This window comes from Corallococcus silvisoli (assembly GCF_009909145.1).
Classification (GTDB): Bacteria; Myxococcota; Myxococcia; order Myxococcales; family Myxococcaceae; genus Corallococcus; species Corallococcus silvisoli.
The window spans coordinates 519,042-569,568 of sequence record NZ_JAAAPJ010000003.1 but is presented as its reverse complement, the minus strand read 5'-3'; the positions used below and the strand labels follow the sequence as shown (position 1 = coordinate 569,568).

Here is a 50,527-nt window from a genome sequence, read left to right as displayed (position 1 = left end):
CGCCTCGCTGAAGAGGCGCGTCTCGCTGAATCGGCGCGACTTCAGGCGCTCGAAGAGGCACGTCTCGCTGAAGAGGCTCGCCTCGCTGAAGAGACCCGCCTCGCCGAAGAGGCGCGTCTCGCTGAATCGGCGCGACTTCAGGCGCTCGAAGAGGCTCGCCTCGCGGAAGAAGCCCGTCTCCGTGCAGAAGAAGAGGCCCGCCTTGCCGCGGAAGCCGCCGCTCGCATCGAAGCCGCCCGCCTCGCCGAGGAGGCTCGACAGGCCGAGGCCGCGCGCGCTCACGCCGAGGCAGCTGAAGCCCAACGCCAGGCCGAAGCCACCCGGCAGGCCGAACTCCACCGCCTCGCCGAAGAAGCCCGTCGCGCGGAGCAGGCCCGCGCCGCCGAAGCCGCCCGCCTCGCCGAAGAGGCCCGCGCCGCCGAAGCCGCCCGCCTCGCCGAAGAGGCCCGTGCCGCGGAGGCCCAGCGCCGGTCCGAACTGGGCAAGCCCGCCCATCCTCCCTCCCTGCCCCGGCGCACCCGTCCGGTCGTCCCCCCCACGCCGCCCCCCGTCCTCATCCCCGTCGCCGCCGCCACGGAAGAGCCCGAACCCCTGTCGCTCGGGCCCGAGGACATCATCCTCACCGCGGAGCCCGAACCTGCCGCCGTGGCGAACTCGTGGGCGGACTCCATCCCCACGTCCCCCCGTGACGCCCTGGAGCTGCCCACCGGCGACGACACCGCCGCCCTCGGCGACGCCCGCAAGCGCGCCCAGGCCGCCCTGCTCCAGGACATGGCCGAGGCCCTGCGCCGCTCGGCCTCCGTCCCCCTGGACCCTTGGCTCACGGAGGAGTCCTCGCGCTTCCCCGTCGCCCCGCCCCCGGAACCCGACCTGCCCCTCCTGGAGGTCGAGCCGGAGAGCTGGGGCGACATCGTCCCGGCCGCCGCGCCCCTCCCCGACACCCGCGCACCCGCCCCGGTCGCCCCGGTCGTCCCCGTCCAGGCCCCCCCCCAGCCCGACCTCTGGGCCGTCCAGCCCCCGAAGTTCCCCGCCGCCGCCTCCCCGCCCGTGCGCCCCGCCCGCGCCAGCGAGGACGACCTCTGGCGCATCGTCTCCTTCGACGAGTCCAACGACCCCGCCCAGAACCTCACCGCCTCCTTCGAGGCCGCCCTCCAACAGGTGGACGCCCACCTGGAAGCCCTCATCCGCTCGGACGTCCGGTCGGCGGGGGATGCCAACGAATTCCTCGTCGAAGCCATCGTCGAGGCGACATTCGAGCCGCTGCCTTCTCTGGGCTCCTCCGCCTTCCCCGGTGACAACGGGGGGGCTTCTGGCCAGACTGAGGACGGGTTGTCCGGCGATCTGGACGACTGGGATTTTGACGAGGACGACGTGGCGGCCGAAGACCCTTCCAACCCCGACGAAGCCTCCAAGCTCCGGCGCCAGCGCCTCCTGCGCCGCGCCATGGAGAACATGGGCACGCTCGGCGCCCGTCCGGTCCCGCCCACCCCCGCGGCCCCGCCGGCCTCGCCCGAGGGCGCCGCGCCCCCGCCCGCCGCCGTCGCCGCCCCGCCCGAACCCCCCAAGCCCGACGAGGGCCGGCTCGCGCAGCAGATCGAGCAGCGCTACGCGGACATCCAGGCGAAGAAGGACCACTTCGTCACCCTGGGCGTGCCGCACGACGCGTCGCGCGATCAGGTGAAGGCCGCCTTCCTGAGCCTCGCCAAGCTCTACCACCCGGACCGGCTGCCCCCGTCGCTGCCCCACCTGGCGCAGAAGATGACCTCCGTCTTCGAGTCCATCCGCGAGGCCTACGAGGTCCTCCACGACGACACGCGCCGCAAGAACTACGTCCTGGCGCAGCAGGGCGCGCAGGCCGCCCCCAAGCCCCCGCCCGCGCAGGCCCGCCCCGGGAGCCCGGGCACCGCCCGCCCCAACACCAACGCGGACGACCTCTTCCGCATGGGCGAGGTCTTCTTCCGCAAGCGCGACTTCGTCGCCGCCAGCGAGCACTACGAGCGCGCCAACGCCCTGGACCCCAGGCCCGTGTACCTGGCCGCGCACGCCTGGTCCGTCTACATGGATCCCGCGCGCAAGGCCGACATGCCCCGCGCCAAGCAGTGGATGGCGGACGCGGTGCGCACGGATCCCAACTGCGATCGCGCCCACTACCAGCTGGGGGTCATCGCCCGAGTGGAAGGGGACATGGATCGCGCCGAGCGCCACTTCCGGGAAGCGGTGCGCGCGAACCCCAAGCACCTGGAGGCGAACCAGGAGCTGCGGCTCATCGACATGCGCAAGAAGAACCCGCCCAAGAAGGGTCTCTTCCGCTGACCTGCCTGTCCTCCGGGGAGGGAACCGGTCGGTTTTCCGGACAGTCCCGCCCATTGACACACCTGGAAACCGGACCCGATGCTTGCCCCCACGGGGCGCGTCCGATGGATCCGCCGCCCCGCCCGTCTTGAAAGGCATGCCACGTGGCCAAGCAGCACCTGCTCCTCGTCGATGGTGACGCGAAGAGTCTGCGCGTGATGGAGGTCAGCCTGAAGAAGGCGGGCTTCTCCGTCACGACGGCGATTCATGGCAAGGATGCGCTGGAAAAGGTCCAGATCAGCCCGCCGGACCTCGTGCTCGCCGACACCAAGATGCCGGAGATGGACGGCTTCGAGCTCTGCAAGACGCTCAAGTCCGACGAGCGCTTCAAGTTCATCCCCTTCGTCTTCCTGACGAACCAGAAGTCGGTCGAGTTCAAGGTGCGCGGCCTGGAACTCGGGGGCGACGACTACCTGACGAAGCCCATCTACATCAAAGAGATCGTCACCCGCGTGAAGATGATCCTTCAGAAGGCCGAGAAGGAACGCATCGAGAAGCGGGAGACGACCAAGGGCGGCTTCGCGGGAAGCCTGGCCGACATGGGCGTCGTGGACCTGGTCCAGACCTTCGAGATCGGCCGCAAGACGGGCGTCATCTCCATCCAGGGCGAGCGCACCGGCACCGTCTACTTCAAGGAAGGCCGCGTCATCGACGCGGAGCTGGGGCGCCTCAAGGGCGAGAACGCCTTCTACCGCCTGTTGAACACGTTCGAAGGTCAGTTCGACGTGCAGTTCACCACGCTCGACCGGACCGAGCGCATCGAGGTCTCCACCCAGGGCCTGCTCATGGAGGGCATGCGCCGGCTGGACGAGTGGGGCCGGATGCTCGAGCAGCTTCCGCCGCTGGAGACGGTCTTCGAGATCGACTACCACCAGCTGGCGGACCGCCTGTCGGAGATCCCCGATGAGGTGAACGGCCTGCTGCGCCTGTTCGATGGCAAGCGGGCGCTGTCGCGCGTGGTGGAGGACTCGGACTTCGAGGACCTGGCCGCGCTGGGCATCATCAGCAAGCTGTACTTCGAAGGGCTCATCCGCGAGCTGGGCAACGCCCCGCTGGAGCCCGTGCAGAGCAGCAAGCCGGGCATCGAGCAGTGGCTGAACACCGCCCCGCCCATCCCGGTGGAGGTCGCGCCCGCGCCCGTGGTGGAGGCCCCGGCGCCCGTGGCGGAGGCCGCGCTCACCGAAGAGCCCGCGCACGCCGAAGAGCCCGCGCCGGTCGAGCCCGTGGAAGAGGTCACGCCCGTGGCGGAGGTGGCGCCCGCGCCGCTCTCCGCGCAGCCCGCGCAGGTGATCGTCTTCCCGCCGCGCCCCCGTCCTGGCGACGGGGGGCCTCCCGCGTTCGGGGAGGACTCCTCGGAGCCCGTCGTCCCGCCGCTGTCGCAGGAGGGCTCGGCGTTCCTGGTGGAGCCGCCCCCGGCGCACCGCGCGGTGGACCATGCGCGGCGCAGCCTGCTGCTCGACTGGAGCCGGGTGGACACGGAGGGCCTGAGCTCGTCCAGCACCTGGGGGCCCGGTTCCCCGTGGTCGTCCGGGTCCCGCGCCCCCGCGCCGAGCCCGTTCACCGCCGCGCCCGCGCCCGCGCCCGTGGAGCCGCTGCCGTCGCGCCCGCCCATCTTCGGGGGAGCCGCCATCGCGCCCAGTCCGCTGGCGCCGGTGCCGCCGCCGACGCCGGCCCCGCCCTCGTCCGAGGTGACGCTGGTCAGTGGCACGGAGCCCCACCAGGACGTGGAGCCGCAAGCCCTGGAGCCGATGGAGGAGTCCGCGCCGCAGCAGCTGGCGCTGCCGCCCTACCCGGGCCACGGCATCGTGCCGCCCCAGGTGGCCCCCGCGACCCTCAACGTCGAGTTCTCCGAGGCAGCGCGCTCGGCCTGGGCCTCGTCCTCTCCCGAACAGGAGCCTGCCGCCGCGCAGGAGCTGCCCGCGTCGGAGGCATACTTCACGGAGCCCGTGGTCGAGCCGCCCTCGTCCAGCGCGAACGCCTCGGTGGCGGGCGCGAACGGCCCGGCCCAAGGCTCGAATGCCTCGGTGTCCAGCGCGAACGGCCCGGCCCACGGCACCCCGGTTTCCGGCGCGAATGGTCCAGCCCACGGCACGAATGCCCCTGCTCATGGCGCGAGCACCGCGACCGCTGCCTCGGCGACCTCGAAGCCCACGCATGACGAGGACGACGCGGCGCTGATCGCCGCGATGAAGCCCAAGCGCACGGGCCTCTACGTCGCGGCCGGGCTGCTCCTCGTGGCGGCCGTGGCCGCGGTGGTCATCTCCCGGGGTTCGGGCACCACGGAAACGCCCCCGCCTCCGGAGCCGAAGGTGACGCAGCCCGCGCCGCCCGCGGAGGCGCGCAACCCTCCGGAGGTCCAGCCCCCGCCGGACGTCGCGCCGCCGCCGGTGAAGACCGTGGTGGAAGCCCCCCCGGCCGACGCGGGGGCTCCCCCGGTGAAGACGGCCACCCCCAGCGCCGTGGAGGACGCCGGCGCCGCGCCCGTGAAGACGGCCACGGCCGAGCCCGCGGCCATTCCCGACGCGGGAGTCGCGGTCGTCGCGCCCCCGACGGCCCCCGAGACCGCTCCGCCCGCCCAGCCGAAGGCGACCACCTACGCGGACTTCATCAAGGATGCCCGCGCGGCGCTGGCCCGCCGGAGCTTCAAGACGGCGGTGGGGGCCTACCGCAAGGCGCTCGCGCTCGACGGTGACTCCATCGAGGCCAAGTCCGGCCTGGGCATCTCGCTCGCCAACAACAGCGGGACCAGCGAGTCCGGCTACCGCGAAGCGGCCAAGCTGCTCCAGGACGTGGTCCGCGCGGAGCCCAAGAACGCGAAGGCCTGGTTCTGGCTTGGCAGCTCGCTCCAGTTCTCCGGTGAGCAAACCCGAGCAGCCGAGGCCTACAAGCGGTATCTGTTCCTGGAACCGACGGGAAGCTCGGCGGACGAGGTACGCGCACTGCTCAAGGGGATGGGCACCTAGGCGGCCGGTCCTTCCGCCTTCCCGTCCTTCTTGGAGTCGCCGTGCTCGTCCTGGGACTTGAAACCTCGTGCGATGAAACCGCCGCCGCCGTCGTGGAGGACGGGCGGCGCGTCCTGTCGGACGTCGTCTCCACGCAGGTGGACATCCATCGCCGCTGGGGCGGCGTCGTGCCGGAGCTGGCCAGCCGCAATCACATCGTCCAGGTGATGCCGGTGGTCCACGAAGCCCTCACCCGCGCGGGCAAGACGCTGGACGACATCGACCTGCTGGCCGTCACGTCCGGCCCCGGCCTCATCGGCGCGCTGCTCGTGGGGCTCCAGGTGGCCAAGGGCCTGAGCCTCGCCACCGGAAAGCCCTTCGTCGGCGCCAACCACCTGGAAGGGCACCTGCTCGCCATCCGGCTGCTGGAGGACGCGCCCGCGCCGCCGTTCCTGGGGCTCGTCGTCTCCGGCGGCCACACCAGCCTCTACGAGGTGCGCGACTACGGGAACTACCGCCTCATCGGCCGCACGCGCGACGACGCCGCCGGGGAGGCCTACGACAAGACCGCGCGCATCCTCGGCCTGCCGTACCCGGGCGGACAGCCCATCGACGAGCTGGCCCAGAAGGGCGACCCGGAGGCCATCCGCTTCCCTCGCGCGCTGCCGGGCGACAACTTCGACGTGTCCTTCTCCGGCCTGAAGACGGCGGTGCTCCACCACGTCCAGAAGCACGGCGTGCCGGAGGGGCAGGCACTTCACGACCTGTGCGCGTCCTTCCAGGAGGCGGTGGCGGACGTGCTGTCGAAGAAGCTGGTCGCGGCGGCGCGGAGGCTGGGCCACACGCAGCTCGTGCTGTGCGGCGGCGTGGCGGCGAACTCGCGGCTGAGGGCCCTGTGCAAGGCCCGCGCGGAGGAGCGCGGCCTGCGCATGTTCCTGCCCCCGGTGCGCCTGTGCACGGACAATGGCGCGATGATCGCCGTCGCGGGGTATGAAGCATGGCGCCGCGGCTTGCGCGGTGACTTCCGCCTCGCGGCCGACCCCGCCTGGCGCATGGAGTAGGGGCTTCAAGTGGAATCGCCGCGCGACATCCTCAAGCGCCACGGACTGCGCGCCAAGCACAGCTGGGGCCAGAACTTCCTCGGAGATCCGGACGCGCTCCAGTCCATCGCGGACGCGCTCGCGCTGCGCGAGGGCGAGCCCGTGGTGGAGCTGGGCCCGGGCCTGGGCCACCTCACGCGCTTCCTGGCCGCCACCGGCGCGCGCGTCACCGCCGTGGAGCGCGACCGCGACATGGTGGCCGTGCTGGAGAAGGAGGCCATCCCCGGCGTGCGCGTGGTGCCCGGCAACGCCGCCACGGTCGACTTCGCGCAGGTGGCCGGCGCGCCCGACATCGCCCTGGTGGGCAACCTGCCGTACCACCTCACCAGCCCCATCCTCTTCCAGGTGCTCGCGCAGCGCGCCCACATCTCGCGCGCCGTCTTCACCCTCCAGAAGGAGGTGGTGGTGCGGCTGGCCGCCGAGCCTGGCAACCGCGACTACGGGTTGCTCACGGTGCTGCTCGGCCTGCACTTCGACGTGGAGCAGGTGCTCACGCTGGAGGCGTGGCGCTTCCACCCGCCCCCGAAGGTGGACTCCGCAGTGCTGCGCCTGACGCGGCTCTCGAAGCCCCGCGCGCCGCTGGTGGACGAGGCCCGCTTCACCCGGCTGGTGAAGGCCGGCTTCGCCCAGCGCCGCAAGACGCTCATCAACTCGCTCAAGTCCGACAAGGGGCTCGCGCCGCCCGAGGTGTTGCTCGCCGCGCTCCAGACGGCGGGCGTCGATCCGGGCCGCCGCGCGGAGACGCTGGCCCCCGAGGAGTTCGCCGCCATCGAGCGCGCCCTGGGGCCCGTCGCCGCCACGACGCCTCCGCCTCCCGACGCGCCGGAAGACGCCGAAGGGGACGGCGCGGAGTAGGGGACTTCAGCGCTTCTGGCCCAGCACGGCCAGGAGCCCCCCCTGCTGGGAGAGGAAGGCGCGGAACTCGTCCTCGTCGATGCGCAGGCGCGCGAGCACCGCGCTCAGCACCTCTTCGACGGAGCCCTCCGGCCGGCGCTTCAGCTCGAAGGCCGTCTTGAGCAGGGCCACTCCATAGAGTGGGTCCACGTCCACCGGAGGCGCGGGCGGGGCCGTGGCTGGACGGGCGGCGGGCGCCGCTTCCGTGGGCTCCACCAGGTCCACCACCGTCTTCACCCGCTGCCTGCCGCGCATCTGGCCGCTGACTCCCGCTGTCCCGCGTTTTACGTGAAGCGTGTTCGCGGGCACCGTAGGGGATGGCTCCGGACGGTGCAAGAGCGGGATGGTCCGGCGAAAATTGCCGGATGCACGGGGGCATGGTTGTGTTATCCGCCCCCCGCGCGCGCATGTGGCGCATGTGTTGATTCCGGGGGCGGAGGCCTCGGGCCGATGGACCACCGCTACATCGTCGTCGAAGGCCCCATCGGCGTGGGCAAGACGAGCCTCACCAACCTCCTCACGGAGCGCCTGGGCAGCCGCCGCATCCTGGAGGTCGTGGAGGAGAACCCCTTCCTCTCCAGCTTCTACGCGGACCGGCAGAAGTTCGCGTTCCAGACGCAGGTGTTCTTCCTGCTGTCGCGCTTCCGCCAGCAGCAGGAGCTCTTCCAGCAGGACCTCTTCCGCGCCGTCACGGTGAGCGACTACCTGTTCGCCAAGGACCGCATCTTCGCCAACCTCACGCTGGCGTCGGACGAGCTGGCCCTCTACGACCGCGTCTTCGAGGCCCTGGGGCCCCGCGTCCCCCAGCCCGACCTGGTCATCTATCTCCAGGCCCAGCTGGACGTGCTGCTGCATCGCATCAAGAAGCGCGGCCGCGAATTCGAGCGCAAGTTCGACGCGGGCTACCTGGAGTCGCTCACGCACGCCTACAACGACTTCTTCGCGCACTACGCGGACACGCCGCTCCTGGTGGTGAACACGTCGGACATCGACTTCGTGCACAACGAAGCGGACCGCGAGGACCTGATGGAGGCCATCCAGTCCGCGAAGTCCGGTGTGCAGCACTACGTCCCCCGGTCCTCCCGGCGGGGCTGACGGGCGACGCCCGCCTGGCCGGTCGGCGTGCGGTGATCCCCCCACGCGGCCCCGACGGCGTTAGAGTGCATCCGCGTGGAACCCCTGGCCTCCGGCGATCCCCTTGGGGACGGTGAGGGGCCCGAGGTGCCACGCGGCTGTCCCACCCGTCTCACACACAGGAGGTGAACCGTGAAGGACAAGGTCACCATCCACACGCTGAAGCGCCTGAAGCAGTCCGGTCAGAAGATCTGCATGGTCACCGCGTACGACGCGACGTTCGCGCGCATCCTCGATGAAGGGGGAGCGGACGTGCTGCTGGTCGGTGACTCGCTCGGCATGGTCATCCAGGGCCAGGAGTCCACGCTGCCCGTCACCATGGACCAGATGGTCTACCACTCGGCGGCGGTGAGCCGCGGCGCGAAGCGGGCGCACGTGGTGGGCGACCTGCCGTTCATGAGCTACCAGGTCTCGACGCAGGAGGCGGTGCGCAACGCCGGGCGGCTCGTCGCCGAAGGCAACGTCGGCAGCGTGAAGCTGGAGGGCGGCGCGGAGTTCGCCGACACGGTGCGCGCCATCGTGCGCGCCAGCATCCCCGTCATGGGCCACCTGGGGCTGACGCCTCAGTCGGTGCACAAGATGGGGGGCTACGTGGTTCAGGGCCGCGACGAGGACGCCGCGCGCCGCATGCTGGACGACGCGCTCGCGCTGGAGGCCGCCGGCGCCTACGCGCTGGTGCTGGAGGGCGTGCCGCTGGAGTTGGCGCGCACCATCACGCAGAGCCTGAAGATCCCCACCATCGGCATCGGCGCGGGCAAGCACTGCGATGGACAGGTGCTGGTCTGCTACGACCTGTTGGGCATGAACCCGGACTTCAAGCCGAAGTTCGTCAAGCGCTTCGCCAACCTGCACGGGAACATCACGGAGGCCGCGGGTACGTTCTTCTCCGAAGTGCGCGGGGGCTCGTTCCCGGACGAGGAGCACAGCTTCAAGGCGACCAAGGGCATCCGGCTGGTGACGCCCACGCCGGTGACGCCGGACGCGGAAGCGCCGGGTGAGCCGGTGGAGAAGGTCGGCGGCATCTACGGGGCGCCGGTCTAGCCATGGCCCCTCACGTCCTGCGCACGGTGCCGGAAGTGAAGGCCTGGGTGTCCACCCTCCAGCAGGAGGGCCGGAGCCTGGCGCTCGTGCCCACCATGGGCTTCCTTCATGAGGGCCATGTCTCGCTCATGAGGGAGGGCGGCCGTCGCGCGGACGTGGTGGCCGCCTCCATCTTCGTGAACCCCACGCAGTTCGGTCCCCGCGAGGACCTGGCGCGCTACCCGCGCGACTTCGAGGGGGACCTGGGCAAGTGCGCGAGCGCGGGCGTCACCGCCGTGTTCGCGCCCGAGCCCGCGGCGATGTACCCCCCTGGCTACCAGACCTACGTGGACGTCACGGAGGTCAGCCAGGGGCTGTGCGGCGAGCGGCGTCCCGGACACTTCCGGGGCGTCGCCACCATCGTCACGCAGCTCCTGTCGCTCTTCCGCCCGAAGGTGGCGCTCTTCGGGGAGAAGGACTACCAGCAGCTCCAGGTCATCCGCGCGCTCAACCGCGACCTGCACCTGGGGGCGGACATCGTGGGCATGCCCACGGTGCGCGAAGCGGACGGGCTCGCGATGAGCAGCCGCAACGCCTACCTGTCCGCCGAGGAGCGGCAGCGGGCCCTGGCCCTGTCGAAGGGCATCCGGGCGGCGCAGGCCCTGCTCGCCGCTGGCACCCGGGACACGGGGGCCCTGGTGGAGGCCGCCCGCCGCGAATTGAAGGCGGCGGACCTGCGCGAGGACTACGTCGAGGTACGGGACGCGGGGACGCTCTCGCCCCTGGGGACGGTGGCGCCCGGGCAGACGGCGCGCATGTTGGTGGCGGCCTTCTCGGGGGCCACGCGGCTCATCGACAACATGCCCCTGGCCGGTTAGGAGACTCGGGACACGTTATGGCCGCTGGAAAGTCGAAGGGTGTGGGTGCCGAGCCGGGGGTGAAGCTCATTGCCGAGAACCGGCGTGCGCGCTTCGACTACACGGTGGATGAGAAGATCGAAGCGGGGCTGGAGCTCACCGGCAGCGAGGTGAAATCGCTGCGGGAAGGAACGGCCAACCTGTCGGACGCCTATGCGCTGCAGAAGGGCACGGAGCTGTTCCTGCTCAATGCCCACATCGGCTCCTACAAGGCGGCGAGTGTGTTCGACCACCTCCCCACCCGGGGCCGGAAGCTGCTGATGCACCGGGCGGAGATCGACCGGTGGACGGCGAAGGTGCGCGAGCGCGGTTACTCCATCATCCCGCTCGTGCTGTACTTCAGGAAGGGGCGGGCCAAGGTGGAGCTGGGCCTGTGCCGCGGCAAGACGCACGAAGATCGCCGCCACGACATCAAGGAACGGGAGACGAAGCGGGAGATGGACCGGGAAGTGCGCCGTCGTTGAGGGCGCGCCCGCAATTCCCCGCCGGACAGGCTGGAATGGACAAGAAGGTTTCCGACAAGAAGGAGCGGCTGTTGGCCGCGCTGGATCAGGGGATGGTGATGATCCACCTGGACGCGCGCCGCCCCGGCGTGCTCGTCCCCGCCAGCCTCCGTGGCGAAGCACACCTGCGCCTCAACCTCTCCTACCGTTTCGAGCCCCCCGACCTCACGGTGAGCGAGTGGGGCGTGCGCTCCACGCTGAGCTTCTCCGGTTCGCGCTTCACCGTGGCGGTGCCCTGGTCGGCGCTGTTCGCCATCGCCAGCCACGTGACGAAGGAGTTCTGGATGTACCCGGAGGAGATGCCGCCGGAGCTGCTCCAGCAGCCCCCGGTGGGCTCGGCCTCCGTCGCGCGCCCTCCGCCGCCCACGCCCGTGCCCGTCGCCGCCGAGCGCCCCCGCGCCTTCCTGCGCGAGGTGCAGAGCGAGCACCGGGACGAGCCGGAGACGCGCCCGGAGGTGGCACCGCCGCCCACGCCCGAAGGGGGCCCGCCGGAGGAGCCGCAGCCTCCGCGCCGCGGTCACCTGCGGCTGGTGAAGTAGGGCGGTCCTCGCGACACCGGCGGCGCGTGGACGCTCAGCGCTTGAGCTCCGCGTCCACGTCCGCCTTCTTGCCGCCCATGAATGAGCCCGTCCAGGGACGGTAGCCCCGGAGCTTCAGCTGCACCGGGACCGCACGCACCGGGTAGATGTTGTCCATCACGAGCGGCGTCACGCCCACCTGCACGCCATCCACGAAGACGGTGGCCCCGGAGGGCTCGCTGCGAATGGACACGAGGGCCGTGGGGACGCCGAGCGCCTGCAGCACCTGTCTCTCGTAGCGAGGCCACGCGAACAGCGCGCCCGCCGCGAGCACCGCAGCGACGCCGAACAGCGCCACCGCCACGCCCCAGCGCCTGCGAGGGCGGGGGGACACCGGCGGCTCCAGCTCCCACGACGTGCCCTCTGGACGGGGCGCGCGTGCCTCCAGCTCCAGGTCGCCCGCGCCCGCCTCGCGGATGCTGGGCCGGTTCATCCGCTCCGACTCGTCGACGTCGGAGAGCGCCTGCGTGGCCATCGCCGGAGCATCCTCTGGGAGCGCCGCCCGTGCCGCCGCGGGCCCCCCGCCGCCAGAGACACGTCCCGTCTGGGCTCCTGCAGGGGGCGCACCGGGGGCCCGCCCGCTGCCGCCGTCCCGTCCGGTGGTGGCCATGCGAGCACCGCCCTCGCCCGGGCGGGCCGGGGCCCTGTCTCCTGGGGGGGCCGCCCGCCCCGAGCCGGCGGCGGAAGGCCGCTGGGTGCAGGACTCGCAGGGGGACTCGGGCGACTCCAGGGCCGCCCCACACAAGGTGCAGGCGTGGAGCACTTCCCCTGAGGCCGACAGCGAAGCCCCACCGGGGCTGGGGCTCCATGGTGCCTCTTCCTCCCCGCTGACGGGGACGGCCGCCGGGGAGGGCTTCCACGGCGCGGAGTGCTTCGCGGTCGGGGCACTCTCCGGGGTCCCGTAGGCCCTCGTGGAGGCGCGGGTGGCAGGCTCCAGCGCTTGAGGGCCCGGGCCTTCTCCCGATGGGACGGACATCACGAACGACGCGGACGTCGACGCCGGCGCCTCCGCCTGGGCGGCCCGGGCGCGCTCTCCCACGGACGCGGGCAGCTTCACGCCGCGCAGGAACATGGCCAGCGCGTGCGACGACGCGGGCTCGCCCGCCTGCGCGAGCCACCGCGCGAGCGCCTCGGACACATCCTCCGGCTCCGGAAAGCGGCCCCCCGGGTCGCGTGACAGCATGCGCAGCACCAGCGTGGCCAGTGACGCCGGCACGTCCGGCAGCGACGCGGGCGCGCGGTTGAGGATGGAGTGCGCCACCGCCATCGGCTCCGCCGACGAGCCGAACGGGTGCTGCCCCGCGAGCAGCTCCGCCAGGATGATGCCCAGGGAGAACTGGTCGCTCAGCGCGGTGGCCGGCTCGCCCCGGAGGAGCTCCGGCGCGGCGTAGGGCAGCTTGCCCTTGAACGCCCCGGGTTCGGTGCGCGACAGGCCCGCCAGCCGCGCGATGCCGAAGTCGGTGACCTTCACCTCGCCCTCGCGCGACACCAGCACGTTGGACGGGGACACGTCCCGGTGCGCGGTCACCAGCGGCTGCCCCGCGCTCTGCTTGCGGTACGCGTGCTGCAAACCCGCCTGGGCCTGGCTCGCGATGAACACGGCCAGGTGCGGCGGGACGCGCAGCCCCTGGCGCGTCACCGCCCGCAGCAGCGCGCCCAGGTCCCATCCATCCACCAGCTCCATCACCAGGAAGAGCCCTTCGGTGCTCTCCCCCACGTCATGCACGGTGACGATGTTCTGGTGCTGGAGGAGCATGGACAGCCGCGCCTCCGACACGAACATGCTCGCGATGTCCGGCTCGCGCGCCAGGTGCGGCAGCACGCGCTTGATGGCCACGGTGCGCTCGAAGCCCTCCGCCCCCTTCGCCACCCCCAGGAACAGCTCCGCCATGCCTCCCGTGGCCAGCGGTTGCAGCAGCCGATAGCGCGACGTCACGAGGTCATCCTCCGGAAGGGCGCGGATGGTACCTCACCCTTGCGACTGGGTGATTTCGCGCAGGTGCTTCCACGGGTAGATGCCCGTGTTGTGTTGGTCGCTGAAGACGAACGCGAGCGCGTAGTTGCCCACCGGTTGCATCTGCAACACGCGCAGGTTCGCGGGCACCTGCGAGGGGTCCAGCGTGCGCTTCGCGGTCCATTCGTCCACGCACGCGGCGCACGGGCACTGCTGCCGCAGCACCTGCGCGGTGGCGGTCGTCGTCGCGCCGTCATCCCACGTCAGCGTCAGCGACTCACCGTCCGCGGACAGCTTCGCGTCCGTCGCGCTGACGGGCTTGGGCGCGGGCTTGATGCGATCCCAGAAATTGCTCACCGGTCCACCATCCAGAGGCTAGGGGCAGGAGGCCCCTCCCTACCATCCTTCCGGTGGAGTGGGGGACCCGCCGCGAGCGCGGGGCCAGGGGCGCCGCGCTTCAGGAGGCCAGCTTGACGGGCTGCCGGTGGCCTTCCAGCCGCACGCCCCGCTGGGCGAGCACCGCGCGCAGGGCCTGCACCACGCGAGGGTCCAACTGCGCGCCGCTCAGGTTGTCCAATATCTCCATCGCCTTCTCCAGCGGCATGGCCTTCTGGTAGGGGCGCGTGGAGGTGCACGCATCGAACGTGTCCGCGCACGCCACGATGCGGGCGAGCAGCGGGATGGCGTCCCCCTTGAGCTTGTCCGGGTAGCCGGTGCCGTCCCAGCGCTCGTGGTGGTGGCGCACGCACGCGCGCACCGGTCCCAGGAACGTCACCGGCCCGATGATGGCGTCGCCAATGGCCGGGTGCTCGCGCATCGTGGCCATCTCCTGGTCGGTCAACCGGGACTGCTTGCAGAGGATGCTCTCCACGATGCCAATCTTCCCGATGTCGTGGAGGATGCCGCCGTATTGCAGCTGCCGCAGCTCGCGCTCGGTGAGCTTCAGCTCCTTGCCAATCTCCACCGCCACGTCGCCCACCCGCTGGCTATGGCCGCGCGTGTACGCGTCCTTGGAGTCGATGGAGTTCGCCAGCGCGACGATGGTCTCCAGGTAGCCCTTCTCCAGGCTCTCGTAGAGGCCGCGCGTCTCCATGTCGTACGCGAGCAGCTGCTTGCTCATGTAGTTGAACGTCTGGGCCAGCTCCCCCAGCTCGTTCTTCTGCTTCAGGTTCACCTCCACGCCGAACTTGCCGCGCGCCAGCTCCAGCGACGTCGCGATGAAGGTCTTCAGCGGCTGCGTGAGGTTGCGGGAGAAGATGGACGCCAGCACCAGCGCCACCAGGATGGCGCCGCCCAGGCCCAGCAGGATGCGCCGCTCCATCGTCTCTACTTGCCGGTAGGCGTGCTCCACCGGCTGCTCGGACACGATGGCCCAGCCTGCTTCCGGCAGCACCGAGTACGCGGACACCACCGCGTCGCGGCCCTCGCCGAAGTTGCCCACGTGGAACAGCTCCGTGTCCGGCGAGCCCTCGCGCTGCTTGAGCAGGTGCGCCAGCGGAAGCCGCTTCGACACGTCCTCGCCCACCGCGCCCAGGTCCCCGCCGCCGGTGATGAGCCGGCCGTGCCGGTCCGCCAGGTACGCGAACCCCGTGCTGCCCACGCGCTCCTGCGCCAGCATCTGCCGCAGGCCCGCGAGCGTCAGGTCCGCCGCGATGTAGCCCTGCACCGGGTCGCCCACCGGAAACGCGAGCGTCACCACCGGCACGCCGCCCTGGGACGCCACCACGTCCGAGTAGCGCACCCCCGTGAGCCCCTCGCGCAGCAGGGCCCGCGCGCGCTCCTCGTGTTCGGCCACCGCGCTGGGCGCCATGTCGTGCACCGCGAAGGCCTGCAGGCCCGGCAGCCGCTGCTGCGCCTCGTCGAACACGGTGAGCGCCAACACCTCCGGGCGCTGGTTGAGCACCGCGGAGATGTGCAGCCGCTGCGTGTCGCGCGGCAGGCTGAAGAAGCCGCCCGGCACGCTGGACAGCCCCACCACCATCTCCGTGGGGTCCTCCAGGAAGCTCTCCGCCTTGAGCCGCAGCTGCTTCACGCGCTCCTGGGCCAGCTCCTGCGCGTCGCGGATGAGCAGCTCGCGCGTATGGGACACCGACAACCAGCCCACCATCAGCGTGGGGATGATGCTCACCACCAGCATCAACATCAGGATGGCTTTGAAAAGTCGCACGGGCGGTGGCTCCTCGCGGGCGGTGGCTACTTCTGCCAGCCGTCCTTCACCTTGACGTTGAGTTCGAGCGATTCCGCGGCCAGCTCGAAGCGCCGTGTCGGGGAGGGCAGGGACCGTCCCTGCTCCGGGCTCAGGGCCGTCACCGTCCAGCGATAACGGCCCGGCGGCAACGCGGGCAGGACCCACTGCCGCGCGGCCAGCACCGAGCGCACCGGCGCCCGGGCCGGGACTCCGTCCCCCGCCTCATCGAAGATGACCTCCACTTCGTAGCTCGTGGCGCCCGCCACCGCCGCCCACGCCAGCGTCACCGGGCCCAGCAGCCCGCTCGCCGTCGGCTTCAGGGTGAAGCGGGACTTGTCCGCGGGCTGCGCCGGCTGCGGCGCGGCGGGCGGCTCCGGCAGCACGGTGCCCTGCTGCACCCGCACGGACTCCCCCTTGGCCAGGACGCGGGTCGCGTGCTGGGCCTCCACGGTGACGGGGGGGCCCTGGCGGTGGGTGACGGTGGTGGTGCCGCCGTCGTGGTCCACCTCCACCGTGAAGTTGGACGGCTGGGGCGGGTTGAGCAGCGCCCAGGCTTCATCCGCCTTGTGCAGCGCGTCCGCGTACTGCGCCTGCTGGAAGTGCGTCTCCGCCTCCTTCAGCCGGGCCTCGGCCTCACGACGGCGCGCATCCTCCGGCGCGGCCTTCACCGCCGCGCGCGACATCTCCAGCGCCTTGAGCGCCGTCTGCGGCTCCGTCCCGGAGCCCTTGCGGGGCGGGGCCACCGTTCCCCCGGAGGACGGGCGGGCCTCCGCGGCCTCGCGTCCCACCGCCGTCGGGGCGGTCGGCACCGCGGACAGTCCCATCCACGCGCTGAGCCACAGGGCGGCCTTCATTGGAATTCAATCTTCCTGCCCGCCCGAACCGTGGCGGATGGGGTGGTGACGGACAGCGACTGGGTGGCGGGCTTCTCCAGCGTGGCGTCCACCCTTCCCCGGAGGACGGTGACATCCGTTCGCAGCTTGCTTTCCGCGATGCCCACCAGGGAATCACCCCCCAGGTGCACCGTGCTGCCGTTCGCGAACACCACCTGGGCGCTGGCCCCGGACTCGGTGCGGACCTTGTCGTTCTCGTACAGGGGCAGGTCGTCGCGGGCCGCGCTCCATTCGTCGGCCACCGCGCGTTTGATCTGCACGTCCCCCGTCAGCTCCCGCAGGTGCGCGCGGGGGACAGGGGGAGGCAGGGGGGCCTCCGCGGGCCCATGGGGCTTCTCGTCCGGGGTGCAGCCGGGGTGAAGGGCCATGAGCGCGACCGCGAAGAGCAGGGGAGTCCAGCGTCGTCCATTCACCAGAGGGGTCTTCCTGCGGCCGAGTCTAACCGCAAAGCAACGCCAGAAGGGCCACGCCCCTCATCCCGTGCCCGGGCGCTCGCCTAGTCCAGCCGCCGGTGCGTCAGGCACGGCAAATTCCGCCGGATGCGCGCCAGGAGCTCGGGGTCCACCGGCGCCACGGCCAGCCCCTCGCCCTCGGAGGCGCGCGCCGTCACCAGCCCCCAGGGGTCCACCACCATCGCGTGCCCGTACGTCAGCCGCTGCGCCGAGTGCCGCCCGCCCTGGGCCGGCGCCAGCACATACGCCTGGTTCTCGATGGCCCGGGCGCGCAGCAGCACCTCCCAGTGGTCCTTGCCGGTCATCATCGTGAACGCGGCCGGCACCGCCAGCAGCGTCGCCCCGTCCTTCGACAGCCGCCGGTACAGCTCCGGGAAGCGCAGGTCGTAGCAGACGCTCAGCCCCAGCCGCCCCACCTCCGTGTCCGCCGCCACCACCTCCGTCCCCGGCGCCACCGCCGCGGACTCCTGATAGGTGGCACCATCTCCCACATCCACGTCGAACAGGTGCATCTTCCGGTACACGGCCAGCCGCGCGCCGTCCGGGCCGAAGAGGACGCTGGTGTTGTAGAGCCGGTCGCCCGGCGCCCCGGTCTCCAGGATGGAGCCGGACAGCACGGTCGTCTTCGTCTCCCGGGCCAGCTGCGCCATCCGGCTGAGCGTGGGGCCGTCCAGGCCTTCTGCGGCGGAGGGGCGCTCGGGCTCCGGGCCCATCCAGGAGAAGTTCTCCGGCAGACCCACCAGGCGGGCTCCCAGGGAGGCGGCCTGGCGCACGAGGCGGGTGGCCACCTCCAGGTTGTGGGCCTTGTCGGCGGTGGACACCATCTGGGCGGCGGCGATGAGGTGCATGGGGGCGTTATAGCGCCACCCGCGTCGCGCGAACCCCTGGGAATCCTTCAGTCCGGGGGGGCGTTGAGCTGGCGCCTCGGGGTGTGTCCTTCCTTTACACCCCGAGGGGGCGTGTGTTACGGACGCCCCGACATTTTTCGACGCATCACATCGAAAAGTGGGCCGCCGTGCCCGCTTTTCGTGTTTTTGGAGACCTGCTTCCCGGTTATGGAGTCGAAGAACATCAAAATGACGGTGGAGGAGAAGGCGGCGGCGCTGCTGGATCCCATCGTGGCGAACGAAGGCCTGGAGCTGGTGGACCTGGAGTACGTCCGCGAGCGCGAGGGCTGGGTGTTGCGGCTGTTCATCGACAAGCCAGGCGGCCGGGTGGGTCTGGACGAGTGCTCCCAGGTGTCGCGCGCCGTGGATCCGGTGCTCGACGTGGAGGACTTCATCCCCCAGGAGTACAACCTGGAGGTGTCCAGCCCCGGAGTGAACCGGCCGTTGAGGAAGCCGGCGCACTTCGAACGGGTGAAGGGGCAGAAGGTCAAGGTGAAGACCTTCGGCCCGCTGGGCGAGCCTCCGCGGAAGAACTTCAGCGGCACGCTCACCGAAGTGGCGGCCGACGCCATCTCCGTGGACGTGGAGGGGGGCGGCGTCTTCGTCATCCCCTTCAAGGACATCGCCAAGGCCCATCTGGAGTTCGAGTTCTAGACGTCGACATACAGGGGACCCTGTTCGCGCCAGGGCCGCCCGTGGACCCATTTTCGGAGAAGAGAAAGCCATGCCCACGCCCGCCAACCCGGCCGTCAACCTCAACCTCGTCCTGGATCAGGTCGCCAAGGACAAGGGCATTGAACGGGCCGTGCTCATCTCGACCCTCGAGGACGCGATGAACACCGCGGCCAAGAAGCACTTTGGCCAGGATCGCAACCTGGAGGCCAAGTACGACCCGGAGAAGGGCGTGGTGGAGCTCTTCCAGGCCATCACCGTGGTCGCGGAGATCACCGACCCCGTCCAGGCCGTGAACCAGATCACGATGGACGAAGCCCACAAGAAGGGCATGGAAGTGGAGCCCGGTGACGAGCTCGTCTTCCAGATCTTCTACCGTGACGAGGACGCCGCGGAGGCCAAGGCCCAGGACGACCAGTACGGCGACATCCTCCGGCTGAAGACCTTCCGCCGCGGCTTCGGCCGCATCGCGGCCCAGACGGCCAAGCAGGTCATCCTCCAGCGCACCCGCGACGCCGAGCGCGAGAACGTCTTCAACGAGTACCGCGACCGCAAGAACGAGATCGTCACCGGCATCGCCCGCCGGTTCGAGCGCGGCAACATCGTGGTGGACCTGGGCCGCGCCGAGGCCGTCCTGCCCGTCCGCGAGCAGGTCCCGCGCGAGACCTACCGCCCGGGCGACCGCGTCCAGGCGTACGTGCTGGACGTGCTGCGCGAGTCCAAGGGCCCGCAGATCGTCCTGTCGCGCGCGTCCGTGAACCTGCTCACCAAGCTGTTCGAGATGGAGGTGCCGGAGATCGCCGAAGGCATCGTCGTCATCGAGGCGGCGGCGCGAGAGCCCGGTGGCCGCGCGAAGATCGCCGTGTCCAGCCGCGACTCGGACGTGGATCCGGTGGGCGCGTGCGTGGGCATGAAGGGCAGCCGCGTGCAGGCGGTGGTGCAGGAGCTGCGCGGTGAGAAGATCGACATCGTGCCCTACGACGAGGACCCGGCCCGCTTCGTGTGCTCGGCCCTGGCCCCCGCGGAGGTCAGCCGCGTCATCATCGACGAGGCGAACCACGCCATGGAGCTCATCGTCCCGGACGACCAGCTCTCCCTGGCCATTGGCCGCCGCGGGCAGAACGTGCGCCTGGCCGCGCAGCTGACCGGCTGGAAGCTGGACATCAACAGCGAGAGCCGCGTGCGGGAGATGCGCGAGTTCGCCAGCCGCTCGCTGGGCGCGCTGCCCGGCGTCAACGAGATGCTGGTGGAGACGCTCTACGCGCACGGCTTCCGTCAGGCGCGCGACGTGGCGGACGCGAACGCGGAGGTGCTGGCGCAGATCCCCGGCATCGACCCCACCCGCATCGCCTCCATGCAGGAGGAGGCCAAGAAGCGCATGGTGGAGGACCAGCAGGAGCTGTCGCGCATGGACTACGAGCGCGAGCAGGCCCGGCTGGCCGAGGCCCGCCGCCACCCGGACGAGCTGTCCCAGCCGGAGCGCATGGCGCGCGTGCGCGGCGTCGGGGAGAAGACCATCGAGCAGCTCATCCTCGCCGGCTACCGCACGGTGGAGGACATCGCGAACGAGAAGGACCTCACCCGCCTGGGCGACGTGCCAGGGGTGGGTATCAAGAAGGCCCGCCAGCTGAAGAGCGCGGCGGAGAACTACCTGGTGGAGGAGGCGAAGCTCCGCGCCGAACTGAACGCGGAGCGGGGGGCGCTGGCGTCGGCCGGCGCCACGGAGGGCGCGGAAGCGGCCAAGGCACCGTAGGCACCGAGGAACGGGGAGATGCGCCGCGCAACGAAACGGCCTGGGACACATCCCACTGAAATCACGACGTCAGGTCCGGTCAGGACCTGCGTCGGGTGCGGTTCGCGCAAGGCACAGGCGGAACTCACCCGGTTCGTGGTAGGTCCCCAGGGCAGCGTGGTGGCGGACAGGCGGCGGAGGCTGCCGGGGCGGGGGGCGTACCTGTGCGGTGCCGGTTGTCTGACGGCAGCGCTCAAGCGTAAGGCGCTGGGCAGGGCCTTCCGGGGCAAGGCGGGGCAGGTCGACCCGTCCCAGCTCGGGCAGGCTTGGGAGTGAGGGCGGGAGGGTGGAGAGGTTGCGGGGGGAGGTGGCTGTTAAGCACCACTCGCACACAATTTCGGCTTTGGACTAGGGTGCTCGGCCTCGTCGTCGGCGGAGCAGAAGGCCAATCAAGGTATGTCGAAGAAGCGCGTTCACGAAATCGCCAAGGAGCTCAAGAGCCACGGGATTGAGCTCGACAACAAGGAGGTCGTGACCGAGCTCGCTGGGCTGGGTTACGACGTCAAGAGCCACTCGTCCTCCCTGGACGATGACCAGGCCACGGCCGCGGTCCAGAAGATCCTGGACAAGCGCAAGCCGAAGCAGGCCGCCCCGCCCGTCGCCGCCAAGGGCTTCGTGGTGCGCCGCAAGGTCGGTCCTCCGGCGGGCATGTCCGCCCCGGACAACCCGGACGCCTACGCGCAGTCGAACGAGTCGTCCTACGACGCCTCGGAGCCCACGCACGAGCCGCAGGGCTTCGTGGAGCCGGAGCAGCCGTCGGCGCCCGCCGCCGTGGAGGCCGCGCCCACCCCGGTGGAGCAGGCCCCCGTGGCCCATGCTCCGGAGGCCCCGGCCGTGACGGCCGCGCCCCCCGAGACCACCGTCGCCTCCATCGCCGCTGCCCCGGAGGCGCCGTCCGCGCCCGAGGCCCCGGCCACCCCGCCTGTTGCCGCAACCGCCACCCCGCCCGTGACGCCGCCGTCCACCCCGCCTCCCGCGGCCGTGGTGGAGACGCCCCGGGCCGCCGAGCCGACCCCGGCCACGGCGACACCGCGCAGTCCTTCGCAGGAGAGTCCCCGCTTGCCCAACCCCCCTCCGCGCTCGCCGGTCCCGCCCACCGCACGGACGCCTTCCTCCACGTCGACGTCCGCGACGGTCATCTCCCGAGGTCCCGGTTACGTGCAGCGTCCGGGTTCCACGGGTGGGCGCCCTGGTGGGCCTCCGGGCAGTCGCCCGGGCGGACCCGGTGGTCCCGGCAGCCGTCCGGGTGGGCCCGGTGGTCCCGGCAGCCGTCCTGGCGCGCCCATGCAAGGGCGTCCGGGCGGTCCGCCGGTGCAGAACCGTCCGGGAGCGCCCATGCAGGCGCGTCCGGGCCAGACCGGGCCGGTGCGTCCGTCCTCGCCGCCCCAGGCGGCCGGCGGCGGCGCCCCGGTGCAGCCGAACGGCCCCACCATCATGGTGGGCGGCGTCCCGCACGCCCAGGTCGCGCCCACGCCGGGCGCCCAGGCGCGCCCCACGGCCACCCAGGCCGTGGTCATCTCGCGCCCGCTCATCCAGGTCCGCCGCGTCACGCCCACCACGACCCAGGCCAAGCAGTACCCCATGGCCCCGGGCCGCACGGCGCTCGGCACGGAGAAGCGCGAGTACAAGGTCGTCCCGGATCACCTGGGCCGCGGCCGCGAGCTCGTGGACGTCTCCAAGAACAAGGAGCGTGGCCAGCGCAAGCGCACGGGTCCTGAGACGACCAGCGTTTCGAAGCAGGAGCTGTCGGACATGGTCTGGGGCCGCATCCAGATCCCCATCCGCGGCAAGAAGCGCAAGCCCACGAAGAAGGGCGCCAAGACGCAGATCACCCAGATGGCCGAGGACAAGAAGGTCATCAAGCTCCAGGAGGGCATCAGCGTCTCCGACCTGGGTCAGCGCATGGGTGTGCGCACCGCGGAGCTCATCAAGAAGCTGATGGGCATGCAGAAGATGGCCACGGCGAACCAGATCCTGGACGCCGACACCGCGGAGCTCATCGCCACCGACTACCACTGGAAGGTCGAGCGCGTCGGCTTCGAGGTGGAGGACTACCTGCCGGAGGTCACCGCCCGGGCCGAGGACGAGCGTCCCCGTCCGCCGGTGGTCACCATCATGGGCCACGTCGACCACGGCAAGACGAGCCTGCTCGACGCCATCCGCCAGGCCAGCGTGGCCTCGGGCGAGGCGGGCGGCATCACCCAGCACATCGGCGCGTACAGCGTGTCCACCGCGCGCGGCGACGTCACGTTCCTGGACACCCCGGGCCACGAGGCCTTCACGTCCATGCGCGCCCGTGGCGCCAACGTGACGGACATCGTGGTGCTGGTGGTGGCCGCGGACGACGGCGTGATGCCCCAGACCGTGGAGGCCATCAAGCACGCCAAGCAGGCGGAAGTGCCCATCGTCGTCGCCATCAACAAGATGGACGTCCCGGGCGCCAACCCCGACCGCGTGAAGAAGGACCTCGCGAGCCAGGAGCTGGTGCCGGAAGAGTGGGGCGGCGACACCATCATGGTGCCCGTCTCCGCGAAGACGAAGATGAACCTGGATCTCCTCCTGGAGAACCTGGCGCTGCAGGCCGAAGTCCTGGAGCTGACGGCGAACCCCACCCGTCCGTCGGTGGGCGCCATCGTGGAAGCGAAGCTGGAGCGTGGCCGCGGTCCCGTGGCCACGGTGCTGGTGCAGGAGGGCACGCTCAAGCTGGGCGACGCCATCGTCACCGGCACGCACTACGGCCGCGTCCGCGCCATGAACAACAGCCGCGGCGAGCAGGTGAAGGAAGTGAAGCCGGGCTACTGCGCGGAGGTCGTCGGTCTGTCCGGCGTGCCCACCGCGGGTGACGCCATCAACGTGGTGTCCGACGAGAAGGCGGCCAAGCAGATCGCCGACCACCGCGGCATGAAGGAGCGGCAGGCGGAGCTCAGCAAGGTCAGCCGCGAGTCCCTGGAGCAGCTCTTCGCCAAGACGAAGGCGGGCGGCGGTCCCAAGGAGCTGCGCGTCGTCATCAAGGCGGACGTGCAGGGCTCCGCGGAGGCGGTGCGCCAGGCGGTCGAGAAGCTCACCACGCACAAGGTGCGGGTGGTCATCATCGACGCGGGCGTGGGCGCCATCACGGAGACCGACGTCATGCGCGCCGCCGCTTCCAAGGGCGTCGTGCTGGGCTTCAACGTGAAGCCGGAGTCGGGCGCGGAGGCCGCGGCCAAGGCGCAGGAAGTGTCGCTGCAGAGCTACTCCATCATCTACGAGCTCATCGACGGGGTTCGCACGGAGATGGAGGGCCTCCTGGAGCCCATCCGCACCGAGCGCAAGCTGGGCCGTGCGGAAGTGCGCAACACCTTCAACGTGCCCAAGCTGGGCACCATCGCTGGCGCGGCCGTCCTGGACGGCGTGATGAAGCGCGGCTCGTTCGTGCGCCTGATGCGCGAGAACAAGCAGCTCTTCTCCGGCAAAATGGCGTCGCTCCGCCGCTTCAAGGACGACGTGAAGGAGGTCGCGCAGGGCTTCGAGTGCGGTATCGGCATCGAGAACTTCAACGACCTCAAGGCCGGCGACATCATCGAGGCCTACGAGATCGAGGAGACCCGCCAGAGCCTCTCCTGAGTCCAGGAGGCGCACTCGACGGACCCCGGGGAAGGCCCCACCTTCTCCGGGGGAAGGACGACGTGTCGGCGGGGGCTCGGCGCGGATGATGCGGCGCGCCGCCGTCGGCCTGGGGGACCTCTATGTTCGTGGGTGTCGCACGCCTCACCCTCCAGATTCCGGAGAGCGCCTCGCTGAAGTCCAAGCGTCAGGTGCTCCGCCGGGTGACGGACCGGGTGAAGGCCCGTTTCAACGTGGCCGTCGCGGAAGTGGACGACCAGGACCTCTGGCAGAAGGCGTCCGTCGCGCTGGCGGTGGTGGGCAACGAGCGCCGCCATGTGGATGAGCAGCTGGAGAAGATCATCCACTTCATCGAAGAGATGTACGTCGCGCCGCTGATGGCCCGGGAGACGGAGATCCTCGCCTTCGGGGAGAAGCTCTACTCCGAGCCCGTCACGGGCGCGTTCCGTGCCCCGGCGAAGGTGCCGGAGGACGAACTGGACGCGGAGGCCGGCCTGTCACCCGAGGACGCGCACGCGCACTCGGAGGCCGCCATCGCCCGCTTCCTGCGCAGCGACCGTTCGCTGGCGGAGGCGGAGGGGCTGGGCTCCTGGGAACAGCGGCACGAGGGGGCGGGTCCCGGGACGGGGACTTCCCGGCCCCTGGTTGAGGGTGGAAATCTGTCGCTGGACGACGCTCGGGCCAAGGCCCGGGCGCTGCGCAACCCGCGAGACTGGGAGAAGAAATGACGACGCATGCACGACCCGAGCGCGTGGGGCAGGAAATCCAGGCGGCGATTGGCGCCCTGCTGACGCGGGGGGAATTGCGCGACCCGCGCATCGGCTTCATCACCATCACCGGCGTGAAGGTGTCGCCGGACCTGCGGGTGGCGAAGGTCTTCTATTCGATGTTGGGCACGGACCAGGAGAAGGCGGACACCCAGAAGGGCCTGGACGCGGCCAAGGGCTTCGTCCGCCGCGAGGTGACGTCCGCGGTGAACCTGCGCGTGTCGCCCGAAATCTTCTTCGCCTTCGACGCGTCCGTGGGCGAGGGCGATAAGATCGACCGGCTCCTGCGCGAGGTGCGCGGCAAGGAAGGTTGGTAGAACCCGCGTCATGGACGGCGTCCTCGTCATCGACAAGCCCCTGGGCCCCACCTCCTTCGACGTGGTGCGCCAGGTGCGCGGCCTGCTGAAGGTGAAGAAGGCGGGCCACACGGGCACGCTCGACCCGATGGCCACCGGTGTGCTGCCGGTGTGCCTGGGAGAGGCCACCAAGGTCGCGGGTTACATCACGGAAGGTGACAAGGCCTACGACGCCGTGGTGCGGCTGGGCGTGGAGACGGACACCCAGGACGCCCAGGGCAAGCCGACGGCGGAGGCCCCGGTGCCCCCGCTGACGGCGCCGCTGCTGGAGTCGGTGCTCGGCCGCTTCCGGGGCACCTTCGAACAGGTGCCGCCCATGTACTCGGCGGTGAAGGTGGCCGGGAAGCGCCTGTACGAGCTGGCCCGGGCGGGCGAGGAAGTGGAGCGGGCCAGCCGCACCGTCACGGTGCACGAGCTGGTGCTGCGCGACTTCTCCGCGGACCGGCTGACGCTGTCGGTGCGCTGCTCGAAGGGCTTCTATGTGCGCACGCTCGCGTTCGACCTGGGCCGCGCGCTGGGCTGCGGGGCGCACCTGGAGGCGCTGCGGCGCACGATGAGCGGCCCCTTCACCCTGGCGCGCTCGCTGCCCCTGGGGGACCTGGCGTCCCTTTCGCGCGAGGACGTGGCCGGGCGGCTGGTGTCCCTGGCGGACGCGCTGACGGACCTGCCCGCGGTGCGGGTGGGCGCGGAGGACGCGCGGCGGGTGACGCACGGCGTCCCCGTGGAGGTCGCGCCCGTGCCGGGCCGGGTGCGTGTGCTGGGCCCGGAGGACGCCCTGCTCGCCATGGCGGAGGTGGTGGGCGGGCGGCTGCGCTACCTGCGGGTGTTCGTCTGAGTGGCCACCCGGACCCATGACATCGCGGTGAGCGTGGCCCCCAGCCTGCGCGGCGCCTTCGACGGGCGGCGCGAGCTGTCGCTGGGCGTGCCGGCGGCGGCGGGCATCGGCGACGTGGTGGAGGCCCTGCTGCGGCTCTACCCGCGCACGCGGCAGCTCCTGGCGGGCGACAGCGGCGAGCCGGGCAGCCTGTACCTGCACGTGGCCATGGACGAGGCGACCGCCCGGGAGCTCTCCCCGGGGGCCGGCGGAATGCCCAGCGGCTGCCGGTTGTACGTCTTCGCACTGTCCCGACCCCCGAGGGGCGGACGGACAGGCGGCGAAGGTTGACCCCCCCGGGGGTGAAGCTTATAAGCGGCCCGCTCGTTAGAAGGACATGGCCTGGTCTGTACCCCTCCGCGGACCCAGGCGGCACGAGCGGTCACCCCGGAGCGGGATTCAGGAAGAAGCCATGTCGTTGCATCAGGAGCGCAAGAGCGAGCTGGTCACGAAGTTCCGCACCCACGAGTCCGACACCGGCTCGCCCGAGGTGCAGGTGGCGCTGCTGTCCGAGCGCATCAACATGCTCACCGAGCACTTCAAGACCCACAAGAAGGACCACCACTCCCGCCGCGGTCTGCTGAAGCTGGTCGGTCAGCGCCGCCGCATGCTGGACTACCTCAAGTCCAAGGACGTGGCCCGTTACAAGAAGCTCATCGAGGGCCTCGGCATCCGCAAGTAGGCACTGGAGAGCACCCGGGGCGCTGGCACAACACCAGCGCCCCGCGCGTTTAGGCAGCACGGTTTCGCAGCACCGGTTCAAACAGAAGCGCGGACGTGGGCGAAGGAGTGGGCGAGGGCGTGGTGGAGGCAGGCTCTTTTGGTTTCCGTTCAGACCGGCCGACCTGAGGTTCCAGGTGGGCGGGTGTGATCAGGGATCAAGAGGTCTGGTCCATCCCTCCGGCGCTCCGCAACGGAGCCCGTTTCCGCAGTACAGGCAGCGTTCGTCTGGCATGTGCCTGCTTCAAGGCCCTGGCGACCGCTCATTCCCAGAAGGCCCCTTCCAGGCGGCCCGGCCCCATGCACGTGGGCCGGCCGTGGCTGGCGCGGGTCTTCGCACGCGAAGCAGGCACAGAGGCCACACGACATGTTGAAGAAGAGCGTCAAGATTGGTGAGAACGAGCTGAGCATCGAGACGGGCCGCCTGGCCAAGCAGGCTGACGGCGCGGTGGTGGTCCGCTACGGCGACACCATGCTGCTCATCACGGCGGTGAGCGCGCGGGAGAAGAAGGACGTCGACTTCCTGCCCCTCACGGTGGAGTACCAGGAGAAGCTGTACTCGGCGGGCCGCATCCCGGGCAGCTACTTCAAGCGCGAGGGCCGTCTGACGGAGAAGGAGACGCTGGCCTCCCGTCTGGTGGACCGCTCCTGCCGCCCGCTGTTCCCGGAAGGCTACGCCTACGAGACGCAGGTCATCGCGTCCGTCATCTCCGCGGACCCGGAGAACGAGGGTGACATCCACGGCATCACCGGCGCCTCCGCGGCGCTGTGGGTGTCGGACATCCCGTTCAACGGCCCCATCGCGGGCATCCGCGTGGGCCGCGTGGGCGGCCAGCTGGTGGCCAACCCCACCGCGAAGCAGCGCGAGCAGAGCGACCTGGACCTCGTCATGGCGGTGAGCCGCGAGGCCATCGTGATGGTGGAGGGTGGCGCGGAAGAGGTCAGCGAGGCGGACATGGTGGCGGCGCTGGAGTTCGGCCGTCAGCAGGCCCAGCCCGCCCTGGACATCCAGGACCAGCTGCGCGCCGAGCTGAAGAAGCAGGTCCGCTCCTACGACAAGCTGGCCACCATCGACGAGGGCCTGCGCGCGCAGGTCCGCGCCCTGGCGATGGACGGCGTGAAGGCCGGCTACGCCATCAAGGAGAAGGCGGCCCGCTACGACGCGCTCTCCAAGGCGAAGAAGGCGGCGGTGGCCGCGCTCAAGGAGAAGATGGGCGCGGAGTTCACCCCGCAGGTGGAGAAGCACGCCAAGCAGGTCATCGAGGACCTGAAGTACGACCACATGCGTGAGCTCACCGTGAACGGTGGCCGTATCGGTGACCGCGGCCACGACGTGGTGCGCTCCATCACCAACGAGGTCGGCGTGCTGCCCCGCACGCACGGCAGCGCGGTGTTCACCCGCGGCGAGACGCAGGCGCTCGTGGTCGCCACGCTGGGCACCAGCGAGGACGAGCAGCGGCTGGAGCTCTTGAGCGGCCAGGCCTTCAAGCGCTTCATGCTGCACTACAACTTCCCGCCCTTCAGCGTGAACGAGACCAAGCCCCTGCGCGGCCCCGGCCGTCGCGAGGTCGGTCACGGCGCCCTGGCGGAGCGCGCGCTGCGCAACATGATTCCGGCCAGCGACTCGTTCCCCTACACGGTGCGCCTGGTGTCGGAGATCCTGGAGTCCAACGGCTCCTCGTCCATGGCCTCCGTGTGCGGTGGCACGCTGGCGCTGATGGACGCGGGCGTCCCCATCAAGGCGCCGGTGGCGGGCATCGCCATGGGCCTGGTGAAGGAGGGTGAGAAGATCGCCATCCTGTCCGACATCCTGGGGGATGAGGACCACCTGGGCGACATGGACTTCAAGGTCTGCGGCACGTCCAACGGCATCACGTCCATCCAGATGGACATCAAGATCACCGGCCTCACCACGGAGATCATGAGCCGCGCGCTGGAGCAGGCGCGTCAGGGCCGCATCCACATCCTGGCGGAGATGGCGAAGACGCTGAACGCTCCCCGCAAGGAGATCAGCCAGTTCGCGCCGCGCATCACCACCATCCAGATCCGTCCGGAGTTCATCAAGAACGTCATCGGGCCGGGCGGCAAGGTGATCAAGGACATCATCGCCCGCACGGGTGCCGCGATTAACATCGAGGACACCGGCCGCGTGGACATCGCCAGCGCGAACGGCGAGGCGGTGAAGGCGGCCATCGCGATGATCCAGGCGCTCACGCGCGAGGCGGAGATCGGGAAGATCTACACGGGCACGGTGCGGAAGATCGCCGAGTTCGGCGCCTTCGTGGAGCTGTTCCCGGGCACCGACGGCCTCATCCACATCTCCGAGCTGTCCGACAAGCGCGTGAAGAGCGTGTCGGACGTGCTGAGCGAGGGTGACGAGGTGCTGGTGAAGGTCGTCAGCATCGACAAGACGGGCAAGATCCGCCTGTCTCGCAAGGAGGCCATGGCCGAGCGCGCCACCGCGCAGGGCACGCCCCCTCCGGCCGCCGCCCCCGCGGCCCCGACGCCGGACGCGAAGGCCTGAGTCTGGCCTTCCGGTAGAGGCCTTCCTCCCGCGAGGAAGGCCGCTTCCCGACGCCCCGTCTCCTCCCGCCTCCGGGCGCGAAGGGGCGGGGCGTTGTCGTGGGTGGGGCCGCGGACCAGGCGCCGGATGGATGCCGGGTTCCTCCCGTCCGCGTGTCGAGCCGGGGGGCGGATATGGGGCTCCTCCCGTCCGCGTGTCGAGCTGCGGGCGGGGGCGGATGCCGGGCTCGTCCCATCCGTGTGTCGAGCCGAGGGGAGCGAATGCCGGGCTCGTCCCGTCCGTGTGTCGAGCCCAGGGGGCGGATATGGGGCTCCTCCCGTTCGCGTGTTGAGCCCGGGGGCGAGGGGCGGAGGCCGGGCGCCTCCCGTCCGCGTGTCGAGCCCGGGGGCGAGGGGCGGAGGCCGGGCGCTTCCCGTCCGCGTGTCGAGCCAGGGGCGGGGGGGGCGGAGGCCGGGCGCCTCCCGTTCGCGTGTCGAGCCGGGGGCGAGGGGCGGAGGCCGGGCGCCTCTCGTCCGCGTGTCGAGCCCGGGGCGGGTGTCGCGGGCCCGGGGATCTGCCGGGCGCGCTCCGGGCCGCCTGGGATTTCGTGCTCCGGCCCTGGCGGTTTAAATCCCCAGCGGGGCCTGCCTCGTTGATGGGGGACCGCTCCGGAGGCGTCTCCATGCCGTCCCTGCCATCCAGCTCCCCGGAGCCCTCGAGCAGCTTCCTCACGGATGTGTCCCGCTTCCTGGGCGCGTTCCGCTGGGCGTTCATGCCGCTGGGCCTGCTGGCGCTGGTGGCGGTGGGCGTACACGCGGCGGCGGACACGCTGGATGACCGGCTGCTCACGGGGGTGGACCGGCTGGACTCGGCGTTCGACGCGTGGGTCGGACAGTCGTCCTCGACGGCGTTCCTGGTGGACTGGGTGTCCCTGGAGACGCGCACCCGGCTGGCGCGGGCCCTGGCCCTGGTGTGGGAGCTGGCGGCGGACCTGCTCCTGGCGCTGCCGGCGCTCGGCTATCGCGAGGTGGCGGCGCCCCGGCCGGTGGAGGCCTGGCGGCGGCTGGAGGTGTCCTCGGAGGCTTCCTCGTGGAAGGCGCTGCTGCGGCGCTGTCTTCGCCGTCCCACGCCGATGCGGTGGGTGCGGCCCCTGGCCACGGCGGGCGTGGTGGTGGCGGGCGCGTGCACGGTGGCGCGGCTGGTCCAGGGCACGGTGTACCTGTCGTGGCGGCCGTTGTTCGGCGACACCGCCGCGGACCTGTCCGCCCGGGGGCTGGCGGTGGCGGCGCTGTGCGGCGTGAGCGTGTCGCTGGGCTGGCGCGCGGTGCTGCGAAACCTCCAGCACGCGGACGCGGCCTGCGAGGCGGTGGGCCCCCGGCGGGCGTGGACGCGAGGCCTCGTGGGTTGCCTGCTGGTGGCGCCCCTGGGCTTCGCGGCGGCGTGGGACGCGGCTCCGGTGCTGTCCTTCCTTCGCTGAGGCCCTGACGCATGTTCGCTCGACGCGCCCGGGGACTGCTGGACTTCACCTTCGCGCTGCTGTGCGTGTGGTGCGCGTACCATCACACGCCCGCGGGCGCGCTGCTGCGGCGCGCGGGAGCCTGGGCGTTCCACACGCGCACCACGGCCCGGCCGCTGCTGGCGTACTACGACGGGGTGAGCGGCACGGCGGTGCCCATGCCGGACGCACTGCCCGCCGCGATGCTCACGCGCGTGCCCACGAGCGCGGAGGCGCTGGCGTGGGGGGCGCACTCGGCGCTGAAGGCCCTGGACCCGAAGGCGCGCGAGCCCGCCCTGGCCCTGGCGCGCGAGCTGGGCATCGCCCCGGAGACGCTGGTGGACCCGACGCGTGGGCCCGTGGCGACGCGGCGGCTGCTGGATGCGCTCGCCGGGGACTTCCCGTCGGAGGAGGCGCGGCTGACGGCGGTGTTCGCCGGGCGGGTGCCCGCGCGGTTCGCGCTGGCGCGGGTGGACGCGGAGGGCGGCGCGCTCAGCCTGGAGCGGCTGGCGAAGCAGTTGCCGCCGGGCTTCGAGGGCTCCTCGGTGGGCGCGGCGCAGGCGCTGGCGCTGTCGACGGCGCTGATGCTCGGGTGGCCGGTGGCGGAGAGCGCGCCGGTGACGAGCCCGTTCGGCTACCGCGTCCACCCGACCCTGCGCACGCGGCGGATGCACACGGGGGTGGACCTGGCGGTGCGCTCGGGCACGACGGTGAGCGCGGTGGCGGCGGGCGTGGTGCGCCGCGCGAGCGAGGACTCCGTCAACGGCCGCGTGCTGGTGCTGGACCACGGCCGGGGCGTGACGACGGCGTACTGCCACAACTCCGAGCTGCTGGTGACGGCGGGCACGCGCGTGGAGAGGGGCCAGGCCATCGCGCTGTCGGGGAGCACCGGCCGCTCCACCGGGCCGCACCTGCACTACCAACTGGAGCTGGCCGCCCGGCCCGTGGATCCGTTGGGGTTCCGCACCGCCCTGCGCATGGCGGACGGCGCGACCGAGCTGTGAAGGCGCTGTCCGGACGACCCGTGACGTCGGGGCCAGGAAGTAGAGGCGGGTATGGGTGCGTGTTACGGCAGGCGCATGGACCCCTCGCTGACCGTCCCCGTGCGCCGGGTGCGCTCGCATCCGGACCCCCTGCCGCTGCCCCGCTATGAGACGGCGCAAGCCGCGGGCCTGGACCTGCGGGCCGACATCGACGAAGAGCGGGTGCTCCAACCCCTGGAGCGGATGGCGGTGCCCACGGGGCTGGCCTTCGCGCTCCCCCCCGGCTTCGAGGGGCAGGTGCGGCCCCGCTCGGGGCTGGCGCTGCGCCACGGGGTGACGTGCCTCAACTCCCCCGGGACGGTGGACGCGGACTACCGGGGGGAGGTGCAGGTGCTGCTCATCAACCTGTCCAACGCGCCCTTCACGCTGCGTCGGGGGGACCGGGTGGCCCAGCTGGTGGTGGCGCCAGTGACCTCCGCGGCCCTGCTCGAGGTGGCCGTCCTGGAGGTGACTTCCCGGGGGGACGGCGGTTTCGGGTCCACGGGCCGCTGAGGCCCGGCGCGCAACGTCGTTCCTCAACGGCTCCGGAGCGGGCAGAATGGAGTTCCCGGCCGTCCGCCGGGAGGCCGCCCCCCGCGACCTCGTTCCGGAGTTTCACTGCTTTGCTCTGCTACCGCTGCGGCAGCCACGTCCCCGATACGAGTGAAACCTGCGCCACGTGTGGCCAGAAGTTCGACGCGGCCGCGCGCCAGGCGGCGGGGGCTGCGCGCAAGCGGGGAGCGGAGGGGGCGCCGTACAAGCCGGGCGACGTCGTCGCGGACCGCTACGCCATCCAGGAGGTGGTGGGCGCGGGGCCGCTGGGCTTCGTCTTCCGGGCGCAGGACCAGGCCATCGACGTGGAGGTGGCGCTGAAGGTCATCCAGCCCCGGCTGGTGCAGCAGCCCGAGGAGCGCACGCAGTTCGCGCTGTCCATGCGGGTGGGCAAGAAGCTCAACCACCCGAACCTGGTGCGCGTGTACGAAGAGGGGGTGGACGGGGACCGGCCCTTCTTCACGATGCAGCTGTTGGAGGGCCTGCCGCTGCGCCGGATGATGGAGCAGCGCACGGCGAAGGGGCAGCTGTTCTCGTTGAAGGAAGTGGAGCCGCTGCTGGCGCAGATGGCGGCGGCGCTGGACGGGGCGCACCGTTTCGGGCCGCACGCGGACCTGAAGCCGGAGAACGTCTTCGTCCTGCCGGACCTGTTGAAGGTGACGGACTGCGGGCTGGGGCTCGCGGTGCCGCACCTGCCCTTCGTGCAGGCGCAGAAGGGGCACCGGGCGGCGGCGTACATCGCCCCGGAGTACGTCAATGGCGCGGAGCTGGACACGCGCATGGACGTGTACTCGCTGGGCGTGTTGATGGGGGAGATGGTGACGGGCCTGCTGCCGGAGGATGGCGGCGTGCCCGAGGTGACGGTGCGGCATCCGGACCTGCCTCCCGCGTTCGAATCGCTCTACCGGCGCGCGCTCAACCAGAACCCGCTGGCCCGTCCGAAGTCGGGCGGTGAGCTGCACGCGGAGTTCGCGGCATTGGTGCAGCGTCACCCGGCCGCGGCTTCCCGTCAGCGCGCGGTGCCGACGATGGGCGCGCTGCCGCCGGCGGCGGTGGCCGCGCGGGCGGCGAACAAGCCGTTGCCTCCAGTGCCCACCGGCATGCTCCCCATCGCCAGCGCACCGACGCCGGCCGCGCCCACCCCGGCGCAGGACGAAGAGCCCCCACCGGACGCGACGCAGCCGCTGGACGCGGCGACGCTGGCGGCCATCCTGGGCTCGAATGCGCAGGCGCTCGACTACATCACGGGGCCCGAGGCGCGCTCCGTGTCCGATGCGGCGACGCAGCAGGAGATGCGCGCGGTGGCGGAGCGCCCGGCGGGGCGGCGGGGCGCGGAGGCGGATCCGCGCGCGCTGGGGCAGGCCCCCGACGCGGCGACACAGCTGGAGCCCCGGGCGGCCTCTCGCGCGGCGGAGGAGCCGAAGGCCAAGGCTGCCGAGCCGGTGATGCGCATCTTCGCGAAGGCGGAGGAGCCGTCATTCCCCGCGGATCCCCGCGGGGCCCGTTCCGGAGAGCGTGGCGGCGAGGCGTCCTCCGGGGATGCGCGCTCGGGTCGGGATTCCACGTCCAGCGAAGGGCGCGCGGGAGGGCGTGGCGAGTCCTCCAGCGGCCGTGGCGGCGAGGCGTCCTCCGGGGATGCGCGCTCGAATGGCCGTGGCGAAGCCTCGTCCGGGGATGCGCGCTCGAACGGTCGTGGCGAGGCCTCGTCCGGGGACGTGCGCTCCAGCGGCCGTGGTGAAGCTTCGTCTGGGGACGCGCGCTCCAATGGCCGTGGTGAAGCCTCGTCCGGAGATGCGCGCTCGAACGGCCGTGGCGAGGCTTCGGCCGGGGACGCGCGCTCGAACGGTCGCGGCGAAGCCTCGTCCGGAGACGCTCGCTCGAATGGTCGCGGTGACGCTTCGGCCAGTGATGCACGCTCCGGTGGTCGCGGTGACGCCGCGTCGAGCGACGGACGGTCCGGCGGTCGCGGCGATGACGGGCGCGCGAGCGGTCGCGGTGGCGAGTCCTCCAGCGATGGACGGGCCGGTGGGCGCGGTGACGGCGGGCGCAACGCGGATGCATCCGCCACGGAGTCTCGCTCCGGGCGCGGCGCGGACCCGGCGAGCGACGGCCGCTCTGGCGGTCGTGGCTCCGACGACGACGAACCCTCCGAGTCCCGCTCCTCGGGCCGGAACGGCCGCAACTCGCGGGCTTCGGGCATGGCGTCGTCGGCGAACCCGCGCGGCTCGGAGCCGTCCGGCCCTCGCGGCTCGCGAGCCTCCGCGGCCCAGGGATCGGCTCGGGGCGCCAACGAGAACTCGACGGGTGGACGCTCGCGCAAAGGGGAACCCCCGCCTGACGTGTCGGGCGCTCGCGCCGCCACGCGCCGGCTGTCGCCCGCGACCTCCGGCCTGCACACGCTGCCCGTGACGCGGGCGACGCAGGCGAAGCCGGCCCGCTCGGCGGGGTCCAGCTCGATGATGTGGATGGTGGTCCTCGCGGTGATGGGCATCGTCCTGGGCGCGGGCGGCGGCTATCTCTGGCTGCGCCTGCGTCAGGCCCAGGCCGGTAGGAACGGCACCGGGCCCGCCACGCCTGGGTCGTCCACCGCCGCGGGTGGCATCCTGGCCACGGACCGCTGTCCCCCCGACATGCGCCTGGTGAGCGGCGGCAGCTTCAAGAAGGGCTCCCCTCCGGAAGACCTCCAGGCAGCTGGCTCCAGCGACGAGATGCGCATGGACAGCGTCATGGTGGAGAGCTTCTGCGTGGACGAGTTCGAGTTCCCCAACCAGCAGGGCCACAAGCCGCGCCTCGCGGCGAGCTGGCTCGAGGCGAAGACCGCCTGCGAGGACCTGGGCAAGCACCTGTGCTCCGAGGAGGAGTGGGAGAAGGCCTGCAAGGGGCCCGGCAACGCGCGCTTCTCCTCGGGAGATGAGCAGGTCCAGAAGGTCTGCAACACCGGCGCCGCGGACGGGGCCGCGCGGAAGATCGCGACCTCTGGCTCCTTCAGCGCCTGCCGCTCCGCCTACGGCCCGGCCGACCTGTCCGGGAACGCGGCCGAGTGGACCTCCTCCCACTACCTGAACACCGAGGACTGGCTCATCAAGGGCGGCTCCTTCGACAAGCCCAGCGACGCCGCCCGGTGCTCCGCGCGCCGCAGGGGCGCCCCGTCGCTGAAGGCCCCGGACGTGGGCTTCCGCTGCTGCCAGCAAGTGGCGCGATGACGAACCTCCGGCGGCTCGCGCTCCTGACGCTCCTGCTGCCCGCCGTCGCCTTCGCGCAGGCCGCACAGCGAGGTCCGGGCCGTGCCCGCGTCGTGGCCGTGAAGTCCGCGAGCCTCGCGCCGTACGCTTCCTTCCTCGCTGGCTTCGCGTCGGAGGCCCGCGCGGACGTCACCGAGCTGACGCTGGAGGAGAGCCCCACGGAGGCGGCGCGCGTCTTCAAGTCGCTGGCCGCGCAGAAGCCCGCGCTGGTCCTGGCCCTGGGCCCCCTGGCCGCCAACGCCGCGCGCCGCTCGCTGGGCGAGGACGTGCCCGTGCTGTTCGCCATGGTGCCGTACCACGAGAAGTACGGCCTGGAGGCGCCGCACGTCACCGGCATCGCGCTCACCAGCGACTTCGGTCCGGAGCTGGCCGCGCTCAAGGCCGTGGCGCCAGGGGCGAAGCGCGTGGGCATCCTGCATGACCCGCGCTCCTCGGCGGGGGCGGTGGCGCAGGCCCGCTCCGCTGGCGCGGCCCTTGGGCTCACCATCGTGCCGCTGGCCGTGGAAGCGCAGGAGCGGGTGGGCGAGGTGCTGGAGGGCGCGGCGGGGAAGGTGGACGGCCTGCTGATGGTTGCGGACAAGACCGTGGGCAACGCGTCCGTCGTCCAGGCCCTCATCGCCTTCAGTGCCTCCCGCAAGGTGCCGCTGGTGGCGCTCACGGCCAGCCAGGTGAAGGAGGGCGCGACGCTGGCCCTCTCGCCAGCCCCGCTGGCGCTCGGTCAGCAGGCGGGGCGGCTGGCCAACCGCATCATCCACGAGAAGGTCGACCCCGGCGCGCTGGCGGTGGCGCGGCCCGAAGGACTGGACCTTTCGTTCAACCTCACCGCCGCGAAGAAGTCAGGTCCGTCCTGTGACGTCGTGCTGGAAGTGCTCCGGTTCGCGGCGCGCCGGGACTTTGCCGTGAAGGTCTACGAGTGATTCCACGTTACAGCCGTCAGGAAATGGCCTCCCTCTGGTCCGACGTCGCCCGCTACCGCCGCTGGCGCGACGTGGAGCTCGCCGCGCTGGAGGGCATGGTCGCGCAGGGGCTCGCGCCCAGGGACGCGCTGGCCGACTGCCTCGCCCGCGCCGGTGACTTCACCGAAGCGGACGCCGCGCGCATCGAGGAGATCGAGCGCACCACCAAGCACGACGTCATCGCCTTCCTCACCTTCGTGGAGGAGCGCGTGGGGCCCAGCGCGCGCTGGCTGCACCTGGGCATGACGTCCTCGGACGTGCTGGACACGTCGCTGGGGCTCACCTTGCGCGACGCGGTGGACCTGCTCCTCAAGGGCATGGACCGCGTGATGGCCGCGGTGGAGAAGCGCGCCTTCGAGCACAAGCACACGCTGCAGATGGGCCGCAGCCACGGCATCCACGCGGAGCCCATCACCTTCGGGCACAAGCTGGCCATCTGGTACGACGAGCTGCGCCGGGGCCGCACGCGCCTCCTGCACGCGCGCGACACCATCGCGGTGGGGAAGATCTCCGGCGCGGTGGGCACCTTCGCGCACCTGCCGCCGTCGGTGGAGGAGCACGTCTGCCAGAAGCTGGGCCTGACGCCCGCGCCCGCCTCCAGCCAGGTGGTGCAGCGCGACCGGCACGCGGAGTTCTTCACCGCCATCGCCCTGGTGGGCGCCAGCCTGGAGAAGTTCGCCGTGGAGATCCGCCACCTCCAGCGCACGGAGGTGCGCGAGGCGGAGGAGCCCTTCATGCCCGGCCAGAAGGGCAGCAGCGCCATGCCGCACAAGCGCAACCCCATCCTGTCGGAGAACCTCACGGGCCTGGCGCGCCTGCTGCGCGGCTACGCGGTGAGCGCGATGGAGGACGTGGCGCTGTGGCACGAGCGGGACATCTCGCACTCGTCCGTGGAGCGCGTGATTGGTCCGGACGCCACCGTGCTCCTGGACTTCATGCTCCACCGCTTCGCCGGGCTCATCGAGAACATGCGCGTCTACCCGGAGCAGATGAAGAAGAACCTGGACCTGCTGGGCGGCGTGGTGAACTCGCAGCGGCTCCTGCTGGAGCTGGCGCGCAAGGGCATGGACCGGCAGGCCGCGTACGTCGTCGTCCAGCGCAACGCGATGAAGATGTTCGAGGAGGGCGTGGACTTCCGGCAGGCGCTGCTGGCGGACGCGGATCTGCTCAAGATGATGACGCCCGAGGAGATCTCCGACTGCTTCTCCCCGGGCTACCACACGCGCCAGATGGACGCGGTGTTCCAGCGCGTGTTCGGCCGCGCCAGCTAGCGCGGCCCGCACCGGGCGACGGGGCTGCCGCTACAGGTAGCCCTTCGCCCGCAGGTTGGACTCGATGCGCGCGTGCACGTCCCCGGGGGTGAGCGTCAGCGGCATGCCGGTGATGCGCTCGTAGGCGGCCACGTACTTGGTGGCCAGGTCCACGCGCACGTCGTCGGGGATGGCGGGCAGCGCGCCGTGGCCGGAGAAGTTCCGCTCGCGGATGAGCCACTGGCGGATGTTCTCCTTGTCCAGCATCCGCTGGTCCTCGCCCTTGGCGAAGCGCGCCTCGTACTCGTCCGCCACCCAGTAGCGGCTGGAGTCCGGGGTGTGCATCTCGTCGATGACGAAGAGCTCGTCGCCCACCTTGCCGAACTCGTACTTGGTATCCACCAGGATGAGGCCGCGCGTGCGCGCCCACGTCTGGCCTTCCAGGAACAGGCCCCGGGCGGCCTCCGTGATGCGGGCCCAGTCACGCGGCGTGGCCAGCCCGCGCGCCAGGATCTCGGCCTCGGAGATGGGCTCGTCGTGCTGGCCGTACTCCGCCTTGGTGGACGGCGTGAGGATGGGCGTGGGGAACGCGCTGTCCTTGCGCAGCCCTTCCGGGAACGGAACCCCGTAGGCGGTGTGCGTGCCCTTCTCGTAGTCGCGCCACAGGCTGCCGGTGAGGTAGCCGCGCACCACCACTTCCACGGAGAACGGCTGGCAGGCGCGCGCCACGGTGACGTTCGCGTCCGGCACGTCCAGCACGTGGTTGGGGCAGATGTGCTTCGTGCGGTCGAACCAGAAGGCCGCCAGGCGGTTGAGCACCTCGCCCTTGAAGGGGATGGTGGTGAGCACGTGGTCGAACGCGGAGAGGCGGTCGCTCGTCACCAGGACCAGCGTGTCGCCCTTGCGGTACGTGTCGCGGACCTTGCCCTTGTAGGGGGTTCCCAGGGCGGGCAGGTCCGTCTGGCGGAGCGTGTGGGTGAGTTGCGCGTGGAGGGCGGAGGTGTTCACGTCGGAGGCGCCTCGCGGCCCCGGACACTGACCGCCGGGAAGGGGCGGGAGCGGGGCCAGCTCATGAGGCGCGCGACTCTACTGGAGGCCCGCCGCCATGGAAGCAGGACCGTAGGCCGATGCCAGGTAGAGGAACGCCGGGTTGATGCGCAGGATGCCGTCCACGTAGGCGACCGCGTACGGCGCGCCCGCGGCCCGGTCCACCCGCACCGCACCCTCCGGCTGGATGTCCCAGAGCGCCAGCAGCGTGCGCCCCACCAGCTCCGCGGCCTCGCGCTCCGACAGGCCCTGCAGGCTCTCCCGCCGGTCCTCCGGCCAACGGTCCCCCGCGCGCGCGTCGAAGGCGAACTGGATTCCGCTGCCCGCGTCCGGCGGCTGGAGCAGGTCCGCGCGGGAGTCGAAGCCCGGCGCCGCGACGAACTCGTTGCCCTGGATGATGGGGAAGAGCGCCACGCCCTGCGCGGACTGACCGGCCTGCTGCTCGGACTGGCGGGCGATGTCCCGGAACAGCTCCAGCCGGACGGCCGGGGACTCGAACTCCACCACCTCTGGCGAGCTGCTCAGCGCCTGCCGCGACGTGATGGACGAGCGCACGGTCGCGCCCGTGCCGTCGCACGCGGTGGTGAGCAGGGACAGCGACAGGAGCAAGCCAGGGACCCAGCGACGCATCAGCGGGAATATACCGATCAGCCGGACGCGCCACCAGCTAAACTCCGGGGCATGCGTCCAGGAGCGGAGCTGACCGTCGTCCTTCATCAGACCCGTTCACCCGACAACCTGGGGGCTGTCTGCCGGGTCATGGCGAACTTCGGGTTTGAACGTCTCATCCTCTCGGAACCCATCACGAAGGACTTCGGTGCCGCGGAGCGGATGGCCGTGAAGAGCGGCCACATCCTTTCGGGCATGCGCGTCGCGCCCACGTTGGCGGAGGCCCTGGAGGACTGTGTGTACGTGGTGGGCACCACGTCGCGCACCCAGGTGGTGAAGCGGTCCCCGCTGACCCCGGAGGAGGCGGCGCGGCGGCTGGCGGAGGAGAGCACCCGGGGGCGGGTGGCGCTCCTGTTCGGCGGTGAGCAGCGCGGGCTGTCCGACGAGGACCTGACCCACTGCCAGGATCTGCTCGTCATCCCCACGTCGGACGTGCAGCCCTCCATGAACCTGGCGCAGTCGTCCGCGGTGCTCCTGTACCTGTGTCACCGGCAGGGGCTGGGGGAGACGGCCGCGGTGCCCGCGGAGGCGGAGCCCGGCGCGAAGCTGGGGACGCTCGGGGCCCTGAGCGCGCGCATGCGCGCGGCGATGCTGGCGGCGGACTTCCTCAACCCGCAGGCGCCGGAGCACGTGCTGCACGAGCTGGAGCGGACGTTGATGCGTTCGCGGCTGACCCAGCGGGAGGCGGAGCTGTGGCTCAACGCCTTCAAGCACCTGGGCCGCGCGGTGGCGCCGGGCTCCTCCCGCGAGTGAGGGCGGGAGGCCGGCGCCACGAAACAGCCGGGACGGCTTAGGCCGCCGCTTCCTTCTTGTAGGTCTCGGCGTAGTGCTTCTCGCACAGGCCGGCCTTGCTCGTCTTGATACGGCACTCCGGCTTGGAGCACACGCGGTAGCGCGAGTGGGGCAGGTCGCCCTGGCGCCACTTCTTGAAGTGGAAGAAGCAGTAGCTCTTGGCGCGGTAGGGGCGCTTGCAGCCCTCCACGGTGCACGCCTTCTTGCCGTTGCCCTTGGCCGTGCGCGGCCAATGGGTGGGCTTCGTCGTCTGGGTGGCCTCGGCCATGGTGCGGACTCTCCTGCGAATCGATGCGCGAAAACCCGCGGCGCCACCTCTGGGTGGATCCGCCGCAGTGTGAAGGCGCACGGTGTATCGCCCGGTTTCAAGGAACGCAAGGAGGCTGGCGGCCCGGAAGGGCCCCGGGGGCAAGGCCCATCAGGGAACGGGCAAGCCCTCCCCGCCCTCCGAGTCCCCGCCCGCCCGTCCGGACGGGGAGCGCGGCACGGGCGACAGCAGGTCCTCCAGCGCCGAGCGGGCCCCGGCGGTGCGCTCCGCCGGAGCGGCGCCCGAGGCGAGCGTCGCGGGAGGCGCCTCCACCCGGGGCGCGTCCTCCAGCTTCACCCGCAGCGTCATGGGGTGCCCCAGCCTGCGCAGCTGGAGCTGGATGTGCTGGCCCACGCCGCGCGCGGCCACCTGCCAGCGCAGCGTGTGGGCCCGCTCCACCGACAGGCGGTCCAGGTTCAGGATGACGTCTCCGGTGCGCAGGCCCGCGCGCTCCGCGGGGCTGTCCTCCACCACGTCCGTCACCACCACGCCCCGGCCGCGCGGGTTCAGGTTGAAGGCCTGGGCCACCTCCGGAGAGAAGTCCTGCACGCTGATGCCCATCCACCCGCGGCGCATGCGCCCGTGCGCCTTCAACTGGGGAATCACCGTCTTCGCGATGTCGATGGGGATGGCGAACCCGATGCCCTGCCCGGACACGTTGACGGCGTTGGCCACCGCCACCACGTCGCCGTGGAGGTCCAGCACCGGCCCGCCGGAGTTGCCCGGGTTGATGGAGGCGTCCAACTGCAGATAGTCGAAGTCGCCGTCGCGCCCGTTGGGCGTCACGTCGGTGCGGCCCAGGTAGCTCACCACGCCCACCGTCACGGAGTGCGCCAGGCCGAACGGGTTGCCGATGACGACCACCCAGTCCGCGATGTCCACATGGGACGCGGACGCCAGCTTCAGCACCGGCAGCTTCCGGGGCGAGTCCACCTTGAGGAGCGCGCAGTCGGTGCGCTCGTCCTCGCCCACCACCGTGGCGGGGAACTCCTCCACGTAGCCGGTGGCGCTGCGGATGGAGATGCTGACCTCCGAGGCCCCGTCCACCACGTGCGCGCTGGTGAGGATGTAGCCGTCCGGGTGGATGATGAACCCGGAGCCAATCCCCCGCTGCGGCTCCTCGCCGGGGGGCACGTCCGCGCTGTCCTGGCGCGTGGTGATGGACACCACGGCCGGCATCGCCTTGCGGGCCACTTCACTGATGTTGGAGTGTTGCCGGGAAGCGGCGCGGTTGCGCGCCTCCAGCCACAGCTTCTTGGGGGGGCGTGACTCGGCGCGTCCGGCTGTTCCCAGCGCGCATGCCAGCACCGCCACCCTGATGACGCCCCCGACCTGCGTCCAGCCCATGGGCCCGCCTCTCCACCACCGTCCAACCCAACGCCCCGGCGCAACCTAGGCACGGGGCGGGGTAGGCGGAAGGGGAGGGTCGGCGATCAGCCACGGCCCTCGCGTCCGGGGGCGGGGGGCTACTTCTTCCGGGCGATGATGTCGTTGATGGCCGCCCGGTCCTCGGGGGTGATGCGCTCACGCGGACCCGGGGCGTTGGCGGACTTCTGGGTCACCGCCTCCCTCGCGTCCTCCAGCGCGTCCTCCACGCTGCCCTTCATCCGGTCCATCGCGGAGGGATTCACCGAGCGCTTCCAGGTGCGCTCCATGTGCTCCAGCGGTGAACGGCCGTCCACGTTGCCCCGCGCCAGGAAGACGCCGATCCCCACCGCGCATGCCGTCCAGACCAGGAACTTCAACACGCCCATGATTCACATCCTCCTACGTCGTCTTACATTGGTCCGGGGACGTTGGCGAGTTTCCGGACCGGGGACGCGGGAGTCGCTGACAGGGGGCTTGCGGGCCCTTAAGGTCCCGGGGCTTGCAGCCCGAAGAACTCATCAGGGCCGCCCAGACGCGGGCGGCGGGATTGGACGTGGGGCGGGGGGACGCGGCGCTGGAGCGCGTGCGGGCCCAGGCCTCGGCATTGTTCGCGAAGCTGCCGGAGCCCCCGGTGTACCGGCGAGCGGAGGACCCGTCGCGCAAGGCGGCCCAGGCGCTGCTCCCCGAAATGGAGCGGGTGCTGGCGGAGGCGTTCGCGGTGGCGCGGGCGCCGGCGGTGTCGCCGCTGGTGGACCGGCTGGTGGCGGCCCTGCGCGCGCACGCGGAGGCGCTGGTGCACACGGCGGACGGCCGGCTGGAAGCGGCCGAGCTGGCGTGGCGCCGGGCGCAGGAGCTGGAGCGGGCCGCGCACCCCACCCGCCAGATGGTGGGGCAGCCGGCGCGGCCTCCGCCCGTGTTCGACAAGGGCACGGGCCTGTCGCGCTACGACCCTCGCAACGCGCCCCAGGCGGGCGTGAAGCTGGTGTGCCCCAACACGGGCTGCAAGCGCATGGGGGATTACGCCTTCGTGCCGACGCACGCCTACCACCGGTTCGTGTGTCCGGCGTGCCGGGTGCCGTTCCTGGCCTACTTCGGGGAGCTGAAGGGGCTGGAGGTGGAGCACCGGCGCAGCTCCAAGCGCTACCGCTTCACGGTGGATGAAGTGGGCAGCGCCGTGACGACGCGCATCGACTTCGAGGAGGCGGGGGGGCAGGAGTTCCCGGCGGCGCGCAGGGACCTGCTGGCCTTCCTCTACACGGAGCAGCGCGAGCTGAAGGTGGTGGTGAACCTCACCAACGGGAAGATGATGTGGGTGAGTCCCGCGTCATCGTGCTTCGTGGTGACCGCGGCCTTTGGCGAGGGCGCCCCGGAGCTGGTGGCGTTCCGGGCGTTCCGGGACGACGTGCTGCGGAAGAGCCGGCTCGGCCAGGGGTTCATCGACGGGTACTATCACTGGGGCCCTCCGCTGGCGGCGTGGGTGGTGCGCCGGCCGCGGGTCCGGGCTGGGGTGCGCTGGGCGTTGAAGCGGGTGCACGGCGGCCTGACACGAAGGGAACGCGGATGACACAGCAGGCTGGATCCGAGAATTCGAAGCCGCCGCGTGCGCGCGGGGATGGCGCCAAGACGGTGCTGGCGGTGGTGGCGGTGCTGGGCCTGGCGGCGCTGGCGTTCCTGGGCGTGCGGGAGGCGCAGCGCGCGCGACTGGTGCCGGATGGGGTCTCGCCGCCGTCCTTCCAACTGGCCAAGCATGGTGGCGGTTCGCTGACCCTGTCGGACCTGAAGGGCCATGTGGTGATGCTCGACTTCTGGGCCACCTGGTGTCCGCCGTGCCGCGAGGAGATGCCCTCGCTGGTGAAGCTGGCCAAGGAGTACGAGTCCCAGGGGCTCGTCTTCGTGGCGGCCAGCCGGGACGACGGGGATACGGCGCCGCAGCAGGTGGACTACTTCCTCCAGCGCTTTCAGCCGGAGCTGCGGCCCTACGTCGTCTACGCCGACGACAACATGGCGCGGGCCTTCGAGGTGAACGCGCTGCCGACGCTCTACTTCCTGGACCGCGACGGCAAGGTGATGGACGCGCAGCGTGGCATGCTGTCCGAAGACGGCTTGCGCCGCCGCATCGAGCGCGCGCTGAAGCGGTAGCGTCTCCCCCCTTCGACTCACCGAGCGGAGGGAGGCGTCGGCCCGTGCTCCTGGCTTGAGCCCCCGAAGGGGCTCGCGGGACGGCCCGTGCTCCGAACCGTCCCCGCGCTACTTCTTGCCCGTTGGCGTGCCCGCGTCCGGCGCCGCCGTGGCCTTGGGCGGAGTGCCTGGGCCCGGCGCGGTCGTGGCCTTGGGAGATGTGCTCGCGTCCGGCGTGGTCGCTGACTTGGGCGGCGTACTCGCGCCGGCTGCGGTCGTCGACTTGGCTGGTGTGCTCGTTCCTGCCGCGGTCGTGGCCTTGGCCGGTGCGCTCGCCTCTGGCGTGGTCGTGGCCTTGGGCGGTGTGCTCGTTCCAGTCGCGGGAGTGGACTTGGCCGGTGCGCTCGCCTCTGGCGCGGTCGTGGCCTTGGGAGATGTGCTCGCGTCCGGCGTGGTCGCTGACTTGGGCGGTGTGCTCGTTCCTGCCGCGGTCGTGGACTTGGCCGGTGTGCTCGCATCCGGCGCGGTCGTGGCCTTGGGCTGTGTCCCCGTACCGGCCGCGGGCGCTGACTTGGGCGGGGCGGCCGTGTCGCTCGCGGGAGGCGCACCCGGTCCGGGGACGGGCTCGGTGCCGGGCGGAGGCGGCTGGCCGTTGGGCACCACCGTCTCCTTGGGGCCGGTCTCGATCTCCGACTTGACCAGCTTGAAGTCCACGCGCCGGTTCCTCGCGCGGCCCAGCGCCGTGTCGTTGGTGTCGATGGGCCGGTCGAACCCGAAGCCCTGCGACGTCAGGCGCTTGCGGTCGATGCCCTTCTTCACCAGGTAGTCGAGCACCGACTTCGCGCGCCGGTTGGACAGGTCCACGTTGAGCGTGCGCGACCCCTTGTTGTCCGTGTGCCCTTCAATCTGCACCGGCCCCAGCGTGGGGTTCTTCACGAGCACCGACGCCACCTCGTCCAGCAGCGGGTACGACTGCTTCTGGATGATCGCGGAGTTCGTCTCGAAGAGGATGTTGCCCTTGATGCGGATGCGGTCCGACTCCACGACCACGTAGGGCGGGGCGTCGTACGGGCAGCCGTTGTTCTCCGGCGGGCCGGCCACGTCGGGGCAGTCGTCCTCGCCGTCCGGAATCTCGTCGAAGTCCGTGTCCGGGCAGCCGTCGAAGTCCTTCAGGCCGGGCACGTTCGGGCACTTGTCCAGCCGGTCGATGATGCCGTCGCCGTCGGTGTCCTTCTCCGGCTCCACCGGGCAGCCCTTGTTCTCCTTCGGCCCCTTCACGTTGGGGCACGCGTCGTCGCCGTCCTCCACGCCGTCGCCGTCGTTGTCCGGATCCGGGCAGCCGTCGTAATCCTCGAAGCCGTCCTTGTCCTCGGGCTGCGTGGGGCAGCGGTCGCGGATGTCCGGCACGCCGTCGCCGTCCGAGTCCGGTCCGCCGTAGCTCTTGTCGTAGCGCAGCGCCAGCATGACCCGCAGGGCCTCGCGGCCGTAGCCCGTGGTGACGTTGAGCCCGCGGCCCACGTCCAGCTCCAGGCCCCAGTCGCCCCACACCTTCGCGCGAGCACCCACCAGCAGCTCCCACGGTGACTTGAGCGAATCCGACTGGTCGAAGTTGAACGGGCGCACCAGCGGCGTGCGCAGGTGCATTTCGGCCGTGGCCTTCACCTCGCTCAGCCGGCCAATGTCCGGCAGGTCCACGATGCCGCCCGCGCCCAGCGTCAGCTCGTCGTCCACGCGCAGGTTGAGGTACTGCGCCGCGGGGCGCAGCAGCACGCCCACGTTGCCCAGCAGGCGCACCGGCAGGGGGCCCAGCTTCTTGTCCACGGCCAGGCGCGGGGCGAACACGACGCCGCTCTCACCCGTGAAGCTCCGCGCGCTGCCGGTGGGCAGCCGCACCTCCGCCACCAGCGCGAGCCCCACCGGGAAGCGGTCTGGATTCAGCAAGCTCACGCGCGGCAGCACGCGGAAGTCGCCCAGCGTGGTGCTGCTGACGCCCTCGGCGCCGGGGAAGGTCGGCGAGTTCAGCGCGTCGCCCAGCAGCGAGAAGTTGTCGCCCTGGACGACCGTGAACGGCAGGTCCACGCCCACCTCCAGCCGCTCCAGCAGCTGGTAGGAGAACAGCAGGTGCGCGTCCAGCCGGTACGGGAGCAGGTCCCCCAGCTTCTTCTCTCCCAGCTTGAGGGCCAGGATGCGCCAGTTGAAGTCCAGCAGCAGCGCGCCCCGGTAGCTGCCCACCGGCTCCACGGTGGCGCCTTCCAGCCCGATGCCGCTGGACTGCGCGGCCGTGGGTTTCACGGGCACCGCGTCGAAGCCACGGGAGAAAGGATCAGGCTGGGCGTGGGCCGCTGCCGTGGTGAGCAGCAGGCCCAGGAGCGCGAGTCGCAGGGCCGCGCCGCACGCGGACCGGCTCCACGAAACATGTTCGGAGTCGGGGCATTGCATACCGAGGCTCTTACCACCCACCTCCCCCCGCCGGAAGAAAAGCCACGCGTCGGAAGGTGCGCTACAGCCTCATGCCATTTCTACAAAGCGCGCGCGGTCCCGGACGCCGGGCACGCAGGCGAGCACGCCCTGTTTCCGCAGGGGATGACACATCTTCCACTGGGCTCCTGGGTTCTCGCGGTGGAGGGGCCCGCGCGGTGCGAGCGCCAGGAGGTTCCGGCGCTCAAGTGCTCTCGCGGCGTGTGGACGGTGTCGCCGGAGAGCCCTTGAGCGCCGGACGCGAACGTCAGTGCTCCATGAACCGCGCGGCCGGGAGGACCTGGATGGCGTCCGGGTTCACCGGCAGCTTCTGCTGGATGATGGCTTCATCCTGCTTGAGCAGCTCCGGCGACTTGGGCGACGCGTAGGTGATGGGCGACGGCGCGCCGGACTTCAGCGCCTTCGCCAGTCCGTCGGCGTCCTCGGTGACGAACACGAACGCCAGTTGATCCGGCTGGAGCCTCCGGCGCACGGCCGCGTTCACGGACTCTGGCGTCATCGTCGCCAGCGCGGCGCGGTACGACGCCAGGAAGTCCGGCGTGCCGTAGTAGAGCGAGTCGATGGCGTAGCCCAACCGGCGCTGGTCGGTCTGCTCCCACAGGCGGGTGTAGCCCTGGAGGAAGCCGCGCACCAGGTCGAAGCGCTCGCGCGGGAGCGGCTGCTTCACCATCTGGTCCAGGAAGTACACCGCGCCGCGCGTGGCGAACACGCCGTTGGCGGGCACCACGGGGCGCAGCCACAGGGACACGTCCTGCTGGGTGCGCACCAGGTTGGTGCGGTTGAAGGTGCCGTTGCCGCGGTCCTCGATGAAGTGCTCGGCGTAGGCGTAGTCGCCGTAGTTGAGGCCGCGCTGCTCACGCAGCTCGTTGAAGAGCACGCCGATGAACTGGCGGTGCTCGCCCAGGTTGGACAGCGCGAACGCCACCGGGAAGAAGTCCGGGTCTCCGCGGCGCAGCGGCGTGACGAAGCCCATGCTCACGGCGGTGGAGAGCGCGGGCTTCTGGAGGATGAGCGTGCGGCCCGCGGACGAGGGCACGGGCGGCAGCGCCACGCGCGGCGCCCCCGTGGCGGGCAGCGCGGACAGGCGCGAGGTGACGGCCTCCTGGAGCTTCGCGTCCACCGGGCCCGCCAGCCCGATGACGAGCCGGTCCTGGGTGAACACGCGGGCCGCCTGCGCCTTCACGTCCTCGAGCGTGAGCGCCTGGAGCCCCTGCACGGTGCCGCCGGTGTAGTGGGCGTACGGGTGGCCCGCGTAGAGCAGCGCGTCCAGGCCCACCTTGCCAAGGGTCTCGTCGTCCTCGCTGCGCAGGCCGTTGCGCACGCCATTGAGCGCGTTGGCGCGCAGGCGTTCGAACTCCGCGGGCTCGAAGCGGGGCGCGAGCAGCGTGTCGGTGAACAGCTCCAGGAAGCGCGGAAGGAAGTCCTGGTGCACGCGGCCGGCGAGGGTGGTCATCTCCTTGTCCGTGGTCACCTTGAGCTCGGCGGCCATGGGGTAGAGCGCTTCCAGCAGCTGGGCGGAGGTGAGCTTCTGCGTGCCGCCCTCCGCCATCAGCTTCGCGGTGAGGGCGGTGAGGCCCTCCTTGCCCTTCGGGTCGTCGATGGAGCCCGTGTGGAAGACCAGCCGCAGGCTGACGATGGGCGTCTCCGGCCGGGCCTGCACGACGAGCTGCATCGGCTTCGGCTGGTTCAGGGGCACGGCCGGCACCGCGGCCGGCGCCGGGGTCTCTGGCGCGGCGGTGACCTGCGGCGGCGCGGCCTCGGGGGCGGGCTTGGGGGTGGAGGCGCAGCCGGCGAGGGACAGCGCGGCGGCGACGGCGAGGGACACGGACGGGTGGGTCTTCATCACGGCGTCCCTCCGGCGGTGGCCTTGGGGGTGAGGGTGAGGACGGTGAGGTTGGTGTCCACGAGGTACTTCTTCGCGAACGCGGTGAGCTGCTGGGGCGTGACGCCGCCCAACTGCTTCAGGTAGCTGCCCAGGGAGTCCGGCGGGCCCATGACGCCCGCGTAGACGGCCAGGTCGATGGCCACGTCGCGCGGCGTCTCCAGGTCCATCAGCATGCCGTAGCGCAGGTGGTCCTGGATGGCCTTCACGCGGGCCGCGTCCACCTTGCCGCTGGCCAGGGCCTTCGCTTCACGGCGCAGGGTGGTCTCCACGTCGGCGCGGTGCTTCTCATCCTGGAGCGTGGCGTCGATGGTGAAGAGGTAGGGGTCGCGGTGGGGCGTGTTGGCGACGTCCAGGGACTCGACGAACTGCTTCTCCAGCACCAGCTCCTTGTAGGCGGGGCTGGTGTCGCCCACGAGGTACTCGGCGAGGAGGGACTGGATGGCGGCGTCCGGCGTGTCGGCGCGGGCGGCGGGCGTGTGCCACGCGAGCACGTGGCGGGGCTGCGTGGGCTGGGGCCAGTCCACGTGGACGGCGCGGGCCTTCGTTTGCGCGGGCTCGGTGGGGATGGTGACGGAGGCGGGCTTGCGGTTCCAGGCGCCGTAGGCCTGCGTCACCTGGGCCAGGACCTGGGCGTCGTCGAAGTCCCCGACGATGAAGAGGGTGGTGTTGGCGGGCGTGTACCAGCGCTCGAAGAAGGCGCGGCTGTACGCGTACGCCTTGGGCATGGCCTGGACGTCCTCGTAGAAGCCGAGCGTGGTGTGCTGGTAGGTGTGGTGGGTGAAGGCGGTCTTCGCCAGGGCCTCCTCCAGCTTCAGGTCGGGGCCGGCGGCGTTCTTGTGGTACTCGCCCAGGACGGCGAGCGCCTCGGTCTGGAAGGACGGCTCCGAGTACTCCAGGTTCTGGAAGCGGTCCGCCTCCAGCGCGATGAGCTGGGGCAGGCCGGCGGTGGGGCCGTACACCTGGTAGACGGTGATGTCGTCGGTGGTGAAGGCGTTGTCGTCGAAGCCGTAGCCTCCGAGGATGCGCTCGCGCTGGCCCTCGGGGTTGGACTTCGTCCCCTTGAACATCATGTGCTCGAAGAAGTGGGCGAAGCCGGTGCGGCCTGGCTCCACCTCGTTGCGCGAGCCCACGCGCACGGCGGTGACGTAGGCGATGATGCCGGGCGAGTTGAACGGCACGCGGACGACGGTAAGGCCGTTGGGCAGGCGCGTCGTCTTCAGCGCGTAGGGGAAGAAGCGGGAGGCTTCTGGAGGCGGCTCGGCGGACGCCGGGAGCACCGGCGTCAGGAGCAGCAGCAGGAGTGGCAACAGGCGGCGCATGCGCGAACCCTTTCGGTGCCGGGACGCGCCCCTCGCAAGGGGGGCGCGTCCCGGAAGCTCGCGGCGGACGTTACGCTGGAGGTTGTGCTCCAGGGCGAGGGTTTCTTGGGGCGCGTGTCGTCTTGGCGCCAGACGCCCGGCGTCACACGGCGACGACGATCTTCCCGAAGTGGCCGCCGGACTCCATGTAGCGCAGGGCCTCGCGCGCCTGGGCGAAGGGGAAGACGCGGTCGATGACGGGCCGCGTCTGCTGGCGCGTCATGGCCTGGAGCATGTCCTCGAACATCTCGCGGCTGCCCACGTAGGTGCTCACGACGCGCAGCTGCTTGTTGCCGGTGGCGGTGTTGTCGGGCTTGCCCGGGGCGCCGGTGAGCAGGCCGATGAGCGCGATGTGGCCGCCCTCCTTCGTGGCCGCCACGGAGTGGGGCAGGGTGCCCGCGCCGCCGACCTCCAGCACGTGGTCCACGCCCTGGCCGCCGGTCAGGGACAGGACCTGCTGCTCCCAGTCCGGAGACCGCCGGTAGTTCACGAGACCCTCCGCGCCCAGCTGCTTCGCGCGCTGGAGCTTGTCGTCGTGGCTGGAGGTGATGATGACGCGGGCGCCGAGGATGCGGGCGAACTGGAGGGCGAAGATGGAGACGCCGCCGGTGCCTTGCGCGAGCACCGTCTGTCCGGGCTGGAGGCCGCCCTGGGGGACGAGCGCGTTCCAGGCGGTGACGGCGGCGCAGGGGAGGGTGGCCCCTTCTTCGTAGGTGAGCCAGTCGGGGAGGAGGGCGAGCCCTTCGGCGTCCACGCAGACGTACTGGGCGAGGACGCCGGGGATGGCGCCGCCGAGCGCGCGGGCCACTTTTTCCGGGGTGCGCTCGCCGTCGGTCCAGGTCTGGAAGAAGGTGGGGGCGACGCGGTCCCCGGGTTTGACGCGGGTG

Annotated in this window: 44 protein-coding genes and 1 pseudogene (1 of these 45 running past the window's edge); 28 read left to right on the top strand and 17 right to left on the bottom strand. The window is 71.4% G+C overall.

The features are described from left to right. A pseudogene (locus GTY96_RS08730) lies at positions 1 to 495 on the bottom strand (hypothetical protein); the annotation flags it as partial. 150 nt (positions 496 to 645) lie between these two features. On the opposite strand from GTY96_RS08730, the gene GTY96_RS08725 reads away from it, so the two are divergent. The 4 genes from GTY96_RS08725 to rsmA all read left to right on the top strand — a co-directional run bounded on the left by GTY96_RS08725 (position 646) and on the right by rsmA (position 7,249). Continuing rightward, on the top strand, positions 646 to 2,313 hold the full coding sequence (locus GTY96_RS08725; RefSeq protein WP_328700809.1) for a J domain-containing protein: 1,668 nt from the start codon (positions 646 to 648) through the stop codon (positions 2,311 to 2,313). Between the two features lie 143 nt (positions 2,314 to 2,456). Further along, entirely contained in the window at positions 2,457 to 5,315 is a 2,859-nt protein-coding gene (locus GTY96_RS08720; protein ID WP_161664448.1) for a response regulator, read from the top strand. Between the two features lie 41 nt (positions 5,316 to 5,356). Then, positions 5,357 to 6,355, top strand: coding sequence for a tRNA (adenosine(37)-N6)-threonylcarbamoyltransferase complex transferase subunit TsaD (tsaD, locus tag GTY96_RS08715; protein WP_143899677.1), 999 nt, complete (start codon positions 5,357 to 5,359; stop codon positions 6,353 to 6,355). Between the two features lie 9 nt (positions 6,356 to 6,364). Further along, positions 6,365 to 7,249, top strand: a complete 885-nt coding sequence (rsmA, locus tag GTY96_RS08710) for a 16S rRNA (adenine(1518)-N(6)/adenine(1519)-N(6))-dimethyltransferase RsmA (RefSeq protein ID WP_161664447.1) — start codon at positions 6,365 to 6,367, stop codon at positions 7,247 to 7,249. A gap of 6 nt (positions 7,250 to 7,255) precedes the next feature. Here the strand turns inward: rsmA and GTY96_RS08705 are convergent, their stop codons facing one another. Further along, positions 7,256 to 7,543 carry a hypothetical protein gene (locus GTY96_RS08705; RefSeq protein WP_143899673.1) on the bottom strand — a complete coding sequence of 96 codons (288 nt, stop codon included), beginning with the start codon at positions 7,541 to 7,543 and terminating at the stop codon, positions 7,256 to 7,258. A gap of 195 nt (positions 7,544 to 7,738) precedes the next feature. Here GTY96_RS08705 and GTY96_RS08700 point away from each other — a divergent pair, with 195 nt between their 5' ends. The 5 genes from GTY96_RS08700 (at position 7,739) to GTY96_RS08680 (ending at position 11,401) form a co-directional block, all read left to right on the top strand. Continuing rightward, complete coding sequence (locus GTY96_RS08700; RefSeq protein ID WP_143899671.1) at positions 7,739 to 8,383, top strand: deoxynucleoside kinase; 645 nt, start codon at positions 7,739 to 7,741, stop codon at positions 8,381 to 8,383. A gap of 171 nt (positions 8,384 to 8,554) precedes the next feature. Then, complete coding sequence (gene panB / locus GTY96_RS08695) at positions 8,555 to 9,463, top strand: 3-methyl-2-oxobutanoate hydroxymethyltransferase (RefSeq protein ID WP_143899669.1); 909 nt, start codon at positions 8,555 to 8,557, stop codon at positions 9,461 to 9,463. 2 nt (positions 9,464 to 9,465) lie between these two features. Then, positions 9,466 to 10,320 carry a pantoate--beta-alanine ligase gene (gene panC / locus GTY96_RS08690; RefSeq protein WP_161664446.1) on the top strand — a complete coding sequence of 285 codons (855 nt, stop codon included), beginning with the start codon at positions 9,466 to 9,468 and terminating at the stop codon, positions 10,318 to 10,320. A gap of 17 nt (positions 10,321 to 10,337) precedes the next feature. Then, positions 10,338 to 10,823, top strand: coding sequence for an SsrA-binding protein SmpB (smpB, locus tag GTY96_RS08685; RefSeq protein WP_014398822.1), 486 nt, complete (start codon positions 10,338 to 10,340; stop codon positions 10,821 to 10,823). Positions 10,824 to 10,858: 35 nt separating this feature from the next. Further along, the gene (locus GTY96_RS08680; protein ID WP_143899665.1) at positions 10,859 to 11,401 is read left to right on the top strand and encodes a ClpXP protease specificity-enhancing factor SspB; all 543 of its coding nucleotides are present in this window, start codon (positions 10,859 to 10,861) and stop codon (positions 11,399 to 11,401) included. A 34-nt stretch (positions 11,402 to 11,435) separates the two neighbouring features. On the opposite strand, the gene GTY96_RS08675 is transcribed toward GTY96_RS08680, so the two are convergent. The 6 genes from GTY96_RS08675 to GTY96_RS08650 form a co-directional block, all read right to left on the bottom strand. Next, positions 11,436 to 13,376, bottom strand: coding sequence for a protein kinase domain-containing protein (locus GTY96_RS08675; protein ID WP_161664445.1), 1,941 nt, complete (start codon positions 13,374 to 13,376; stop codon positions 11,436 to 11,438). A 33-nt stretch (positions 13,377 to 13,409) separates the two neighbouring features. Further along, a complete protein-coding gene (locus GTY96_RS08670) occupies positions 13,410 to 13,751 on the bottom strand; it encodes a DUF971 domain-containing protein (RefSeq protein ID WP_143899661.1) in 342 nt (113 codons plus the stop codon). A 100-nt stretch (positions 13,752 to 13,851) separates the two neighbouring features. After that, positions 13,852 to 15,561, bottom strand: a complete 1,710-nt coding sequence (locus tag GTY96_RS08665) for an HD domain-containing phosphohydrolase (RefSeq protein ID WP_161664444.1) — start codon at positions 15,559 to 15,561, stop codon at positions 13,852 to 13,854. 26 nt (positions 15,562 to 15,587) lie between these two features. Beyond that, a complete protein-coding gene (locus GTY96_RS08660; protein ID WP_161664443.1) occupies positions 15,588 to 16,436 on the bottom strand; it encodes a peptidoglycan-binding protein LysM in 849 nt (282 codons plus the stop codon). After that, entirely contained in the window at positions 16,433 to 16,843 is a 411-nt protein-coding gene (locus GTY96_RS08655) for a FecR domain-containing protein (protein WP_186001833.1), read from the bottom strand. The genes GTY96_RS08660 and GTY96_RS08655 overlap by 4 nt, the downstream gene beginning before the upstream one ends. Before the next feature lie 128 nt (positions 16,844 to 16,971). After that, a complete protein-coding gene (locus GTY96_RS08650; RefSeq protein WP_143899655.1) occupies positions 16,972 to 17,775 on the bottom strand; it encodes a carbon-nitrogen hydrolase family protein in 804 nt (267 codons plus the stop codon). A 207-nt stretch (positions 17,776 to 17,982) separates the two neighbouring features. On the opposite strand from GTY96_RS08650, the gene GTY96_RS08645 reads away from it, so the two are divergent. From GTY96_RS08645 to purB, 16 genes are all read left to right on the top strand, one after another. Next, complete coding sequence (locus GTY96_RS08645) at positions 17,983 to 18,468, top strand: ribosome maturation factor RimP (RefSeq protein ID WP_143899653.1); 486 nt, start codon at positions 17,983 to 17,985, stop codon at positions 18,466 to 18,468. Positions 18,469 to 18,538: 70 nt separating this feature from the next. Then, complete coding sequence (nusA, locus tag GTY96_RS08640; RefSeq protein WP_143899651.1) at positions 18,539 to 20,239, top strand: transcription termination factor NusA; 1,701 nt, start codon at positions 18,539 to 18,541, stop codon at positions 20,237 to 20,239. A gap of 18 nt (positions 20,240 to 20,257) precedes the next feature. Beyond that, the gene (locus GTY96_RS08635; RefSeq protein ID WP_143899649.1) at positions 20,258 to 20,554 is read left to right on the top strand and encodes a YlxR family protein; all 297 of its coding nucleotides are present in this window, start codon (positions 20,258 to 20,260) and stop codon (positions 20,552 to 20,554) included. Positions 20,555 to 20,674: 120 nt separating this feature from the next. Beyond that, positions 20,675 to 23,881, top strand: a complete 3,207-nt coding sequence (gene infB, locus GTY96_RS08630; RefSeq protein WP_161664442.1) for a translation initiation factor IF-2 — start codon at positions 20,675 to 20,677, stop codon at positions 23,879 to 23,881. 122 nt (positions 23,882 to 24,003) lie between these two features. Then, positions 24,004 to 24,609 carry a DUF503 domain-containing protein gene (locus tag GTY96_RS08625; protein WP_143899645.1) on the top strand — a complete coding sequence of 202 codons (606 nt, stop codon included), beginning with the start codon at positions 24,004 to 24,006 and terminating at the stop codon, positions 24,607 to 24,609. Beyond that, a complete protein-coding gene (rbfA, locus tag GTY96_RS08620) occupies positions 24,606 to 24,965 on the top strand; it encodes a 30S ribosome-binding factor RbfA (RefSeq protein WP_014398810.1) in 360 nt (119 codons plus the stop codon). Before GTY96_RS08625 ends, rbfA begins: the two co-directional genes overlap by 4 nt. A gap of 10 nt (positions 24,966 to 24,975) precedes the next feature. Continuing rightward, a complete protein-coding gene (gene truB, locus GTY96_RS08615; RefSeq protein WP_143899642.1) occupies positions 24,976 to 25,839 on the top strand; it encodes a tRNA pseudouridine(55) synthase TruB in 864 nt (287 codons plus the stop codon). After that, the gene (locus tag GTY96_RS08610; RefSeq protein WP_143899640.1) at positions 25,840 to 26,169 is read left to right on the top strand and encodes a hypothetical protein; all 330 of its coding nucleotides are present in this window, start codon (positions 25,840 to 25,842) and stop codon (positions 26,167 to 26,169) included. A gap of 121 nt (positions 26,170 to 26,290) precedes the next feature. Further along, on the top strand, positions 26,291 to 26,560 hold the full coding sequence (rpsO, locus tag GTY96_RS08605; RefSeq protein WP_014398807.1) for a 30S ribosomal protein S15: 270 nt from the start codon (positions 26,291 to 26,293) through the stop codon (positions 26,558 to 26,560). A 405-nt stretch (positions 26,561 to 26,965) separates the two neighbouring features. Continuing rightward, the gene (gene pnp / locus GTY96_RS08600) at positions 26,966 to 29,122 is read left to right on the top strand and encodes a polyribonucleotide nucleotidyltransferase (RefSeq protein WP_143899638.1); all 2,157 of its coding nucleotides are present in this window, start codon (positions 26,966 to 26,968) and stop codon (positions 29,120 to 29,122) included. A 661-nt stretch (positions 29,123 to 29,783) separates the two neighbouring features. Beyond that, the gene (locus GTY96_RS08595; RefSeq protein ID WP_161664441.1) at positions 29,784 to 30,578 is read left to right on the top strand and encodes a hypothetical protein; all 795 of its coding nucleotides are present in this window, start codon (positions 29,784 to 29,786) and stop codon (positions 30,576 to 30,578) included. A gap of 11 nt (positions 30,579 to 30,589) precedes the next feature. Further along, positions 30,590 to 31,600: a M23 family metallopeptidase gene (locus GTY96_RS08590; protein WP_161664440.1), complete on the top strand. Its 1,011-nt coding sequence runs from the start codon at positions 30,590 to 30,592 to the stop codon at positions 31,598 to 31,600. Between the two features lie 75 nt (positions 31,601 to 31,675). Continuing rightward, a complete protein-coding gene (gene dut, locus GTY96_RS08585) occupies positions 31,676 to 32,131 on the top strand; it encodes a dUTP diphosphatase (RefSeq protein ID WP_143899633.1) in 456 nt (151 codons plus the stop codon). 110 nt (positions 32,132 to 32,241) lie between these two features. Next, a complete protein-coding gene (locus tag GTY96_RS08580; protein ID WP_161664439.1) occupies positions 32,242 to 35,373 on the top strand; it encodes a protein kinase domain-containing protein in 3,132 nt (1,043 codons plus the stop codon). Continuing rightward, positions 35,370 to 36,329, top strand: a complete 960-nt coding sequence (locus GTY96_RS08575) for an ABC transporter substrate-binding protein (protein WP_161664438.1) — start codon at positions 35,370 to 35,372, stop codon at positions 36,327 to 36,329. The genes GTY96_RS08580 and GTY96_RS08575 overlap by 4 nt, the downstream gene beginning before the upstream one ends. After that, positions 36,326 to 37,639, top strand: a complete 1,314-nt coding sequence (gene purB, locus GTY96_RS08570) for an adenylosuccinate lyase (protein WP_161664437.1) — start codon at positions 36,326 to 36,328, stop codon at positions 37,637 to 37,639. The genes GTY96_RS08575 and purB overlap by 4 nt, the downstream gene beginning before the upstream one ends. Positions 37,640 to 37,669: 30 nt before the next feature. Here purB and GTY96_RS08565 read toward each other — a convergent pair whose 3' ends face one another. Continuing rightward, complete coding sequence (locus GTY96_RS08565) at positions 37,670 to 38,626, bottom strand: phosphoribosylaminoimidazolesuccinocarboxamide synthase (RefSeq protein WP_143899625.1); 957 nt, start codon at positions 38,624 to 38,626, stop codon at positions 37,670 to 37,672. A 78-nt stretch (positions 38,627 to 38,704) separates the two neighbouring features. Then, entirely contained in the window at positions 38,705 to 39,295 is a 591-nt protein-coding gene (locus GTY96_RS08560; RefSeq protein ID WP_161664436.1) for a hypothetical protein, read from the bottom strand. A gap of 51 nt (positions 39,296 to 39,346) precedes the next feature. Here GTY96_RS08560 and GTY96_RS08555 point away from each other — a divergent pair, with 51 nt between their 5' ends. Further along, positions 39,347 to 40,087 (top strand): RNA methyltransferase, encoded by a 741-nt coding sequence (locus GTY96_RS08555; RefSeq protein WP_143899621.1) that lies wholly within the window; start codon positions 39,347 to 39,349, stop codon positions 40,085 to 40,087. A gap of 37 nt (positions 40,088 to 40,124) precedes the next feature. Here GTY96_RS08555 and GTY96_RS08550 read toward each other — a convergent pair whose 3' ends face one another. From GTY96_RS08550 to GTY96_RS08540, 3 genes are all read right to left on the bottom strand, one after another. Further along, positions 40,125 to 40,394, bottom strand: a complete 270-nt coding sequence (locus GTY96_RS08550; protein ID WP_143899620.1) for a vegetative protein — start codon at positions 40,392 to 40,394, stop codon at positions 40,125 to 40,127. 150 nt (positions 40,395 to 40,544) lie between these two features. Then, positions 40,545 to 41,780, bottom strand: coding sequence for a S1C family serine protease (locus GTY96_RS08545; protein WP_161664435.1), 1,236 nt, complete (start codon positions 41,778 to 41,780; stop codon positions 40,545 to 40,547). A 119-nt stretch (positions 41,781 to 41,899) separates the two neighbouring features. Further along, on the bottom strand, positions 41,900 to 42,187 hold the full coding sequence (locus tag GTY96_RS08540; protein ID WP_143899616.1) for a hypothetical protein: 288 nt from the start codon (positions 42,185 to 42,187) through the stop codon (positions 41,900 to 41,902). A gap of 113 nt (positions 42,188 to 42,300) precedes the next feature. Here GTY96_RS08540 and GTY96_RS08535 point away from each other — a divergent pair, with 113 nt between their 5' ends. After that, positions 42,301 to 43,365, top strand: a complete 1,065-nt coding sequence (locus GTY96_RS08535; protein WP_161664434.1) for a CFI-box-CTERM domain-containing protein — start codon at positions 42,301 to 42,303, stop codon at positions 43,363 to 43,365. Further along, a complete protein-coding gene (locus tag GTY96_RS08530; RefSeq protein WP_143899611.1) occupies positions 43,362 to 43,940 on the top strand; it encodes a TlpA family protein disulfide reductase in 579 nt (192 codons plus the stop codon). The genes GTY96_RS08535 and GTY96_RS08530 overlap by 4 nt, the downstream gene beginning before the upstream one ends. Positions 43,941 to 44,048: 108 nt before the next feature. Here GTY96_RS08530 and GTY96_RS08525 read toward each other — a convergent pair whose 3' ends face one another. The 4 genes from GTY96_RS08525 to GTY96_RS08510 all read right to left on the bottom strand — a co-directional run. Further along, positions 44,049 to 46,358 carry an OmpA family protein gene (locus GTY96_RS08525; protein WP_235685451.1) on the bottom strand — a complete coding sequence of 770 codons (2,310 nt, stop codon included), beginning with the start codon at positions 46,356 to 46,358 and terminating at the stop codon, positions 44,049 to 44,051. A gap of 286 nt (positions 46,359 to 46,644) precedes the next feature. Further along, the gene (locus GTY96_RS08520; RefSeq protein ID WP_161664460.1) at positions 46,645 to 48,240 is read right to left on the bottom strand and encodes a M16 family metallopeptidase; all 1,596 of its coding nucleotides are present in this window, start codon (positions 48,238 to 48,240) and stop codon (positions 46,645 to 46,647) included. Continuing rightward, a complete protein-coding gene (locus GTY96_RS08515; RefSeq protein WP_161664433.1) occupies positions 48,240 to 49,601 on the bottom strand; it encodes a M16 family metallopeptidase in 1,362 nt (453 codons plus the stop codon). Before GTY96_RS08515 ends, GTY96_RS08520 begins: the two co-directional genes overlap by 1 nt. Positions 49,602 to 49,743: 142 nt before the next feature. Next, positions 49,744 to 50,527: the 3' portion of a zinc-dependent alcohol dehydrogenase family protein gene (locus tag GTY96_RS08510; protein ID WP_161664432.1), read on the bottom strand. It continues 224 nt past the right edge of the window; only the last 784 of its 1,008 coding nucleotides appear in the window; its start codon lies off the right edge, out of view; its stop codon occupies positions 49,744 to 49,746.

What these genes read in the sequence shown, in the direction of transcription:
- GTY96_RS08645 (WP_143899653.1), top strand. Translation starts at nt 17,983, where the DNA reads ATGGAGTCGAAGAACATCAAAATGACGGTGGAGGAGAAGGCGGCGGCG.
- truB (WP_143899642.1), top strand. Translation starts at nt 24,976, where the DNA reads ATGGACGGCGTCCTCGTCATCGACAAGCCCCTGGGCCCCACCTCCTTC.
- GTY96_RS08560 (WP_161664436.1), bottom strand. Translation starts at nt 39,295, where the DNA reads ATGCGTCGCTGGGTCCCTGGCTTGCTCCTGTCGCTGTCCCTGCTCACC.
- GTY96_RS08550 (WP_143899620.1), bottom strand. Translation starts at nt 40,394, where the DNA reads ATGGCCGAGGCCACCCAGACGACGAAGCCCACCCATTGGCCGCGCACG.
- rbfA (WP_014398810.1), top strand. Translation starts at nt 24,606, where the DNA reads ATGACGACGCATGCACGACCCGAGCGCGTGGGGCAGGAAATCCAGGCG.
- GTY96_RS08520 (WP_161664460.1), bottom strand. Translation starts at nt 48,240, where the DNA reads ATGAAGACCCACCCGTCCGTGTCCCTCGCCGTCGCCGCCGCGCTGTCC.
- GTY96_RS08530 (WP_143899611.1), top strand. Translation starts at nt 43,362, where the DNA reads ATGACACAGCAGGCTGGATCCGAGAATTCGAAGCCGCCGCGTGCGCGC.
- GTY96_RS08525 (WP_235685451.1), bottom strand. Translation starts at nt 46,358, where the DNA reads ATGCAATGCCCCGACTCCGAACATGTTTCGTGGAGCCGGTCCGCGTGC.
- GTY96_RS08655 (WP_186001833.1), bottom strand. Translation starts at nt 16,843, where the DNA reads ATGGCCCTTCACCCCGGCTGCACCCCGGACGAGAAGCCCCATGGGCCC.
- GTY96_RS08680 (WP_143899665.1), top strand. Translation starts at nt 10,859, where the DNA reads ATGGACAAGAAGGTTTCCGACAAGAAGGAGCGGCTGTTGGCCGCGCTG.
- GTY96_RS08595 (WP_161664441.1), top strand. Translation starts at nt 29,784, where the DNA reads ATGCCGTCCCTGCCATCCAGCTCCCCGGAGCCCTCGAGCAGCTTCCTC.
- GTY96_RS08650 (WP_143899655.1), bottom strand. Translation starts at nt 17,775, where the DNA reads ATGCACCTCATCGCCGCCGCCCAGATGGTGTCCACCGCCGACAAGGCC.
- GTY96_RS08660 (WP_161664443.1), bottom strand. Translation starts at nt 16,436, where the DNA reads ATGAAGGCCGCCCTGTGGCTCAGCGCGTGGATGGGACTGTCCGCGGTG.
- GTY96_RS08625 (WP_143899645.1), top strand. Translation starts at nt 24,004, where the DNA reads ATGTTCGTGGGTGTCGCACGCCTCACCCTCCAGATTCCGGAGAGCGCC.
- GTY96_RS08700 (WP_143899671.1), top strand. Translation starts at nt 7,739, where the DNA reads ATGGACCACCGCTACATCGTCGTCGAAGGCCCCATCGGCGTGGGCAAG.
- GTY96_RS08555 (WP_143899621.1), top strand. Translation starts at nt 39,347, where the DNA reads ATGCGTCCAGGAGCGGAGCTGACCGTCGTCCTTCATCAGACCCGTTCA.
- panC (WP_161664446.1), top strand. Translation starts at nt 9,466, where the DNA reads ATGGCCCCTCACGTCCTGCGCACGGTGCCGGAAGTGAAGGCCTGGGTG.
- pnp (WP_143899638.1), top strand. Translation starts at nt 26,966, where the DNA reads ATGTTGAAGAAGAGCGTCAAGATTGGTGAGAACGAGCTGAGCATCGAG.
- GTY96_RS08540 (WP_143899616.1), bottom strand. Translation starts at nt 42,187, where the DNA reads ATGGGCGTGTTGAAGTTCCTGGTCTGGACGGCATGCGCGGTGGGGATC.
- GTY96_RS08590 (WP_161664440.1), top strand. Translation starts at nt 30,590, where the DNA reads ATGTTCGCTCGACGCGCCCGGGGACTGCTGGACTTCACCTTCGCGCTG.
- GTY96_RS08545 (WP_161664435.1), bottom strand. Translation starts at nt 41,780, where the DNA reads ATGGGCTGGACGCAGGTCGGGGGCGTCATCAGGGTGGCGGTGCTGGCA.
- GTY96_RS08575 (WP_161664438.1), top strand. Translation starts at nt 35,370, where the DNA reads ATGACGAACCTCCGGCGGCTCGCGCTCCTGACGCTCCTGCTGCCCGCC.
- GTY96_RS08635 (WP_143899649.1), top strand. Translation starts at nt 20,258, where the DNA reads ATGCGCCGCGCAACGAAACGGCCTGGGACACATCCCACTGAAATCACG.
- rpsO (WP_014398807.1), top strand. Translation starts at nt 26,291, where the DNA reads ATGTCGTTGCATCAGGAGCGCAAGAGCGAGCTGGTCACGAAGTTCCGC.
- GTY96_RS08705 (WP_143899673.1), bottom strand. Translation starts at nt 7,543, where the DNA reads ATGCGCGGCAGGCAGCGGGTGAAGACGGTGGTGGACCTGGTGGAGCCC.
- GTY96_RS08515 (WP_161664433.1), bottom strand. Translation starts at nt 49,601, where the DNA reads ATGCGCCGCCTGTTGCCACTCCTGCTGCTGCTCCTGACGCCGGTGCTC.
- smpB (WP_014398822.1), top strand. Translation starts at nt 10,338, where the DNA reads ATGGCCGCTGGAAAGTCGAAGGGTGTGGGTGCCGAGCCGGGGGTGAAG.
- infB (WP_161664442.1), top strand. Translation starts at nt 20,675, where the DNA reads ATGTCGAAGAAGCGCGTTCACGAAATCGCCAAGGAGCTCAAGAGCCAC.
- dut (WP_143899633.1), top strand. Translation starts at nt 31,676, where the DNA reads ATGGACCCCTCGCTGACCGTCCCCGTGCGCCGGGTGCGCTCGCATCCG.
- nusA (WP_143899651.1), top strand. Translation starts at nt 18,539, where the DNA reads ATGCCCACGCCCGCCAACCCGGCCGTCAACCTCAACCTCGTCCTGGAT.